This is a genomic window from Clostridium pascui (assembly GCF_016908015.1).
Classification (GTDB): Bacteria; Bacillota; Clostridia; order Clostridiales; family Clostridiaceae; genus Clostridium_AK; species Clostridium_AK pascui.
This window is the reverse complement of record NZ_JAFBDB010000005.1, coordinates 115,344-173,014: the sequence shown is the minus strand read 5'-3', so window position 1 is coordinate 173,014 and position 57,671 is coordinate 115,344. Positions and strand designations below refer to the sequence as shown.

Annotated in this window: 50 protein-coding genes, 2 pseudogenes and 2 riboswitches (2 of these 54 cut by a window edge); of the genes and pseudogenes, 42 read left to right on the top strand and 10 right to left on the bottom strand. The window is 31.0% G+C overall.

Going from position 1 to position 57,671, the window contains the following annotated elements; translation table 11 throughout:
• From JOC70_RS13320 to thiE, 7 genes are all read left to right on the top strand, one after another.
• Window positions 1–43, top strand: the final stretch of a protein-coding gene (locus JOC70_RS13320) for a M16 family metallopeptidase (RefSeq protein WP_204599390.1). The gene continues 947 nt to the left of window position 1, outside the view; the window shows 43 of its 990 coding nt (coding positions 948–990); its start codon lies beyond the left edge, outside the window; it ends in the stop codon at window positions 41–43.
• A gap of 312 nt (window positions 44–355) precedes the next feature.
• A complete protein-coding gene (pdxS, locus tag JOC70_RS13315; protein ID WP_204599389.1) occupies window positions 356–1,225 on the top strand; it encodes a pyridoxal 5'-phosphate synthase lyase subunit PdxS in 870 nt (289 codons plus the stop codon).
• 1 nt (window position 1,226) lies between these two features.
• A complete protein-coding gene (gene pdxT / locus JOC70_RS13310; RefSeq protein WP_204599388.1) occupies window positions 1,227–1,808 on the top strand; it encodes a pyridoxal 5'-phosphate synthase glutaminase subunit PdxT in 582 nt (193 codons plus the stop codon).
• A gap of 70 nt (window positions 1,809–1,878) precedes the next feature.
• Window positions 1,879–1,988: riboswitch (TPP riboswitch) on the top strand.
• Window positions 1,989–2,136: 148 nt separating this feature from the next.
• Complete coding sequence (thiW, locus tag JOC70_RS13305) at window positions 2,137–2,628, top strand: energy coupling factor transporter S component ThiW (RefSeq protein WP_204599387.1); 492 nt, start codon at window positions 2,137–2,139, stop codon at window positions 2,626–2,628.
• A 96-nt stretch (window positions 2,629–2,724) separates the two neighbouring features.
• The gene (gene thiD, locus JOC70_RS13300; protein WP_204599386.1) at window positions 2,725–3,591 is read left to right on the top strand and encodes a bifunctional hydroxymethylpyrimidine kinase/phosphomethylpyrimidine kinase; all 867 of its coding nucleotides are present in this window, start codon (window positions 2,725–2,727) and stop codon (window positions 3,589–3,591) included.
• Between the two features lie 37 nt (window positions 3,592–3,628).
• A complete protein-coding gene (gene thiM, locus JOC70_RS13295; RefSeq protein ID WP_204599385.1) occupies window positions 3,629–4,456 on the top strand; it encodes a hydroxyethylthiazole kinase in 828 nt (275 codons plus the stop codon).
• A gap of 11 nt (window positions 4,457–4,467) precedes the next feature.
• Window positions 4,468–5,100 carry a thiamine phosphate synthase gene (gene thiE / locus JOC70_RS13290; RefSeq protein WP_204599384.1) on the top strand — a complete coding sequence of 211 codons (633 nt, stop codon included), beginning with the start codon at window positions 4,468–4,470 and terminating at the stop codon, window positions 5,098–5,100.
• A gap of 229 nt (window positions 5,101–5,329) precedes the next feature.
• Here the strand turns inward: thiE and JOC70_RS13285 are convergent, their stop codons facing one another.
• The gene (locus JOC70_RS13285; RefSeq protein ID WP_204599383.1) at window positions 5,330–6,148 is read right to left on the bottom strand and encodes a TIM barrel protein; all 819 of its coding nucleotides are present in this window, start codon (window positions 6,146–6,148) and stop codon (window positions 5,330–5,332) included.
• 315 nt (window positions 6,149–6,463) lie between these two features.
• Between JOC70_RS13285 and JOC70_RS13280 the strand changes: the two genes are divergently transcribed.
• The 5 genes and pseudogenes from JOC70_RS13280 to JOC70_RS13260 all read left to right on the top strand — a co-directional run bounded on the left by JOC70_RS13280 (window position 6,464) and on the right by JOC70_RS13260 (window position 12,821).
• Complete coding sequence (locus JOC70_RS13280; RefSeq protein WP_204599382.1) at window positions 6,464–8,158, top strand: M3 family oligoendopeptidase; 1,695 nt, start codon at window positions 6,464–6,466, stop codon at window positions 8,156–8,158.
• Window positions 8,159–8,592: 434 nt separating this feature from the next.
• A complete protein-coding gene (locus JOC70_RS13275; RefSeq protein WP_204599381.1) occupies window positions 8,593–9,684 on the top strand; it encodes a M14 family metallopeptidase in 1,092 nt (363 codons plus the stop codon).
• 141 nt (window positions 9,685–9,825) lie between these two features.
• Window positions 9,826–11,595 carry a helicase-related protein gene (locus tag JOC70_RS13270; protein WP_204599380.1) on the top strand — a complete coding sequence of 590 codons (1,770 nt, stop codon included), beginning with the start codon at window positions 9,826–9,828 and terminating at the stop codon, window positions 11,593–11,595.
• A 243-nt stretch (window positions 11,596–11,838) separates the two neighbouring features.
• Window positions 11,839–11,973 (top strand): annotated as a pseudogene (locus JOC70_RS13265) (IS1595 family transposase); the annotation flags it as partial.
• 80 nt (window positions 11,974–12,053) lie between these two features.
• Window positions 12,054–12,821, top strand: coding sequence for a class I SAM-dependent methyltransferase (locus tag JOC70_RS13260; protein WP_204599379.1), 768 nt, complete (start codon window positions 12,054–12,056; stop codon window positions 12,819–12,821).
• Window positions 12,822–13,189: 368 nt separating this feature from the next.
• On the opposite strand, the gene JOC70_RS13255 is transcribed toward JOC70_RS13260, so the two are convergent.
• A complete protein-coding gene (locus JOC70_RS13255; protein WP_204599378.1) occupies window positions 13,190–13,900 on the bottom strand; it encodes an MBL fold metallo-hydrolase in 711 nt (236 codons plus the stop codon).
• Between the two features lie 213 nt (window positions 13,901–14,113).
• Here JOC70_RS13255 and JOC70_RS13250 point away from each other — a divergent pair, with 213 nt between their 5' ends.
• The 7 genes from JOC70_RS13250 to JOC70_RS13220 all read left to right on the top strand — a co-directional run bounded on the left by JOC70_RS13250 (window position 14,114) and on the right by JOC70_RS13220 (window position 22,384).
• Window positions 14,114–14,938, top strand: coding sequence for an ABC transporter permease (locus JOC70_RS13250; protein ID WP_204599377.1), 825 nt, complete (start codon window positions 14,114–14,116; stop codon window positions 14,936–14,938).
• Between the two features lie 6 nt (window positions 14,939–14,944).
• Window positions 14,945–15,727 (top strand): ABC transporter permease subunit, encoded by a 783-nt coding sequence (locus JOC70_RS13245; RefSeq protein ID WP_204599376.1) that lies wholly within the window; start codon window positions 14,945–14,947, stop codon window positions 15,725–15,727.
• 12 nt (window positions 15,728–15,739) lie between these two features.
• Window positions 15,740–16,786: an ABC transporter ATP-binding protein gene (locus tag JOC70_RS13240; RefSeq protein ID WP_204599375.1), complete on the top strand. Its 1,047-nt coding sequence runs from the start codon at window positions 15,740–15,742 to the stop codon at window positions 16,784–16,786.
• Between the two features lie 13 nt (window positions 16,787–16,799).
• Entirely contained in the window at window positions 16,800–17,864 is a 1,065-nt protein-coding gene (locus JOC70_RS13235) for an ABC transporter substrate-binding protein (protein ID WP_204599374.1), read from the top strand.
• A 14-nt stretch (window positions 17,865–17,878) separates the two neighbouring features.
• Window positions 17,879–19,588, top strand: coding sequence for an adenine deaminase (locus tag JOC70_RS13230; protein WP_204599373.1), 1,710 nt, complete (start codon window positions 17,879–17,881; stop codon window positions 19,586–19,588).
• Between the two features lie 3 nt (window positions 19,589–19,591).
• Window positions 19,592–20,326, top strand: a complete 735-nt coding sequence (locus tag JOC70_RS13225; protein ID WP_204599372.1) for a nucleoside phosphorylase — start codon at window positions 19,592–19,594, stop codon at window positions 20,324–20,326.
• Window positions 20,327–20,776: 450 nt separating this feature from the next.
• Window positions 20,777–22,384, top strand: a complete 1,608-nt coding sequence (locus JOC70_RS13220; RefSeq protein WP_204599371.1) for a CTP synthase — start codon at window positions 20,777–20,779, stop codon at window positions 22,382–22,384.
• A gap of 43 nt (window positions 22,385–22,427) precedes the next feature.
• Here the strand turns inward: JOC70_RS13220 and JOC70_RS13215 are convergent, their stop codons facing one another.
• Window positions 22,428–23,156 (bottom strand): DUF1287 domain-containing protein, encoded by a 729-nt coding sequence (locus tag JOC70_RS13215; protein WP_204599370.1) that lies wholly within the window; start codon window positions 23,154–23,156, stop codon window positions 22,428–22,430.
• A 275-nt stretch (window positions 23,157–23,431) separates the two neighbouring features.
• Here JOC70_RS13215 and JOC70_RS13210 point away from each other — a divergent pair, with 275 nt between their 5' ends.
• From JOC70_RS13210 to JOC70_RS13195, 4 genes are all read left to right on the top strand, one after another.
• Window positions 23,432–24,421, top strand: a complete 990-nt coding sequence (locus JOC70_RS13210; RefSeq protein ID WP_204599369.1) for a cell wall-binding repeat-containing protein — start codon at window positions 23,432–23,434, stop codon at window positions 24,419–24,421.
• 164 nt (window positions 24,422–24,585) lie between these two features.
• The gene (locus JOC70_RS13205) at window positions 24,586–26,046 is read left to right on the top strand and encodes a cell wall-binding repeat-containing protein (protein ID WP_204599368.1); all 1,461 of its coding nucleotides are present in this window, start codon (window positions 24,586–24,588) and stop codon (window positions 26,044–26,046) included.
• A gap of 473 nt (window positions 26,047–26,519) precedes the next feature.
• On the top strand, window positions 26,520–27,446 hold the full coding sequence (locus JOC70_RS13200; RefSeq protein WP_204599367.1) for a radical SAM protein: 927 nt from the start codon (window positions 26,520–26,522) through the stop codon (window positions 27,444–27,446).
• 13 nt (window positions 27,447–27,459) lie between these two features.
• The gene (locus JOC70_RS13195; RefSeq protein ID WP_204599366.1) at window positions 27,460–28,332 is read left to right on the top strand and encodes a pyridoxamine kinase; all 873 of its coding nucleotides are present in this window, start codon (window positions 27,460–27,462) and stop codon (window positions 28,330–28,332) included.
• A 71-nt stretch (window positions 28,333–28,403) separates the two neighbouring features.
• Here JOC70_RS13195 and JOC70_RS13190 read toward each other — a convergent pair whose 3' ends face one another.
• Entirely contained in the window at window positions 28,404–30,143 is a 1,740-nt protein-coding gene (locus tag JOC70_RS13190; protein WP_204599365.1) for a sigma-54-dependent Fis family transcriptional regulator, read from the bottom strand.
• A 298-nt stretch (window positions 30,144–30,441) separates the two neighbouring features.
• Here JOC70_RS13190 and JOC70_RS13185 point away from each other — a divergent pair, with 298 nt between their 5' ends.
• From JOC70_RS13185 to JOC70_RS13145, 9 genes are all read left to right on the top strand, one after another.
• Window positions 30,442–31,725 carry an L-cysteine desulfidase family protein gene (locus tag JOC70_RS13185; RefSeq protein ID WP_204599364.1) on the top strand — a complete coding sequence of 428 codons (1,284 nt, stop codon included), beginning with the start codon at window positions 30,442–30,444 and terminating at the stop codon, window positions 31,723–31,725.
• A gap of 72 nt (window positions 31,726–31,797) precedes the next feature.
• On the top strand, window positions 31,798–32,988 hold the full coding sequence (locus JOC70_RS13180) for a dicarboxylate/amino acid:cation symporter (protein ID WP_204599363.1): 1,191 nt from the start codon (window positions 31,798–31,800) through the stop codon (window positions 32,986–32,988).
• Between the two features lie 97 nt (window positions 32,989–33,085).
• Window positions 33,086–34,249: a M20 family metallopeptidase gene (locus tag JOC70_RS13175; protein WP_204599362.1), complete on the top strand. Its 1,164-nt coding sequence runs from the start codon at window positions 33,086–33,088 to the stop codon at window positions 34,247–34,249.
• 130 nt (window positions 34,250–34,379) lie between these two features.
• The gene (locus JOC70_RS13170) at window positions 34,380–35,549 is read left to right on the top strand and encodes an efflux RND transporter periplasmic adaptor subunit (protein WP_204599361.1); all 1,170 of its coding nucleotides are present in this window, start codon (window positions 34,380–34,382) and stop codon (window positions 35,547–35,549) included.
• A gap of 14 nt (window positions 35,550–35,563) precedes the next feature.
• Window positions 35,564–36,256: an ATP-binding cassette domain-containing protein gene (locus tag JOC70_RS13165; protein ID WP_204599554.1), complete on the top strand. Its 693-nt coding sequence runs from the start codon at window positions 35,564–35,566 to the stop codon at window positions 36,254–36,256.
• 23 nt (window positions 36,257–36,279) lie between these two features.
• Window positions 36,280–37,488 (top strand): ABC transporter permease, encoded by a 1,209-nt coding sequence (locus tag JOC70_RS13160; RefSeq protein ID WP_204599360.1) that lies wholly within the window; start codon window positions 36,280–36,282, stop codon window positions 37,486–37,488.
• Between the two features lie 114 nt (window positions 37,489–37,602).
• The gene (locus JOC70_RS13155) at window positions 37,603–38,175 is read left to right on the top strand and encodes a hypothetical protein (protein WP_204599359.1); all 573 of its coding nucleotides are present in this window, start codon (window positions 37,603–37,605) and stop codon (window positions 38,173–38,175) included.
• 220 nt (window positions 38,176–38,395) lie between these two features.
• A complete protein-coding gene (locus JOC70_RS13150; protein ID WP_204599358.1) occupies window positions 38,396–38,671 on the top strand; it encodes a DUF1294 domain-containing protein in 276 nt (91 codons plus the stop codon).
• Between the two features lie 195 nt (window positions 38,672–38,866).
• A riboswitch (cyclic di-AMP (ydaO/yuaA leader) is annotated at window positions 38,867–38,990 on the top strand.
• Window positions 38,991–38,993: 3 nt separating this feature from the next.
• Window positions 38,994–39,728 (top strand): cell wall hydrolase, encoded by a 735-nt coding sequence (locus tag JOC70_RS13145; RefSeq protein ID WP_204599357.1) that lies wholly within the window; start codon window positions 38,994–38,996, stop codon window positions 39,726–39,728.
• A gap of 115 nt (window positions 39,729–39,843) precedes the next feature.
• Here JOC70_RS13145 and JOC70_RS13140 read toward each other — a convergent pair whose 3' ends face one another.
• The gene (locus JOC70_RS13140) at window positions 39,844–40,581 is read right to left on the bottom strand and encodes a DUF3298 and DUF4163 domain-containing protein (RefSeq protein ID WP_204599356.1); all 738 of its coding nucleotides are present in this window, start codon (window positions 40,579–40,581) and stop codon (window positions 39,844–39,846) included.
• Between the two features lie 224 nt (window positions 40,582–40,805).
• On the opposite strand from JOC70_RS13140, the gene amrA reads away from it, so the two are divergent.
• Together amrA and amrS are read left to right on the top strand one after the other, a co-directional pair.
• Window positions 40,806–42,209, top strand: coding sequence for an AmmeMemoRadiSam system protein A (gene amrA / locus JOC70_RS13135; RefSeq protein ID WP_204599355.1), 1,404 nt, complete (start codon window positions 40,806–40,808; stop codon window positions 42,207–42,209).
• A gap of 28 nt (window positions 42,210–42,237) precedes the next feature.
• Window positions 42,238–43,209: an AmmeMemoRadiSam system radical SAM enzyme gene (amrS, locus tag JOC70_RS13130; protein ID WP_204599354.1), complete on the top strand. Its 972-nt coding sequence runs from the start codon at window positions 42,238–42,240 to the stop codon at window positions 43,207–43,209.
• A 43-nt stretch (window positions 43,210–43,252) separates the two neighbouring features.
• Here the strand turns inward: amrS and JOC70_RS13125 are convergent, their stop codons facing one another.
• The gene (locus tag JOC70_RS13125; RefSeq protein WP_186430582.1) at window positions 43,253–43,423 is read right to left on the bottom strand and encodes a hypothetical protein; all 171 of its coding nucleotides are present in this window, start codon (window positions 43,421–43,423) and stop codon (window positions 43,253–43,255) included.
• Window positions 43,424–43,845: 422 nt separating this feature from the next.
• Here JOC70_RS13125 and JOC70_RS13120 point away from each other — a divergent pair, with 422 nt between their 5' ends.
• The gene (locus JOC70_RS13120; RefSeq protein ID WP_204599353.1) at window positions 43,846–45,582 is read left to right on the top strand and encodes an ABC transporter ATP-binding protein; all 1,737 of its coding nucleotides are present in this window, start codon (window positions 43,846–43,848) and stop codon (window positions 45,580–45,582) included.
• A 592-nt stretch (window positions 45,583–46,174) separates the two neighbouring features.
• Here JOC70_RS13120 and JOC70_RS13115 read toward each other — a convergent pair.
• Window positions 46,175–47,299 (bottom strand): M20 metallopeptidase family protein, encoded by a 1,125-nt coding sequence (locus JOC70_RS13115; RefSeq protein WP_204599352.1) that lies wholly within the window; start codon window positions 47,297–47,299, stop codon window positions 46,175–46,177.
• A gap of 259 nt (window positions 47,300–47,558) precedes the next feature.
• Here JOC70_RS13115 and JOC70_RS13110 point away from each other — a divergent pair, with 259 nt between their 5' ends.
• From JOC70_RS13110 to JOC70_RS13095, 4 genes are all read left to right on the top strand, one after another.
• Window positions 47,559–49,232 (top strand): sensor histidine kinase, encoded by a 1,674-nt coding sequence (locus tag JOC70_RS13110; protein ID WP_204599351.1) that lies wholly within the window; start codon window positions 47,559–47,561, stop codon window positions 49,230–49,232.
• Window positions 49,233–49,236: 4 nt separating this feature from the next.
• Window positions 49,237–49,956, top strand: a complete 720-nt coding sequence (locus tag JOC70_RS13105) for a LytR/AlgR family response regulator transcription factor (protein WP_204599350.1) — start codon at window positions 49,237–49,239, stop codon at window positions 49,954–49,956.
• A gap of 136 nt (window positions 49,957–50,092) precedes the next feature.
• Window positions 50,093–51,544 carry a carbon starvation CstA family protein gene (locus JOC70_RS13100; RefSeq protein ID WP_204599349.1) on the top strand — a complete coding sequence of 484 codons (1,452 nt, stop codon included), beginning with the start codon at window positions 50,093–50,095 and terminating at the stop codon, window positions 51,542–51,544.
• 103 nt (window positions 51,545–51,647) lie between these two features.
• On the top strand, window positions 51,648–52,007 hold the full coding sequence (locus JOC70_RS13095) for a DUF6773 family protein (protein ID WP_341534896.1): 360 nt from the start codon (window positions 51,648–51,650) through the stop codon (window positions 52,005–52,007).
• Window positions 52,008–52,243: 236 nt separating this feature from the next.
• Here the strand turns inward: JOC70_RS13095 and JOC70_RS13090 are convergent, their stop codons facing one another.
• Entirely contained in the window at window positions 52,244–53,113 is an 870-nt protein-coding gene (locus tag JOC70_RS13090; protein WP_204599347.1) for a radical SAM protein, read from the bottom strand.
• A gap of 218 nt (window positions 53,114–53,331) precedes the next feature.
• Here JOC70_RS13090 and JOC70_RS13085 point away from each other — a divergent pair, with 218 nt between their 5' ends.
• The 3 genes and pseudogenes from JOC70_RS13085 to JOC70_RS13080 all read left to right on the top strand — a co-directional run bounded on the left by JOC70_RS13085 (window position 53,332) and on the right by JOC70_RS13080 (window position 55,162).
• Entirely contained in the window at window positions 53,332–53,985 is a 654-nt protein-coding gene (locus tag JOC70_RS13085; RefSeq protein WP_204599346.1) for a DUF6483 family protein, read from the top strand.
• Between the two features lie 254 nt (window positions 53,986–54,239).
• Window positions 54,240–54,356: pseudogene (locus JOC70_RS19195) on the top strand (IS1595 family transposase); the annotation flags it as partial.
• Between the two features lie 230 nt (window positions 54,357–54,586).
• Window positions 54,587–55,162, top strand: a complete 576-nt coding sequence (locus tag JOC70_RS13080) for an HD domain-containing protein (protein WP_204599345.1) — start codon at window positions 54,587–54,589, stop codon at window positions 55,160–55,162.
• Window positions 55,163–55,344: 182 nt separating this feature from the next.
• Here the strand turns inward: JOC70_RS13080 and plsY are convergent, their stop codons facing one another.
• Together plsY and JOC70_RS13070 are read right to left on the bottom strand one after the other, a co-directional pair.
• Window positions 55,345–55,938, bottom strand: coding sequence for a glycerol-3-phosphate 1-O-acyltransferase PlsY (gene plsY, locus JOC70_RS13075; RefSeq protein WP_204599553.1), 594 nt, complete (start codon window positions 55,936–55,938; stop codon window positions 55,345–55,347).
• Window positions 55,939–56,399: 461 nt separating this feature from the next.
• On the bottom strand, window positions 56,400–57,671 hold the 3' portion of the coding sequence (locus tag JOC70_RS13070) for a glycogen/starch/alpha-glucan phosphorylase (RefSeq protein ID WP_204599344.1). The gene runs 1,137 nt beyond the window's last position; the window shows 1,272 of its 2,409 coding nt (coding positions 1,138–2,409); the start codon falls outside the window, past its right edge; the stop codon is at window positions 56,400–56,402.

Sequence of the window (57,671 nt, the reverse complement as noted above, 5' to 3'; positions counted from 1 at the left end):
AAATAAAGTATTAAACTTTCCTACAATACAAATTATCAAGTGAGTCTCAGAAGAACTTATCCAGGAGCATATCAGTCGTTATGCACAGCGTAAGAACTCTAACCGACTGAAGTCAAATAGTTCCAATATATTCCACATAAGAGGATGGTTGCCATCGGATAAATCAACAAATTTAGTTTGTAGAAATGATTAAGTTGTAATTGTTCAACCCTTATTACTAAAGTGTTTTAAAAAATCTATAAATCTACAGTTAATAGGTACCGATACAATTTGTATCGGTACATTTTGTACTAATACATTATTGTTTTATAATATGGATGTAAGAAAATTTAAATTTTATTGGGGGAATGTTTTTATGAACAATTATGAATTAAACAAAAACCTTGCTCAAATGTTAAAAGGCGGAGTAATCATGGATGTTGTTAATCCAAAGGAAGCTGAAATAGCGGAAAAGGCTGGAGCTTGTGCTGTAATGGCTCTTGAAAGAGTACCTTCCGATATAAGGAAGCAAGGCGGGGTTGCTAGAATGTCCGATCCTAAAATGATTAAAGAAATAAAATCAGCGGTTTCAATCCCAGTTATGGCTAAAGTTAGAATAGGCCACTTTGTAGAAGCTCAAATACTTCAAGCTTTGGAAATCGACTATATTGATGAAAGTGAAGTTTTAACTCCTGCAGATGAAGCTTATCATATAAATAAAAGGGATTTCAAAGTTCCATTTGTTTGTGGTGCTAAAAATCTTGGAGAAGCTTTAAGAAGAATAGGTGAGGGAGCTTCTATGATTAGAACAAAGGGAGAAGCTGGTACAGGAAACGTTGTTGAAGCTGTAAGACATATGAGATGTATGATGGATGAAATAAGAAAAATAAAAAATGCTCCAGAACAAGAGCTTATGACAATTGCAAAGGAAATGTCAGCTCCATACGAATTAATAAAATTTGTTTGGAAGGAAGGCAAACTTCCTGTGGTGAATTTTGCAGCAGGTGGAATTGCAACACCAGCAGATGCCGCACTTATGATGCAGCTTGGCTCCGAAGGGGTGTTTGTTGGCTCTGGAATATTTAAGTCAGATAGTCCAGAAAAACGAGCAAAGGCAATAGTACTTGCAACTACTTATTATAATGATCCTAAGAGACTTGCCGAGGTTTCAGAAGAATTAGGGGAGCCGATGAGTGGAATAGACTTAAGAGATTTAACTAACAGATATGCAGAAAGAGGCTGGTAATATGAAGATTGGAGTTTTATCGCTTCAAGGTGGAGTTATAGAACATATAAAAAGCATAAATGCATTAGGATTTGATGCAGTAGAAGTTAAAACTTTAAAGGATATTGAAGATATTAGCGGATTAATTCTACCAGGGGGAGAAAGTACTGCTATTGGTAAAATTTTAAGGGAAACAGGAATGCTTACTTTCCTTAGAGATAAGATACTATCAGGATTACCAGTATGGGGAACTTGTGCAGGTATGATACTACTTGCACAAGAAATTGAAAATAGCAGCATAACACATCTTTCTGTAATGGACATAAAAGTTAGAAGGAATGCATATGGAAGGCAAATAGATAGTTTTAGTACCGAAGATATTGTTAAGTGCGTATCAGATAAGCCTATTTCACTTGTATTCATTAGAGCGCCTTTTATTGTTACTGTGGGAAATGATGTGGAAGTTCTTCATGAGTTAAATGGAAACATAGTAGCAGCTAAACAAAATAATATCCTTGTAACATCTTTCCATCCTGAACTTACAGAAAATCTTCAGTTCCATAAATACTTTATTTCTATGTGCAGTTTTAATTTGAATTCTTAGGAACTTTATATAGATCAATTGACTTAATTTTTTATATATAGTATGATGTTAATGAAAATTAATAATATAGGTAACCACACAGGGGAGTTGGTAATGGCCAGCTGAGAGTAAGAATCCTATTCTTAGACCCTTAAACCTGATCTGGATAATGCCGGCGTAGGGAGTTAGATGTAGATATTGTTTTGATATTTAAGGCACAAACTTCGTAGGAGTTTGTGTCTTTTAAATTTTTTTTGTAAAAAATTAAAACATACTGCTGTTAAAATACTTCTAATTTTCTATCGGATAGTATTAAAAGTTTATATTATTTAAATTTAGGAGTGATTTTATGAGTACAAAAAAATTAACTTTCTCAGCATTACTTATAGCTATGGGAGTTTTACTCTCAAATTTAATTTATATTCCTATAGGAACTTCAAAATGTTTTCCTATACAGCATTTAATTAATGTGCTTTCTGCAGTAATGTTTAATTCATACATAGGAGTAGGCATTGCCTTTTGTATATCAATTATAAGAAATGTTTTAGGCACAGGTTCTATAATGGCTTTCCCAGGAAGTATGATAGGAGCATTTTTGGCGGTACTATTTTATAAAAAAGGGAAAAAACTAATATATGCTTTTTTAGGAGAAGTTATAGGTACAGGAGTAATTGCAGCACTTCTTTGTTATCCAATTTCTAAATTAATACTTGGGAAAGATGTTGCAGCACTATTTTATGTAATACCTTTTTCTATAAGTAGTGTAGGTGGAGCGCTAATAGCTTATGTAGTTTTAAGCATAATATTAAAGAAAAACATAATAGCTGCAATTTATAAATAATAAGACTGAAGCTAATGATAATTATATGTCAAAATATCAAACACTAAATTTTAAGTACTAATCATTAACCAAAAACTAACCGAGGAGGTTTTAGAAATGAAAAAAGTATTAACTATTGCAGGTTCTGATAGCTCAGGAGGAGCAGGTATTCAGGCTGATTTAAAGACCTTTTCTGCAAATGGAACCTTTGGGATGAGTGTTATAACTGCTATTACAGCTCAAAATACTCAAGGAGTATGGGCAGTAGAAGATTTATCATCTTCAATTATAGAAGCTCAAATAGATGCAATATTCAAGGATATAGAAGTGAATGGAGTAAAAATAGGAATGGTTTCAAAAATAGAAACTATAGATGCAATTAGTAAAAAATTAAATGAATATAAGCCTCAGAATGTGGTTTTAGATCCTGTAATGATTTCAAAAAGCGGATTTGATTTACTAAGGCCTGAATCTAAAAAGGCACTTATAGAAAATCTTATACCTTTAAGCTCTATTATAACTCCTAATATACCTGAAGCTTTGGCTATAATAGAAACTTATAAACACATGTATAAGGATAATGAGGAGTATAGTGAATTGTTAAAAGAAGCGGAAACACTAACTACTATAGAAACAAGAGAACAAATGGAAATGGCAGCAAAGATAATTCATTTAATAGGAGCTCCTAATGTACTTTTAAAGGGAGGACATTTAGCGGATGACGCCGTAGATATATTATATGATGGAAAAGAATTTCATTATTTTGAAGGAGAAAGAATACATACTAAAAATACTCATGGAACAGGATGTACCTTATCTTCTGCCATATGTTCTAATTTAGCATTAGACTGCACTTTAGTAGAGTCAATAAAGAAAGCTAAGGAATATATTACAGAGGCAATTAAGCACTCATTAGATATTGGTCATGGTGTAGGTCCTACTAATCATTTTTACACAATGTATAAAAAGGCAGGTATGCTATAGAGATAAAAATCTATATATAAATTTGGAGGAAACTATTATGAAAATTGATGAAAAGCTTAAGCGTATTCTTTTACAAGTCAAGGAAAAGACACCTCTTGTACATCACATAACAAATTACGTTACAGTAAACGATTGTGCCAATATTGTACTTGCACTAGGTGGAAGTCCTGTGATGGCAGATGATGAAGCTGAAGTGGAGGAAATGGTATCTATTGCCTCAGCACTGGTAATAAATATTGGTACATTAAACAGTAGAACTATAAATTCTATGATGCTTGCAGGGAAAAAAGGAAATGAACTAAATATTCCTGTAATACTTGACCCTGTAGGAGTTGGTGCAACAAGTCTTAGAACAAAAACTGCAAAGCTTCTTTTAGAAAATATACAATTTGATGTTATAAGAGGAAACCTTTCAGAAATAAAAGTTTTAGCAGGACTAAGCTCAAAGACTAGAGGTGTAGATGTAGATATAGAAGAAAAAGATGAAATAGAAGGAAGAAAGAAGCTGGGAGAAGAACTATCTAAAAAGCTAAATTCTGTAATAGCTATAACTGGAAAAGTAGATTCTATAAGCTATAACGATAAAACATACCTAATATATAATGGACACCCTATGTTATCACAAGTTACGGGAACTGGCTGCATGTGCTCCTCTCTTATAGGTACATTTTTAGGAACTAAGGAAGATAAGCATATTGCGGCAGTACTTGGAGTTTTAACAATGAGTATAAGCGGGGAAAGAGCATACAAAGCTGTAATAGATAAGGATTTCGGCACTGGAAGTTTTAGAACAGCTATAATTGACAGTGTGTCTACCATTACTCCTGAAATAATTTATGAATATATAAATATAAGTGAAAAATAAGGAGAAGAGTTATGAATAAGAAAAATGTAAATTATACTTTGTATCTTGTAACAGATAGAAGTTTCATAAAAGATAAATCTTTAGATAAAGCTGTAGAGGAAGCAATACTTGGTGGAGCAACATTAGTACAAATAAGAGAAAAAGATGTAGATTCATTAGATTTTTATAAAGAAGCTTTGAAGGTAAAGGGAGTATGTAAAAAGTACGACGTTCCTTTAATAATAAACGATAGAGTTGATATTGCATTAGCTATAGATGCTGATGGTGTTCATGTTGGACAAAGCGATTTACCTTGCAGTATAGTAAGAAGCATATTAGGTGCAGAAAAAATTATAGGGGTTTCAACATCTAATGTTGAAGAAGCTCTAAAGGCACAAGAAGATGGAGCAGATTACGTAGGAGTTGGGGCAGTATTTCCAACTACTACAAAGGATGATGCAGACAGCGTAACTATAGAAGAACTTTCAAATATAAAGAAGGGCTTAAATATTCCTGTAGTAGCTATTGGAGGAATAAGCGAAAATAATATAACAAAGTTAAAGCCAGCTAATATAGATGGAGTGGCTGTTATATCTGCAATACTTGGTAAGGAAAATATAACAAAAGCAGCAGAAAATTTAATTCATAAATTAAAGATAAGATAATATTATAAAAGGTTCTTAGTAAAAAAATAGGATGATTAATAATTTCCGACCTGCCGGTCTTCGGGTTTACCAGCCCTTTGATAATCGTCAATTTAAAAGAAACTTTCGCAAAAGCGAAATTTCATCCTTCATCAGTGTGGATGAAGATATTTTTAATGTTAAATTTAGTATAGGTTCTGCATTGCAGAACCTATACGGAAGATTTAACATTAAAAATGTCGTAATATTTCTAAAGGCTTTCATAAAAGTTCTTTAGAAGCAGTGCATCCTTTTCAAGCATAGGGCTTTCACAAACCACGCAGCCCTTAATATCAAAGGTTTTAAAGGCTTTTAAGCATTCTTGAAATTTAAAATCACTTTCTAAAAATGGAAGGTGATTTTTTTCGCCTTTTTCTCCGTAGTTTATACCCGATATATGTATATGCATATCTTCTAACGCTTCATATCCAAGCTCATCTTTTATATGTTGAAGTACCTTTGCAAAGTCATCATAGGTTTTTAAGCTGCCATTATATCTGGCGTGTAAATGAGAAAAATCAATGCAAGGCTTACAGGTTTTAACATCTTTACAAAGAGCTACATTTTCTTCAAGACTTCCAAATTGGGTGCCTTTTCCGGTGGTCTCAAGTCTATAATCCACTCCAAGGTCAGGAAGTTTTAATAAGTTTTCTTTAATGGTGTTAAAGGTTTCTTCTTTACTGTCCTTTAAATAAAATCCAGGATGAAATACTAGACTTCTTCCTTGTACCTTTAAAAGAGCTTCAGCACCTTTTATTATTCTTTCAAGGGACTTTTCTTGTTTTTCATCTTCATCAGCATTTAAATTTATATAATAAGAGCCATGTGCTGAAAGGTAAAAGTCATTTAAAAGTTTTGAATTTAAAACTTCATCTTTATTTTTATCTGTGATATTTACAGAACGCACGAATGGAAGTTCCATAGCATCAATTCCTATATTTTTTAAGTATTCTATGCCGGTTTTATAAGTAAATTTCATACCTTCTTCGCCTATAGGCAAGCCAGATATTCCAAATAATAATTTATCCATAATAAAGCACCAACTTTCTTGAATTATGTTATATGAGTATCAAATAATTTCATTTTAAAATAATATTAATAATTAATATTATTCAATTATAATAGTTAATTGTCAAGTGTATAGGTAGGGACATCAGGTCTTGGATTTTAATAATTATATTAGCTTGAAGGTTAATGGAATTGCTGAAAAATGTATTTGCGAAAATATATAAATTAACCCTTAATATGGTATAATACTATTGGTTTATGTGAATTATGGTGCATATAATTGCATGTAAAAGTGATAATACTAAGAAAATAATACACATTGAAGGGATGGATTACTATGAAGTTTAGTGAATTTAAATATGAAAGACCTAATATAAAAGAAATTAAGGGAAAGTTTAATATTCTTCTTGAAGAATTTAAAAACAGTAATACCTTTGAGAAACAAAATAAAATCATGGAGAATATAAATAAATTAAGAAGTGAATTTGAATCCATGGCTCAGATAGCTGAAATAAGACATACCATTAATACTACAGATAAGTTTTATGAAGAGGAGCAGGACTTCTTGGATACCAATATGCCATTATATGAAGAGGTTATATCAGATTATTACAAAGCTCTTAAATCCTCTAAGTTTAAGGAAGAGCTTGAAGCAAAATGGGGGATACAGCTATTTGATATGGCGGAGCTTTCAATTAAGACTTTTTCTACTGAAGTAATTTCAGATCTTCAAGAAGAAAATAAGGTTTCTAGTGAATATACAAAGCTTCTTGCATCAGCAAAGATAATTTTTGAAGGAGAAGAGAGAAATTTAGCTCAGATGGCTCCATTTATGCAATCGAAGGATAGGGAAGTAAGAAAAAAGGCATCAGAGGCGAAGTATAAGTTCTTTGAGGAACATGAAAAAGAATTTGATAATATATATGATAGGCTTGTGAAGATAAGAACAAGAATAGCTAAAGCTCTGGGCTATAACAACTTTGTGGAGCTTGCTTATGACAGAATGCTTAGAACCGACTATAATAAGGATATGGTTAAGAATTTTAGAAAACAGGTAGAGGAAAGTATAGTACCTGTATGCCAAGAACTTGTAGAAAAGCAAAGGAAAAGACTTGGCCTATCTAATATGAGTTATTATGATTTGGATTTTAAATTTAAAACTGGGAATGCAAAACCACATGGCGATGCAAATTTTATGGTGAATAATGCAAAGAACATGTATAATGAACTTTCCAAGGAAACAGGAGAATTTTTTGACTTTATGGTAAGGGGAGAGCTTTTGGATTTAGTAGCTAAAAAGGGAAAAGCAAGTGGGGGATACTGTACTTATATAAGCGAGTATAAGGCTCCATTTATATTCTCAAATTTTAATGGAACTTCAGGCGATGTAGATGTTTTAACTCATGAAGCAGGGCATGCCTTCCAAGTTTACAGCAGTAGAGATTATGAAATACCAGAATACCAATTTCCAACCTATGAAGCTTGTGAAATTCATTCCATGAGTATGGAATTCTTTACTTACCCTTGGATGAATTTATTCTTTGAAGAGGAAACAGAAAAATATAAATTTTCTCATTTGGCAGATGCGCTTTTATTTATACCTTATGGAGTATCTGTAGATGAGTTTCAGGAGAAAATTTATGAAAATCCTGATATGACTCCTGAAGAGCGAAAAAATACTTGGAGAGGTATTGAAAAGAAGTATCTTCCTCATAAAAAATATGGGGGAAATGATTTTCTTGAGAAAGGTGGATATTGGCAGCAACAAAGACATATTTATGAATCACCTTTTTATTATATAGATTATACTTTAGCTCAGTTATGTGCTTTTCAATACTATGTATGGTCCATGGAAAATAGAGAAAAGGCATGGGAGTCCTATGTGAAGTTATGTAAGCTTGGTGGAAGTAAGTCCTTCTTAAATCTTGCATTCGAAGCAGGACTTAAATCACCTTTTGAAGATGGGATTGTAAGGGAAGTAGTAGATAAAATAAAAAAAGAGCTTTTAAGTGTGGATGACAGTGAATTTTAGTTTTGTTATTAAAAAGTATACAGTGATTTAAATCATTGTATACTTTTTATAATTTCTATAGTAATAAATCTAAGAAAAGGCTTATTGTTTTATTTCAATAAGCTTTTTTCTTTCGCTTTAATGAACTTTATTATTTTATTAAACATATATACTTTGATTGCAGTTTTTTAGTGAAAATAATTACATAATTCTTTAATTTATCCTATATTTTTTTCTTTAATCAAGGCTTTAATTAGTTTATAAATATTTTAAAAATAAAAACATTAGCAAAGAAAAAAGAAAATATGAAAAAAAGTTGTAAAATCGTTGGAAATATCTTGCGCACGTATGCTATGTTATGACATAAAATGGTATTTGGGAGGTATATAATAAAAATAGGTTAAGCAATAAACTTAAATGATTAAAGAATAATAAACTTATAGGAGGAGAATGTTATGAGAAAATCACGTGCACTTGCTTTAGCATTGGCTTTAGCATCAGTAATTACTGCATCATCAACGATTTATGCAGGTGGTACTAGTTTAAAGCCAAGCGGTCCATGGGTAACTGAAACTCAAAACATAAGCTTAAGCGGTTTACATGACTATGAGGAATTATCAAAAACGTTGAAGCAAATTGAGAAATCATCTCAGGGCAAAATGGAGCTTTCAACTATAGGAAAATCTAATCAAGGTAGAGATATATATCTGACAAAAATAGGGACAGGCCCTAAAAAAGTTATGGTAATCAGTCAACAGCATGGGAATGAACCATTAGGAACAGAGGCAGCACTTAATGTATTAAAATATTTAAGTACAGATAACAGTAAAGTTGAGGATATATTAAGTAAAGTTACTTTATATATTGTGCCAAGAGTAAATGTTGATGGAACAGAAAAGAAACAAAGATATACAGATGATCCGACAGCACCAAAGGTTAGCTATTCAAGTGCTGGCATAGGATATGATATGAATCGTTGGCATTGGCAGAATTGGGAGGACAGCCCATATTATAAAATGGATAATGGAAAGACATTCCCAACTAATCCGGTTAAGGAATCAGTAGCGGTATTAAATGCATTTAAAGCTATACAGCCTGAATGGATAATTGATTTGCATCATCAGGGAACATATCTTAATGAAGAAGATGGAGACATGATTAAAACTTCAATACTTTGGCCTACGGATCCAAAAGCGAAACCTGAAGCAGTAGAGTTGTCAAAGAAAATGTGCTCAGTTATATATAATGATCTAGAACATTTTGGATTTGCAGAAGTAAGTAGATATGATGGCGGAGCTTATGAAGGAATAGCAAGAAATTCCTACGGTATAGCTGGAGCTGGAAGTGTTTTAATTGAAATGCGTGGACAAATGCAGAGTCTTGGACAAAAATCTTCAGGATATCTAACAAAAACTTTTGTAGAAGCTATTATGTCTCTAGTATCATCAACAGCTGATGGTTCATTATACGAAGCGGATACAAGTATAGCTGAAAATATGCCAGAAACAGGACCATATGTAACTAAAGATGGAATAGAAGTAGAATAAAAAATAATAATATTAATAAAATATAGCATTTAATTTTCCTCTCTGGTAAAGCTAAATATAAGCTTTACTAAGAGAGGCATTTTTAATGGAAAATAATGATATAATAGTAAATTATAAATATCATATGTAAGGAGTTTTACTATGGGAAGAGGTAACAGTAAAAGCACATTAGACAGAAACTTTAGAAAAATAAAAAGTCAAATAAATCAAATAGAACAAATAGTAAGGCATACTAAACCACATATGCTTTGGGAGCACGAGGCGTCAGTTCGTAAAAAAATAAAGCAATTAAAAGAGTTTGAAGGTCTTGATAATAAAGAGTTTAGAGTAGTTCACGAAAGATATTCAGAAATTTTAGAGTACATATCTAAAAAACTCATAGAAGATTATAATAGAAAAAATCATACAAGTTATAGATTTGACGAAATAGTGAAGGGGAATTATAGTGCTTATTTAAAATCAGGTGCTATGAGTGTGCTTATAACTAAGCATATTCCAAAGCTTATATATCATGAATTTGAAACAATATTTCCTAGAAATCCAAAGGATGAATATGAAGATGCACGAAGACTTAAAAGAAAGTTTTATCTTCACTTAGGAGAAACGAATACTGGAAAAACTTATAATGCTATGCAAAGATTGAAAGAAGTTACCAAAGGAATATATTTATCACCTTTGAGAATACTAGCATTAGAAAATTTTGAAAGACTAAACAGTGAAGGAGTAAAGTGTAACTTACTTACAGGAGAAGAAGAGATAATTATAGAAGGTGCAACTCATACTTCTTGTACTATAGAAAAGCTGAATATAGGAGAAAACTATGATCTAGCAATAATAGATGAAGTGCAGATGATAAATGATGATCAAAGAGGAGCTGCATGGACAAGAGCCATGCTGGCATTAAATTGTAAAGAAATTCATGTATGTGGTGCATTAAATACAAAAGAACTTTTAATAGAAATAATAGAGGATTGTGAAGATGAATACGAATTTAGAGAATACATAAGGGATATACCTTTAGAGATACAAGAAAATCCTTTTGGATATAAAGACATTCAAGAGGGAGATGCATTAGTTGTATTTTCTAAAAAGAGAGTTTTAAATCTTGCGTATCATTATGCCGATTTGGGTATAAAAGCAAGTCTTATATATGGAGATTTACCTCCAGAAGTTAGGAGAAAGCAGTATGAACAATTTATAAATAAAGAAACCTCTATACTTATAACTACTGATGCAATTGGTATGGGAGTAAATTTGCCTATAAAGAGAATAGTATTTATGGATGTTAAAAAGTTTGATGGCAATGAAGTAAGGTATTTAACTTCTCAAGAGGTAAAACAAATTGCTGGAAGGGCGGGAAGAAAGGGAATATATGATATAGGATATGTAGCGTCTCATGGACATACTCAAGACTTTATAGATGAAATGATTATGGTAAAGGATAGAGATATAAATGAAGGAGTAATAGGTCCCAGTGATGCAATATTAAAGGTAAAAAGTTTACCTTTAAGAGAAAAATTAGCACTATGGAGCACTAGGGAAGAAAAAGTACCTTTTTACAGAAAGATGGATATAAATGAATATATAATTATACTTGATAACTTAAAGTTTTATAAGTTAGATGAATCAATTCAATGGAAGCTTTTAAAAGTACCTTTTGATGTAAGTGATAAAGATCTTATGCACACATTTTTAACTTATGTAGATGAACTATTTGTAGCAAAAAAAGAAAAACTTTCAAAACCCTCCTATAGGTTTAATGACTTATATGAATTAGAGATTTACTATCAAAAATTAAATTTATATTACTCTTTTTCAAAGTTGTTTGATCTGGAATTTGACGAGGAATGGATTCAAGAACAACGTTTAAAAACAAGCGAAGGCATAAATAACATTTTGAAGAAAATATAGAAATAAGACGACATTTTTAATGTTGAACGCGTCGTATGAAATTTGCATTTAGGAAAGCTTCGCTGCGCAAAAAAGCTCTAATATTTCTTCTTTTTAAGACGCCTAAGCCTTCTAAACTCGCTATCGCTCAAATAGTAGAAGACTCTTAACGGCATCTTAAAATCAGAAATAAAGAGCTTTTAGTTACTTGTTCAATGCTTTCTACAATGCAAATTCCATACTTGTGCTCAACATTAAAAATATTGGTATAAATGGCTTCTATGCTTTAATGATGATAAAGAAATAATTACAACTAAAAATATATTAATACATAGTACGATACCTTTTGTAGATACAAAGATTAAGAATTATAAGAAAAGAATAGCTATAGTTATATAATTTAAACTTATAAATAAATGAAATTAAACTATAATATAATAAATAATAGTAAACCTATATGAAGCAAAGGGGGATTATTTATGGATAACAACAATGTAGAAAAACAATATAATTCCATGTCACATTTTTATAATGTTTTATATTCTGGATGTGATATGAAAGAGTATGAAAATACTTTTATTAATGAATATGAGGATTTACTAAACAGCCTTCCGGTAAACGGAAAAGTATTAGATAGTTCATGTGGAAACGGTATTCAAGCAACAGCACTAAAGAGAAATGGTATTAATGTTATTGGTACAGATATTAGTGAAGAAATGATAAATTTAACTCAACAATATTCAAAAGATAATAACTTGCTTTTTCCTACTAAACAATTAAGTTGGCAACAATTGCCTAATAACTTTGGAGATGATTTTGATATTGTTTTTTGTTGTGGAAATTCAATTTGTCATAGTATTGATAAAGAGGACATGCTAAACAATATAAAGTCATTATATAGAGTAACTAAAAATGGTGGCAAGATTGTTATTGATACAAGGAACTGGGATAAAGTAATAAAAGAGAATATAAGATTTACTACAAGTGATGTAAAAAAATACATTGACAAAAAGTATGTATTTACATATATTTGGAATCTGAATAGCTTTGATGAACGTAGTAATGTTGAAATCTTATTCATTGAAATTACCAATGATAAAGAAACAAAATGTATTCCTTTTAAATTGGATTTTACTCCATTCAAACATGATGAATTTATTAGTAGATTAAGAGATTGTGGACTAAAAACAGTAAAAGACAATTTTCAATTAAATAATGATATGTATTCAATAATATTAGAAAAATAAAATAAACTAATTCATATTATTCTTAATTTATCTATTCATCCCATTTGTTTTTATAAGCTCTTGAACTTTCCAGACTACCGCTGTAAAATATTTTATGTATTAAACCTGAAACAAAGACATTTTTAATGGTGAATGCAGTATGGGATTTATATCGTAGAAGGCATTGAATGAGCTTTAAAACGGCTTTGTTTATAAATTTCAAATATCGTATAGAGTCTTCTACTGTCTGAGCTAAAGCGAGTTTAGAAGGCTTAGATATTTTAAATTTATAAATATTAGCCGTTTTTAGAGAAATGAACGCCTTCCTAGATATAAATCTCATACGGGAGATTCACCATTAAAAATATCACAATTTCCTTTTATGATGATTATGAATGATTGGCTTCTACTATATTAAAGCCAAGCTTTGTTGCCTCTTCCATAAGTTCATTTCCATCTATATGCATACAATAAACTTTTTTTCTTAGATTTTCAGGAATCAAATTAGACATTTTACTAATGGATAAATGACCACTTCCCGTATAGTCAGGGTAGCAGGTATCTTGATATAACTCATCAATTTTTCCGTTCTTAAAGAGATTCAATGTGTTTTCCTCAATAGTATTAGAATCACCACTATAGTAAATTGTTTTATTATCATAATATATAAAATAACCATAGCAGTACATTTCTTTAGAATGGGAAGCTTTTACGGGCACAACCTCTATATCGTCTAAAGAAATACGAACATTTTCATTGCTTTCTATTAGGTTATACATATTATCTTTGTTGTTCATTATGCTAAAAAGAGATTTTAATGCGTAAGAGGAGGGGTATATTATAGAAACCTTTTTATTGAGCATATAGTAACAGTAAAAAATAAGGCTGCTAAGGCTTCCTACATGGTCAGAATGTAAATGAGTAATTAGTATTGTTATCTGTTTAGAATTTTCTAATAGCCTTTTTCTTTTCATTCTCTCAAATATACTTTCTCCACAGTCTATTAAGAGAAGTTTATCACCATGTTTTATATAAGCTGAAGTATTTCCCTCTTCTGTATTAAAAGCAGAACCTCTTCCTAAAAAATTTAACGTTTGCATAAAAACACCTCCATATTCAGTGATACATATTATTATACCACCATTTATTATTTATAAACTATTGACTATATTTCCAAAATATAATATGATTACTTTGTAAACACGAATAATGGTTTAAAAAATGAATATTTAGTTCGTTATATTCCGGGTTCTATGCAATTATAAAATAAAGAATTATCGTAGTTAATGTGTAAAATTTAGGAGGTGACAAATATGAAAAAAAGAACTGGATTTTATTTAATGATACCTGCTGCAATATTTTTGACTTTGTTTGCTATAATTCCAGTGTTTAAAATATGTATTTCTACATTTCAAGTTGAAGGTGCATTATCTATAGGAGTCTATACCAACATACTTATGGATTCTTTTTTTCAACATGTATTTATAAGAACTATGAAACTAAGTTTAATAAGTACTATAATATGTGCGATTTTAGGACTACCTACAGCATATTACATATCTAAAATAGGTGTTAAAAGAAGAGGATTATACATAGCGCTAGCGGTGTTTCCTATGCTTACATCTCCGGTTGTTCGTTCTTTTTGTTGGATTGTAATACTTGGTAAGAAAGGACTTTTAAATACAATTCTTTTAAATCTCAACTTAATCAATAGTCCACTTAGTATGTTATATAATGAATTTTCTATTGTAGTGGGATTTGTGCAATTGTTCCTACCTTTAATGATACTTTCTCTTATAGGGGTAATGGAAAATATAACAGAAGATTACATGCTTGCGGCAGAAAGTCTTGGAGCTTCTAAGTTTAAGGCGTTTTTAAAAGTAGTATTTCCATTAAGTGTGCCGGGACTCATGACAGGAAGTATACTTGTATTTACTGGATGCCTTACTGCATACACCACTCCACAGCTTTTAGGAGGAACTAAGACAAGGGTTTTAGCCACATTGATATATCAAAATGCAATGACTTTATCAGATTGGAATAGTGCATCTGTTGTGGCCGTTATAATGATAATTACAACAATTATAGTTACTTCCATCATGAATAGAGGAGCTAAAGCTTTAAATAAAAGGGGGTAGGACAAGGTGAAAAAGAATAAATTTTTAGTGATATTCACTTTAATGGTATATATTTTCTTGCTAGGACCACTGCTTATAATAATAGGAGCTTCTTTCAGCAGTGAAAATTTTTTAACTTTTCCTCCAAAGGGATTTTCTCTTAAATGGTTTGAAAATATATTAAATGTAGAAATGTTTATGGAAACTTTGAAAATTAGTTTAGGAATTGCTTTTTTAGCTACTATGATAGCACTTATTATGGGAATTCCAGCAGCTTATGCTATAAACAGATATAACTTTAAGGGTAAGAATATTCTCAATGGAATATTTGTATCACCTGTACTTATACCAGGAATAGTTTTAGGGTTTGCGTTATTAAAGTTTTTAATGGTAGAAAATGATTTTCCGGTTTATTTAAGTTTGTTTATCGGACATGCTATAATACTTTTTCCTTATGCTATAAGGGTGGTTTCTTCAAGTCTTAGTAATTTTGATTATTCTATAGAGGAAGCAGCTATGAGTTTGGGGTTAAGTAAAGGAAGGACGTTTTTTAAGGTGGTACTTCCTAATATTAAATCAGGAGTAATAGCAGCATTTATACTTGCATTTATAAATTCCTTTAATAATGTGCCTCTTTCAGTATTTTTATCAGGACCAGGGGTAAGCACATTACCTATACAAATGCTAAGTTATGTAGAGTACAATTATGACCCAACTATTGCAGCATTATCTGTGGTGCTTATGGTATTTACAATAGTTTTAATGGTAATTGTAGAAAAGACTTTAGGGTTAAGTTATTTTGCTAAATAGGAGTGATAATATATGGCATTACTTGAATTAAGAAATATAACTGCAGGTTATGGCGATAACATGATACTTAAAAACTTTAATTTTCAAGTGGAAAAGGGAGAACTTGTTTCTCTTTTGGGACCAAGCGGATGCGGAAAGACAACAACATTGAGGCTTGTTCAGGGCTTTTTAAATAGCAGGGAGGGCCAATTTATATTTGATGGAGAAGATTACACTAAGGTTCCTGTACACAAAAGAAACTTTGGATATGTATTTCAAAACTATGCATTGTTTCCACATTTAAGTATATTTGATAACGTGGCATTTGGATTAAAGCTTAGAAAAATGGATAATTCAGAAATAAATAAAAGAGTTATGGAAATGCTTGAAGTAGTAGATTTAAAAGGGTTTGAAAAGAGATTTCCAGATGAACTTTCAGGTGGACAAAAGCAAAGAGTTGCTCTGGCTAGAGCACTAGTTATAAGACCGGGATTATTACTATTTGATGAACCTTTAAGTAACTTAGATGCAAAACTTAGAGTGAAAATGAGAGTTGAAATAAGAAAGATTCAACAAAGACTTGGAATTACTGCAATATATGTAACCCATGATCAAGAAGAATGTTTTTCTATTTCAGACAAGGTTGCAGTAATGAATGGTGGCATAATTGAGCAGTTAGATAATCCGATTAACATATATAATAATCCACTAACTGAATTTACTGCAAAGTTTGTGGGATTTGAAAACTTTATAGATTTAAAGCTTATAAGTGAAGAAAATGGACAAGGAGTTTATAAAGCAAAGAATAGCACAATGTTTTATACAAGCTACACAAAGGGAGCAGATGTAAAAGGAACCATAAGACCAGAAGATATAGAAATTCAAAGATTTGATGGAAGAAATTCAGAAAATACCCTAGAAGGAATTGTTGGGATAAGTACATTCCTAGGAAAGCAAATTCAGTATATAGTAAGCACTAAGCTTGGTGATTTTATTGTAAATACAAGTTTTGAAAATAACTTTAAAAATGGTGAAAAGGTAAATATTAAATTTAATAAAGATAAATTAATATTAGTTTAAGGGGGAAACATCAATGAAAAAATTAAGTATTTTACTTGCATCAGTACTTACTGTAACTACACTTTTAGTAGGTTGTGGATCTAAAGAAGCTTCAACAAATACCAAGGAAGAACCAAAAACACTCACAATCTCCACTTGGGGATTTAATGAGGATTTATTAAAGAAAAATGTATATGAGCCTTTTGAAAAGAAATACAATGTAAAAATAGTTTTAGAAAAAGGCAATAACGGAGAAAGACTTACAAAACTTAAGCAAAAGAAAGAAGGAATTGATTTAATTTATCTTGCAGATTTGTATTCCATGCAGGGAATAAAACAAGGATTATTTGAAAAGATAAATACAGAAAATATTCCAAACTTAAATAATGTATATGATTTAGCAAAAGCTCCTCAAGGAGAAGGATATGGACCAGCATACACTATAAATAGTCTTGGAATAGTATATGATCCAGAAGTTATTAAAACTCCTATAACATCATGGGCAGATCTTTGGAAGCCAGAACTTAAAGGGAAAATTGCAATTCCAGATATAACGGTAACTGCAGGACCACTTATGATGATGGTAGCAGGTGATCAAGCTGGAGTAGATATAAAGGGAAATGAAGCTAAAGCTTTTGATAAAATGAAACAGCTTGCTCCAAGTGTTGTTAAATATTATGGAAAATCCTCAGAGCTTGCAAATATGTTTAACCAAGGCGAAATAGCTGTAGCAGTTATTCAAGACTTTGCTTATGGAAATATATTAAAAGCATGTCCACAGGCTAAATTTGTAACTCCTGCAGAAGGAAGCTATGTAGGACTTAACACAATAAATGTAGTTAAGGGATCAAAGAATAAAGAGCTTGCTGAAAAATTCATAGATTTTGCATTAAGTGAAGAAGTTCAAACTGCAACTGGTAAAGCTAAAGTAGAAGCACCAGCAAACAAGAATGTAAAATTAACTGAAGAAGAAGCTAAAGGTCAAACTTATGGAGAAGAAATGATTAAGAAATTAAAATCTGTGAATTGGGAATATGTAAATGAAGTGAATAAACAGTGGATAGACACTTGGAATAAGGAAATATCCTCTGGAAAATAAGAAGGGTTAAATATATGATGGATTTAATAATAAAGGATATACAAGTATTTAATGTATATTCAAAAAAGTTTATAAAGTCTTCGATTGTGATAAAGGACGGAAAGTTTTTATACACTACGTTGAAGGATTTAAAGAATATAAGGGCTAATAGTGTTATAGAAGGGGAAGGAAAGTATTTAATTCCTTCCCTTATAGATATACATCTTCATATAGAAAGCTCAATGGTAACGCCAGAAGCTTTTTCTCATGAGCTTATTAAAAATGGTGTGACTACAGTGGTTGCAGAACCTCATGAAATAGCTAATGTATTTGGAATTGTTGGAATAAAGGAAATGATAAAAAGGGATGAAAACTGTACTGCAGATATATTTTATGGGATTCCAAGTTCTGTGCCTTCAACAGAATTAGAAACATCGGGAGCGGAGATTGGCATAGAAGAATTTGAAGAGCTTATAAAAAATCCTAAGGTAATATGCCTTGGAGAGGTAATGAATTATGTGGAAGTAATTAAGAATCCAGAAAGTAAGATAAACAAGTTTTTAAGTTACATAAAAAATAATTATCCAAAGCTTATTATAGAAGGCCACTGTCCTAGAGTTGTTGGAGAAGATTTATATAAGTTTATATTTAATGGAGTGGATTCAGATCATACTCAGCATACTCCAGAAACTATAGAAGATAGATTTTTAAATGGGATGTTTGTAGAAATCCAAGAAAAGTCTTTAACAAGGGAAAATATAAGTTTTATTGAAGAAAATGATATTTATAATAATTTTTGCTTTGTAACAGATGATGTAATGGCAGATAACTTTATAAATGAGGGACACTTAAACAACATAATTAAAAAGGCAATTAAGCTGGGTATGAAACCTGAACGAGCAATAACCTTTGGAACATTAAATCCAGCTTTAAGGATGGATTTAAAGGATAGAGGAGCTGTTGCTCCAGGTAAAATAGCAGATTTTATAATATTAGATGATGTGGATGAATTTAATATTAATTCAGTATATAAAAATGGGGAATGTGTTTATGAAGAGGGTAAAAAATATGAATATACACCTTCTGAAAATAATTTTCCAAAAGACTTTTATAACAGTGTTGAGCTTTCAAAGATAAATGAAGAAGAGTTGAAAATAAAGGCAAATATACAAACTGGAAAAGTTAAGTGCAGAATTATAAATGTAAAAAATGGTAGTACTTTTACAGAAGAGATATTTGATTATTTAGATGTAGTAAATGGATATGTAGACTGGGAAAGTTCGCCCTATGCTCTTATAGGTGTTTTTGAGAGACACAAGGGAACTGGCAATGTAACTTTAGCTTTAGCTTCAGGAGATACCATTAAGAGAGGAGCAGTTGCAACAACCTATGCTCATGATCATCATAACTTGCTTGTGATAGGAAAAAGTCCGATAGATATAGTATGTGCTGCAAACTTTATTATAGAAAATCAAGGGGGATACTGTGTTTGTGAAAATGAAAGTATCCTAGCAAGTGTTAAGCTTAATGTGGCAGGAATACTCTCTGAAAAGTCAGTAGAAGAAGTTGGCTTTGAACTTTCAAAGGCCAAGAAAGCTATGAAGGATTTAGGATATAATCATTACAATCCTGTAATGTCCTTGAGTACAAATTCCCTTCCTGTTAGCCCTGAGCTTAAAATAACAGATATGGGACTTGTAAAGGTTAAGGAAGGAAAAATAGTAAACTTAATAGTGGAGGAATAGTATATGAATTACGATATAACTTTGCAAAAACATATAAGATGTAAAGAAGGAGATGTGGCACCTTATGTATTAATTCCTGGTGACCCTGGCAGAGCAAAGAAAATTGCAGAGACCTTTGATACCATGGAAAAGATAGCAGAAAACAGGGAATATGTAGTTTATACAGGTGAAAAAGATGGGGTAAGGCTTACTGTATGTTCCACAGGTATAGGCGGACCTTCAACGGCAATTGCAATGGAAGAACTTGCAAAGCTTGGATGCCATACTTTTATTAGAGTAGGCTCCGCTGGAGGAAGAAGAGAAAATCTAAAAATAGGAAGTTCTGTTATAGTAAATGCAGCAGTAAGAGCTGAAGGAACAAGTAAGGTGTATCTTCCAGAAATATATCCTGCAATTGCAAACTTTGATGTGACATTAGCCCTTAGAGAAGCGGCTAAAGAATTAAATGAAGAAACTTTTATGGGCACAAGCCTTACAAGAGATGCTTATTATATGCAGGACACTGAGTTGAATGAAAAGATATCAAATACAGATGTTGCTGTATCTGAAATGGAATGTGCCACAGCGTTTATTGTAGGATCTAAAAGAGGGTTTAAGGTTGGTGCTATAGTAGGTACTGATTCTAACATACTTCAGAAAAATCAGCTTACTTTAGAGGAAAAGGATAAGCTTTATAATGAAGTTGAAAAGAAAATTATTAAGATAGCGGTTAGAGCTTTAGTAAATCTAGCAAAGTAAGAAGCGGTGCTTTACAATAATATTAAAATATCAATTTAAAGTATTAAAATAAATAAAAAAATATACAAAGTATGAAGGAAAAAATTAATTTGTGTAGAATTATATATTCACGAAGATAAAAAATCTTCTTTCCCACAATGCCGGTTAGATGAAAGTCTGCCGGCTACCCCTACTTTGAAGTAAAACATAATGATGAATATTTATAAAAGCATCCCAATAGGTGGGGTGCTTTTTCTATTAAAATAGAAAATAACTAAAAATCATATTGTAAAATTATAAAAAAGATAACAACGTCAAAAAAGCTCTAGCATAACTAGAGAAAATATGATATTATACTAAGTATGTTTTAAATCATGATATAGATAACCCATTTTACAGGGTAATTTCTATTATAATGAGAATTTCATTATTTGTCAATAGGTTTTATACATAAATTAAGGGGGGATTTTTATGAGTACTAAATATGTATTTATAACTGGAGGAGTTGTTTCTTCATTAGGAAAGGGAATAACAGCAGCTTCACTTGGAAGGTTATTAAAAAACAGAGGGCTTAAGGTTTCTATACAAAAATTTGATCCATATTTAAATATAGATCCAGGTACCATGAGTCCATATCAACATGGAGAAGTTTTTGTTACAGATGATGGTGCAGAAACAGATTTAGATTTAGGTCATTATGAAAGATTTATAGATGAAAATTTAAGTCAAAGTAATAATGTTACAACAGGCAGGGTATATTGGTCTGTTTTACAAAAAGAAAGACGTGGAGATTATCTAGGTGGAACAGTTCAAGTGATTCCTCATATAACCAATGAACTCAAGGATAGAGTGTATAGAATATCTAAAGAAACAGATGTAGATGTGGTTATAACTGAAATAGGTGGAACTGTTGGAGATATTGAATCATTACCTTTTTTGGAAGCTATAAGACAAATCAAGTACGAAGTTGGACGTGAAAGTGTATGTTTCATTCATGTAACGCTAATACCTTACTTAGGGAAGGCAGGAGAGCTTAAAACTAAGCCAACTCAGCATTCAGTTAAAGAATTAAGGGGGATAGGTATCCAGCCGGATATTCTAGTATGCCGCAGTGAAAAGCCACTTTCACAGGATGTAAAAGAAAAGATAGGTTTGTTTTGTAATGTAGATGCTAGTGCAGTAATTCAAAATTTAGATGCAGAGCATCTTTATGAGGTTCCTATTATGCTGCATAATGAAGGATTAGATACACTGGTTTGTGATAAATTAAGCTTAAATTGTAGTGAAAATGAGGTTCGCAATGAAGAATGGATAAGCATGATTAATAAAATCAAAAATTTAAAGGAAAATACAACTATAGGACTTGTTGGTAAATATGTAGAGCTTCATGATGCATATATTTCAGTTGTAGAAGCTTTAAATCATGGAGGTTTTGCTAACAATTCTAAAGTAAATATTAAATGGATCAATGCAGAAGATGTTACTTTTGAAAATGCAGATAGTTATTTAAAAGATGTAAGTGGAATATTGGTTCCAGGGGGCTTTGGAGATAGGGGGATAGAAGGAAAGATTGAAGCTATAAAGTATGCAAGAACAAATAATGTGCCTTTTCTAGGAATATGCCTTGGAATGCAATGTGCAGTTATAGAGTTTTCCAGAAATGTATTAAGATATACAGATGCTAATAGTTCGGAAATATACGAAAATACTACTCATCCAGTAATTGATCTAATGCCAGATCAAAAGAATGTAAACGAGAAGGGTGGAACTATGAGACTTGGATTGTATCCTTGCAAGCTTGAAGAAGATTCTAATGCATTTAGGGCATATGGTAAATCAGTAATTTATGAAAGACATAGACATAGATATGAATTTAATAATGAATATAGAAAAATTCTTACGGATGCAGGACTTAAAGTTACAGGGGTTAGTCCAGATGAAAAGCTAGTTGAAATTGTAGAAGTTAAAGACCATCCTTGGTTTGTAGCAACTCAATTTCATCCAGAACTTAAATCAAGGCCTAATAAACCTCATCCGTTATTTAGAGATTTTATTAAGGTAACATTAAATAACAAATAATTTTTGCGTAGAAAGCTTCTTAAAAGAACTTTCTACGCAAAAATTATTTGTTATTATTTTTATTACTTGGATATCTAAAATGACCAATGATTTTTGGATACCAATAATCTAATACATCAGCTTCAGCAGTGTAAGGACTTGAATTATGGATTATAAAGGGAACGCCGTCTTTTCTTCTCTTATCTGAAACTATAGCAATATGCTGAGGATTATCAAATGTTATAATATCTCCACCCTGCCATTGTTTTAAATTTTCAACATCCCCAGGCTTAAGCTCTAAAGTTAAAATTTCAGCATGCCTTGTAAAAAACACATGTAAATTAGGTACACGTCTAAAATCAATATTAGGATCTGGCTTTCCGTCTAACCTAGGATAAGCGTTTAAGTTATTTGTAATATCCTTATCTACCATATCCTTTAAATTATATCCAGCATTTTTAAATGCCCTCCATACCACATCGGTGCATACTCCTTCGGTACTTGGAGGATAACCACCTTGATAATAAGCACTTTTATACACAGGTTTGTTTTTAGCATCAAGTCTTGCGCCTTCTACTATATCTTCTAAATCTAATTTTGCATCATTATCTTTATCACTATTTACAGACACTTTTTCTACTTTTACAGGTTTTTTAAATAAGTATTTAATTTTGGGTATTTGATACTCAATTATATTGTTTTTAATATCATTATATGAAATGGAATTCTTATAGCAAAATGTCATAAAAACACTAATTAATAACAGTAATATAACAAGTAATTTCTTTTTCATCCTGACACCTCCTTTAACCGAATTATGGATATAGTATCCGAGCTTACAGTATATATTTCTGTACCTTTTTAGCCACAAAACTTAGCATTTATGTTGACTTATTATCCCGTAAAAGTTGTTCTTTATGAACATTTTACCATATAGTAATTACAGTACAAAGTCCGAAAATATTCTTGATTTTTTTAAATCCCTTTACAAATACTACAAGGAATTTTATAGTATAAAGAGAATATATAAAAGTATTAGAATAAAATGAGTAAAGGACGGGAGTACACATGAATAAAAAGGCAATATGTGCATTAGCTTTGACAGTAAGTTTTTCAATATCTTCTATAGTAGCAGCAGCTACTATAAGTACAGAGAGAATTTTTGGCTTAAATAGATACGAGACTTCAGCTGCTATAAGTGAAAAGGGATTTACAAAGGGTAGTGAGGTTGTTTTTATAGTATCAGGAGAAAACTTTCCAGATGCATTATGTACAGCACCTTTAGCTAAAAAGTATAATGCACCAATACTTTTAAGTGGGAAAAATAAGCTTGATCCTAAAGTTAAAGAAAGACTCCAAAGTCTTAATGCTAAAAAGGTTTTTGTAGTAGGGGGAACTGGGGTTATATCTGAGGATGTTGTAGAAGAGATACAAGATCTAAACATATATCCTGAAAGAATATATGGGCTTAATAGATATGCAACTTCAGCTAAAATAGCAGGAAACATGAGTGAAAGTAATGAAATAGTAGTAACAACGAGCTCTGCCTTCGCAGACGCATTATCCATTGCGCCTATTGCTGCAATGAAATCTATGCCTATACTACTAGTGGACAAGAATGAGATACCTAAGGAAACTGCTGATTTTATAAAAACCCATGATATAAGTAAAGTATATTTAATAGGTGGACCTGGGGTGATAAGTGACAATGTAAAGGGACAACTACCTAATGCTACAAGACTATATGGAAATACAAGATATGAAACAAATATAAATGTAATAAATAATTTCAAAGAAGAATTAGATTTATCAAAACTTGTAATTGCTTCAGGAGCAAATTTTCCAGATGCTCTTTCAGGTTCAATACTTGCGGCGGTGAATAAAGCACCATTAATGCTTTTAAGTGAAAAACCAGGCAGTCTTACAGATGAGTTTATTAGTCAGAATAAAGAAAACATAAAAGATACGCTTATATTAGGTGGAACTGCTGTATTAAGCCAAAATGCCCTTGATTATGTATGGGGTGATAAGGAAAGACCAGTAGAAGAAGCAAAATAGTATAGAAGAAAGAAACCTATGGTATTTTATGAGCGTATAGATATAAAATTATATGTTGATTATTATAATATAAGTTAATTTGATGAAATTTGTTTGGTATATTTAAAGACAAACTGGACATAAATTCATATAGATACTACTGAAAAAATTTAGGGGGAATCTATATGAACAAAAAAGCAGTATGTACATTAACTTTAGCCTTAAGCCTTTCTTTGACCTCAGCGGTATTGGCTTCAAATGTTAACAAGGAAAGAATTTTCGGATTAGATCGATATGAGACTTCGGCAAAGATATGTGATAAAGAATTTTCAAGTAATACTGAGGTTGCATTTATAGTATCAGGAGAAAATTTTCCGGATGCACTTTGTACTTCTCCTTTAGCAAAGAAGTATAATGCACCGATATTGCTTACAAGTAAGAATGAATTAAATTCCAATGTTAAGGAAAGGCTTATTAAGCTCAATGTGAAAAAAGTGTTTATAATAGGTGAAAATGGCTCAGTTAGCAAAAAGGTAGAGGATGAAATAAAAGCTTTAAACATAGAAGTAGAAAGAATTAGTGGAACAACTAGGTATGAAACCTCAGTAAAAATAGCAGAAAAAATGGATGAAAGCTATGAAGTAGTAGTTACAACCAGTTCATTATTTGCAGATGCATTATCCATAGCTCCTATTGCAGCCATGAAATCAATGCCTATACTTTTAGTAAATAAAAATAACATTCCTAAGGAAACAGAGGAATTCATAAGAAATCATAGTATAGATAAGGTATACTTAATAGGAGGGCCCGGTGTAATAACGGATACTGTTAAGAATAAACTCCCAAATGCAGAAAGATTATATGGTAACACTAGATATGAAACCAATATAAATATAATAAATCACTTTAAAGATGAACTAGATTTATCTAATCCTATAGTGGCTTCAGGAGAAAATTTCCCAGATGCACTTTCGGGTTCAATGCTTGCAGCTATAAATAAAACTCCATTAGTACTTTTAAATGATAATCCAGGCAAAGCTACAGATAATTTTTTAAAGGTAAATAATGATGGATTAAAAGAAATAACTATATTAGGTGGCATAAGCGGTGTAAGTGAAGACGCATATAGCTATGCTATAGGGGAAAAGGCAAGACCACAAGAAATATTAGCTTCTTTAAGTGAAAGTGAAATAAGAAGCTATGTGGAAAATGGATGGGATTTTATAATAAACTCTGCTGTAGGCCTTAATAAAGATATTTTAAAATATAATGACGAAGTAATAATAAATGATACTTACTATCATGAACTTAAAGATGAGTATTCAACTAGAGAAGGGCTTTTAAATTTACTCAATAAGAACTTTTCCAAGGAATACAGCAGTAAATTAATAAATAGTTTGTATTATGAAAAAGTAAATGGTAAGTACTATATAGTCATTGGTCAGCCAGGATTGGCTTTTGAACTTTCAAAATCCAAAATAATTGATAAGAAAGTACAAGGAAATAAATTATATATTACTTGGTCAGGTTACTCAGAGTATGATGAACAGTATCCATCTACGAAAGCAGTGCTTAAATATGAAAATGGTAAGGTTGTGGTGGATTACTATGAGGAGTTATCAGAAGTTGGCGGTGTAGCTAGATAATGATGGAAGTTTATAAGGTATGAAGGATATTTTACTATCCATCAGGTTGTTGAAGAACCCTATGCGTTGCATAGGGTTTTGCTATGTTTTCTCAAAATTTATACGATAGTATGTACAAATTGACTATATGGTGCAACTGGATCTAACTATCCAATAAGTACAGTTTATGCGGACGAGAGTGGTTATATTTATGCTTTGGCTGACAAAGAAAATAACAGATTAATTTATGTGGAAATTAATTTTTGTGATTATTTTACTGATATAGACTATGAAAAGATAATTAATAAAAAATATCTTCCAAGTTAACTTTGATGCAAAAGAAGGTAATTCAACTCAAAAGAAAAAAATGTAGGTTAGATTGTTTTTGTGTAATTAGGTATCGATACAATTGCCATATTTATAGAAATATGAAATAATAAACATAGATATTACTTTAATATAAAATTAATTCATGAAACACGGGGGTTAAATTAATGAAAGAATATAAATATATATTTGGACCCATACCATCTAGAAGAATGGGATTATCATTAGGGGTAAGTCCTATACCTAAAAAGACTTGTAACTATTCCTGTATATATTGTCAATTAGGTAGAACGGATAAAATGACCAATGAAAGACGCGAATATTTCCCTCTTGAAGGTATAGTAGAAGAATTTAAAGAGTACATAAAAAACAATGATAATTTTGATGTGGTGACAGTGGTAGGAGAAGGAGAACCTACTCTCTATTCAAGACTTGGAGAGCTTATTGATAAACTTAAAGCCTTAACTGAAAAACCTGTAGCAGTTATAGCAAATGGAGGTCTTTTTGACTTAGAAGAAGTTAGAGCAGACTTAATGAAAGCAGATATAGTACTCCCTACCTTTGATGCTTGCGATGAAGAAGAATTTATAAAGGTAAATAGACCAATTAAAAAAATTAACTTTAAAGATATATATGAGGGATTAGCTCAGTTTTGTAGAGAATATAAGGGCCAATTGTGGGTAGAAGTTATGCTCGTGCGCGGCTTTAATGATAGTGAAGGAAGTTTAAGAAAGCTTAGAACTCTTTTAGAAGGTTTAAGGTATGATAGATTATATATAAACACTCCTGTAAGACCTCCAGCTGAAGGATATGCGGCCCAAGTATCTAAGGAGACAATGATAAAAGCTTCAGAAATACTTAATGGTATTGCTATAGATACCTTGACTGAAGGAAGTTTTTATAGTGAAGAAAAGGATGATTATAAAGCAATACTTGATATAATAAAAAGACATCCGATGAATCAACATGAAATTATTAGCTTTTTAACTGACAGGAATGCTGAAAATATAGATGATATGGTAAAAAGATTAGAAGAAGATAGTAAGATAGAAGTAGTTAATTATAAGGGGTATAAAACTTTTAGATTAATATAAAGGACGGGATACTATGGAAAAACATATTAAAAGGGTGGCAGCTATTCATGATATGTCTGGTTTTGGCAAAACTTCTCTTACAGCAATAATACCTATATTATCTACTATGAAAATTCAAGTATGTCCCCTTCCTACAGCCATATTGTCTACCCATACTGGAGGATTTGATAATTATACTTTTGTAGATTTAACAGATACCATGGAGACATATATAAAACACTGGAAGGATTTAAATTTAGAATTTGACTCAATATACAGTGGTTTTTTGGGATCTAATAGGCAAATAGAAATTGTGGCAGATTTTATAGATAAATTTAAGAAACAGGATACATTAGTAGTAGTTGATCCAGTGCTTGCAGATAATGGAGAACTGTACAGCACTATGAATGATGAGATGGTAAAAAATATGAAGCAACTTATTAAAAAAGCACAAATAATAACTCCAAATTTTACTGAAATGGCGCTGCTTTTAGACAAGGAGTATAATAGAAATATAAGTACAGAAGAACTAAAGTTATGGTTAAAAGAATTGTCTGATATGGGTCCGGAAGTAGTTATAGGAACAAGTATGCCTGAAGATAAGGATGAAAAATTCACAAGTGTAATTGCTTATGACAAAAGGCATGATAAGTATTGGAAAGTTAGCTGTGCTTTTATACCTGCACATTATCCTGGAACAGGGGATATATTCAGCAGTGTTATAGTAGGAAGTCTTTTAAATGGAGAAAGCATTCCTGTAGCCATCGATAGGGCAGTTCAATTTGTAAATTCAGCAATAAAGGCAAGTTATGGATTTGATTATCCAGAAAGAGAAGGCGTACTTTTAGAAAATGTACTTAATAATCTCAATATGCCTGTATATATGAATAGTTACCAATTACTGTAGCAAGGAAATAGGTAATAATAGTTAAGGGGGAAATTCAGAGTAAATTGAATGTCCCCCTTAACTATTATTTACTAGCCATTAATTATTCTATAAAGTGTTGCCATGCTTATTCCTAGGGCCTTTGCAGCAGCTTTTTTTCCGTTTAGGTCACTTCCGTAAATATTTAGGGCATTTAAAACTAAGTCTTTTTGATAGTTCTTTACCATATGGTTTAAATCCATGGAAGATTCAGGTGCTTTTATGTTCCTATTTTTGAGTTTTGCTCCTAGTACATCTAAAGATATATTACTACCGGTGGCAAAATTAACTCCATATTCTATGAGATTTTTAAGCTCTCGTATATTTCCTGGGAAAGAGTATGAAAGTAGGGCTTTCTCGCATTCGTTTGTAAAGCCTTTTATATCTTTTTCATAAATGGTACAAAACTTTTTTAAAAAGTATCTAGCCAAAAGTATTATATCGTAGCCTCTTTCACGTAGTGGAGGTATTCTTATAGGAATTACATTTATTCTATAAAATAAATCTTCTCTAAAGATATCTTCACTTACTAATTTATGTAAGTCCTTATTTGTGGCAGATATTATCCTTGGATTTACTTTTATTGTCTTGAGGCCGCCAACTCTCATTATTTCTTTTTCTTCAAGTACTCTCAAAAGTTTTACTTGGGAGTCTTGGGGAAGATCACCAAGTTCATCTAAAAATACTGTTCCATTTTTAGCTATTTCAAACTTGCCAAGCTTTCCTTGAAGGTTTCCGCCAGTAAAGGAGCCTTTTTCATATCCAAAAAGTTCGCTTTCAATTAAAGATTCAGGAATTGCTCCACAATTTATAGGCATGAATATATCTTCACGACGTTTACTAGAGCAGTGAATAGCTCTTGCAAAAACTTCTTTTCCAGTGCCGCTTTCCCCTAAAAGAAGTACTGATACATCACTTTCAGCAACTTGCATAGCTTGAAGCTTTGCTTTAAGCAGGCTTTCGCTTTCTCCAAGTATATCTTCAAAGGTAGTTATATTTGGATTTTCAGTTACTTTAAAAACGGATTTCTGCATTTTATTAAAGTCTGAAAATAACAATACCGCTCCTTCGCGTTTATCTTTCACAAGTATAGGAGAAGAGTTTATAATAAAATAATTTTTGCCTATAGGAAGTGGGCCTATTTCACCATTGAAATTTAGCTCTTTTAAACTCTTTATGGTGCTTTTAGGAAGTAAAGAAGTTATGTCGGATGAATCTTTTAAGGTATCCAAATACTTCTCCTTAAGGTACTTATTGACGGTTATTATTTTTCCGTCATTGTTTATAGTTATAACCCCTTCGTTTTTTATAGAATCTATTAAAGTATTGAATTCAGATAACTTATATTCAGCCATACTTCCTAAAAGTCTTTCGTGTATTTTAGAGGCTATAAGATTGCTAAGTCTATTTTCGAAGGCTTCATAATCATCTTTTTTATTTACAAATAGACCTTTTATATCATGGTTAAATATACTCATTCCTAGTATTCCAACTATATTTTCATCAACTATTATAGGCATACAAAGTTCGGCCTGTTCCTTGCAGGTACCCTGAGCATAGCAGCCTTGACATAAGGAATCTTTGGTAGGCTCTGTAATAAAAAAGTTTTTTCCTGTTTCAAGAGATTTATGATAAACGGAATTTTGAGGAATAAATCCACCTATTTTTTCTTTGAATTCTCCTGTTCCACATATTCTTTGAAGATTTTTATCTACAATTGTTATATCTATTCCAGTTATGGCTTTAGTGGTTTCGCAAATTTCTTGCAGATCCTTTTGAAAGGTATTTAACATAATATATCTCCTCTTTATTTCACTCCAAGTATAATTCAAATATCGAAAAAAGATTACTAAAGTATAATAGAACTATATTATCAGAAATGATAATATAGTTCTCATTTCTGATAATACATTAAATGAGGAATAAATACAAGTGTTTATACGTTTACATATTTATATTTATCAAATATGAGAAATATGAAAAGAAAATTCAAGATAAAACATAAAAAGACGGCACCTTAGCTATTGGCACGGTTATTGCTTGTAAATATTGATAAGAATAAATAGTGATAGAAATAAAGGAGGAAGTATTATGAATGAGGAATTATTATTAAATATACTAAAAAATCAAGTAACACCAGCTCTAGGATGTACTGAACCAGGAGCGGTAGCTTATGCTGTGGCAGTAGCTAAAGAAGCACTTGGAGAAGAAGTTAAATCTTTAGAAATTATAGTAGATAAAAATATATTGAAAAATGGTATGGAAGTTGGAATACCAGGAACAAAGGAAAAAGGAATTATATTTGCAGCAGCACTTTCGCTTGTAATGGGAAAATCTGAATATAAGCTAGAAGCACTTAAAGGAATATCTGAGGAAGATATAAAAAAGGCATTTAAAATAGTTAATGAAAAGATAATAAAATTAAATCTTAAAGAAGGTACTTCAGGGTTATATATAGAAATTATAGCAAGAGGCATAAATGATATTTCTACATCAAAAATTAGAAATACTCATTTGAATTTAGTAAGCGTATCAAGAAATGAAAAGATATTATTTGAAAAAGAAGAAATTCCAGCTATTAGTGAAGAAAAAAAAGAAGACACTTCAAATTTGAGAGATAGGATAAGAGAATTTACAATTTCAGATTTGATTATGTTTGTTAATGAAATAGATTATGAAAAAATAAAATTTATAAATGATGGCATTCAAATGAACATGGCAATGGGGAATGTCGGGCTTAAAGGAGAAACTGGAATTGGTATTGCAAAGTTTTATAGTAAATTAGAAGGAATTCAAAATAAGGCAAAGTCACTAACAGCAGCAGCATCTGAAGCTAGAATGTCTGGATATCCACTTCCTGTAATGAGTAGTGCAGGTTCAGGAAATCACGGACTTGTAGCAATACTTCCAATTGCATTTATAGGGCAGGAAAAAGGAATGGAAGAAGAGAAGATAATAAGAGCGGTTGCATTAAGTCATTTAGTTACTATATTTGTTAAAAGCTATACAGGTTCTCTAACTCCAGTATGTGGATGTGGAGTGGCAGCAGGCGTAGGCTGCAGCGCTGGACTTACTTATCTTTTAGGAGGTAACACGAGACAAATAGAGGGTGCTATAAGTAACATGATTGCAGGTCTTACAGGAATGATATGTGATGGAGCCAAAATTGGATGTGCTTATAAGCTTGCTATATCTGTATCTTCCGCCTTAGATGCCAGCGAACTTGCACTTAACGATGTAGTTATACCTTCAAATAATGGCATATTAGATGAATCAGTAGAAAAAGCCATACAAAATTTAGGCAGGGTTTCTAATGAAGGTATGGATCATACTGATAGTGTTATATTAGACGTTATGGTTAAGAAGTGTGTTTAATAAATAAAATTTTATTGTCCATTAATAATTTACTTTTATATAAAAATAATTAGAAACAAGGGGGATATGTTAATGGGTAAGTTAAAGGACAACTTAATAGTAAAGCTGTTTTTAGGAGTAGTACTAGGTCTTATAATAGGCCTTGCAGCTTCTAAGCAAGTTATTATTATTATTGTAACTGCAAAGTATGTTTTTGGGCAAATTATATTTTACTGTATTCCTTTAGTTATTATAGGGTTTATTGCACCAGCAATTATTAAAATGAGGAGTAATGCAAGTAAGATGTTAGGTGCAGCAGTGGTTATTGCATATGTATCATCTGTAGGGGCAGCTGCTTTTTCCATGATATCTGGGTATAGCATTATACCACACTTATCAATATCAAATAACACAGAAGGTCTAAAAGAACTTCCAGAAATACTATTTAAGCTGGATATTCCTCCAATAATGACAGTTATGACGGCTTTAGTTACGGCGATATTAATTGGACTTGCAACAGCATGGACAAATTCAGATTTAGTAGAAAAAATATTTGATCAATTTCAAAATATTACACTTTCAATAGTAAGCAGAGTAGTTATTCCGATATTACCTTTTTTTGTTGGAACTACCTTTGCATGTCTTGCTTATGAAGGTGGAATTACAAAACAACTGCCAGTATTTTTAATAGTAATATTTATTGTTATAGTTGGACATCTTATTTGGCTTACATTGCTGTACCTTATAGGTGGAGCTATATCTAAAAAAAATCCAATGGAAGTTATAAAACACTATGGGCCAGCGTATTTAACAGCTGTAGGAACTATGTCCAGTGCGGCAACTTTACCTGTATCTCTTAAATGTGCTCATAAATCAAAGGTTCTGAGAAAGGATATGGTGGATTTTGCAGTGCCACTTTGTGCAAATATTCATCTCTGCGGATCAGTTTTAACTGAGGTATTCTTTGTAATGACGGTATCCAAAGTAGTATATGGAACATTACCACCTTTAAGTTCTATGATTCAATTTATTATACTTCTTGGAATATTTGCAATAGGTGCCCCTGGAGTTCCTGGAGGAACAGTAATGGCTTCACTAGGATTGATTACAAGCATACTTGGATTTAACGATTCTGCAGTAGCGTTAGTTCTTACTATATTTGCACTACAAGATAGTTTCGGAACAGCATGCAATGTTACAGGGGATGGAGCTATAACTTTAATGCTAACAGGACTTGTAGAAAGAAATTCATATTTTAAACACGAGGAGACCATTGAAGTATAAAATATGCAGAAATAATTTAGTATAAAGGATAAAATAATCCCTACATCTAATATAAATAGATAGTAGGGATTTTTATTTATTTGAGAGGAGATTTTTTATGGATATTAAAGCGCTGTCGGAAAAGTATAATGATTATATTATAAGAATGAGAAGAGAATTTCATCAGCATCCAGAATTAAGCTGGGAGGAAGAGTGGACAACTGATAGAATTGAAAAAGAACTAAAGGATATGGGTTTGAAGACTGAAAGATTTGAGGGTAAAACCGGAGTAGTGGCATACTTAGAAGGTGGAAAAGCTGGAAAGACCATAGCTCTAAGAGCAGATATAGATGCACTTCCCATAGAAGAACATACAGAGTTGTCCTTTAAATCTACTAATAAAAATATGCATGCTTGCGGTCATGATTGTCATACTGCTATGCTTTTAGGAGCTGTAAAAATACTTGGAGAAATTAAAAATGATTTAAATGGAAATATAAAGTTTATATTTCAGGCAGCAGAAGAAACCTGCCATGCAGCAGAGTATTATGTGGAGCAAGGAATCCTTGAAGGAGTGGATGCCATATTTGGAATGCATATATGGGGAACATTAGAGGCTCCTAAGATAAATTTTGAGCCAGGCGGGCGCATGGCTTCCTGTGATAACTTTAAAATAACTGTAAGGGGGAAGGCAGCCCATGGTTCTGCACCACATTTAGGAGAAGATGCAGTAGTTGCAGCAGCTTCAATAATAATGAATATTCAAACTTATGTGAGCAGAAAAAATAATCCATTAAACCCTCTTGTTATAAGTATAGGAACTATACATGGTGGAAATAGATTTAACATTATTGCAGATAAAGTTGAAATGGAAGGAACTATAAGAACTTTTTCAAAGGAGGTCAGAGGATATCTAGAAAAGGACTTAAGAAATATAATAGAAAACACAGCTAAGGCCTTAGAGGCAGAAGCGGAATTTGAATATTTATGTTACCCATCCCCGGTAATAAATGATGAAAAACTTGCTGAGATAGCAAAGAAAGTATCAGTAAAACTATATGGAGAAGAAAGCCTAGTATCAATGGATAGACTTATGGGGTCAGAAGACTTTGCATACTTTATGGATGTAGTTCCTGGAGTATACGGATTTTTAGGATGTAGAAATGAAGATATAGGAGCTATATATTCTAATCATAGTGATAAATTTACGGTAGATGAAGATGTTTTAAAAAGAGGATCGGCACTGTATGCACAGTTTGCAGTGGACTTTTTAGAAAATTGATTTCTAATCTTAAACTATTGCTTAAAAAGTTGCTTTGCAACTTTTTTTTATTGGTATTAATTCTATTATTATTTCAAATACTATATTATAAAATTTTCAAAATGCAGAGCTGATATAGGAGAGAAGTAATATGAAGAAGAAAACTGCAATTATTTTATTAATTATAGGAATTTTATTAGTTGGTGGAATATATTTCCAAGGACAGAGAATTGCAAAATCAAAGATTAAGGAAGTAAAAACAGCTACAGTAAGTCGGGGAGATATAAAGTCTTATTTGTCAACTACTGCAGTAATTAAATCAAAAGAAAGTAAGGATTATTATTCAGCTCAACTTAAAATAAATAAACTTTATGTTAAAGTAGGAAGTAATTTAAAAAAGGGAGATAAAATTTTAGATTATGATATAACTGACATAAATGCTCAAGTTAGGCAGGCACAAATACAATATGATAATGCTATTTTGCAAAAGAGAGATGCAGTTAATCAAAGAGAGATGGTGGAGAGTAAGCGTAAAGATATAGAAGTGGAAATTGAAAGACTAGAGGAAAGTAAAAACCCCCAGGATCAAATTACTTTAGGAACGCTTAAGCAGCAAAGGGATTCTTTTAAAAGCATATCTGATGAGCAGCTTCAGCTTTTAGATAACTCGGTTGCATTAGCTAAAACTGCACTTAATACATCGTATAGTAAGCTCAGTATTGCTTCAGAAGGAATAATAGCTGATTTTGATGGAGTTATAACTTCATTAAATGTATCACAAGGTTCCATGGGTAATCCAACGCAGCCTGCATCAACTCTCCAAAACATAAAATCACTAAAAGCAGTAGTTTCTTTAGGAAAATATGATGTATTAAAGGTTAAGTTAGGTCAAGGCGCAATAATTAAAAATGGAGATAAAATATATAACGGCAAAGTTTCTTTTATAAGTCCTTCGGCAAGCAAGGGGCAAAACGTTATGGGTGTGGGCGTAGTAGATACAGTGGATAAAACTTTGGATTGTGATATAGATATTATAGGAAATCCACAAGATTTAAAGATAGATTTTGATGCAGATGTAGATATACTGCTTGGAGAAGTAAAAGGGGTATTAAAGATACCAACAGAAGCTATAAGAACAGATAAAAGTGGAAAAAACTTTGTGTATGCAGTTGAAAATGGAGTATTAAGTGAAAAGGAAGTAGGACTAGGGCTTCAGTCGGATATGGAAGCTGAAATAAAATCAGGATTAGCTCAAGGGGAGAAAGTTGTATTAAATCCATCTGGAAATTTTAAAACTGGAACTAAGGTTAGGGTAGTATAAGGAGAAACGATATGATAATTGAAGTAAAGGATGTCTATAAAACCTATGATACAGGAGCACTTAAATTTACAGCTTTAAAGGGAATAAATTTAAGTATAGATAAGGGAGAATTTACATCCATTATGGGGTCTTCGGGTTCTGGGAAGTCAACTTTTATGAATATTTTAGGCTGCCTTGATAAAATGGATAGTGGTATGTATATATTAAATAATAAAAATATATCTCATTTAGAAGATAATGAACTTGCTAAAATAAGAAATACAGAAATAGGATTTGTATTTCAGGCATTTAATCTTCTTCCGAGGATGACAATACTTGAAAATGTAGAATTACCAATGGTGTATGCAGGAATTGCTAAAAAGGAAAGAAGGAAAAAGGCACTTGATGCATTAGAAAGGGTAGGACTATCTGATAGAATTATACATAAACCTACTGAAATATCAGGAGGACAAAAGCAAAGAGTAGCAATAGCAAGGGCAATAGTTAATAATCCTTCTGTTATTATGGCAGATGAACCTACGGGAAATTTAGATAGTAAATCTACCTTTGAGATACTTAAAATATTTCAAGATTTAAATAATGAAGGGTCTACCATAATAATGGTTACTCATGAGCCAGATGTGGCTAAATATACAAAAAGAATTGTAAGATTTAGAGATGGGGAAATAGTAGCTGATGAAGTTGTGAAAAATAGGCTTATAGTGTGAACGCCATTTGAGGAGAGAATAAAATGACTTTTATTGAAAACTTTAAAATAGCTTTAGATAGCATAAGAGCTAATAAGTTAAGGTCACTTTTAACAATGCTTGGCATAATAATTGGTATAAGTTCCGTAATTACAATAGTTTCTTTAGGCCAGGGTGGTCAAAGTACCATTACAGGAGAATTTGAAAAGATCGGTTCTACATCTGTAAGTATAAGAGTTGATACTCAAAAGGCAAATAAAAGTGATTATATAACTATGGAAGATATAAATCAAATTAGAGACAAAATAACCTCTGTAAAATACATAACACCAACTTTGCAAAAACAGGGAGTAGTAACATCAAATAAGAAATCTAAAAGAGCATATATCACTGGAGGTAATGAGGAACTTCAGTATGCTAGAAATTTGGAAATAATATATGGAAGATTTTTTAATGAAAGAGAGTATTTAGAAGGGGAGTCTGTAATTGTAGTTGATCAAGTGGCGGCTAGAAAACTTTTTGGATATGAAGATGTGGTTGGCAAGACAATAAAAGTTGGCTCTAAAAATTCTCCTAAACAAGCTTTAATCATAGGGGTTATAAAAAGTGAAATGGAGATGTTTGGAGGAGATGATGAAAATATACCCGCTATGGTTATGGCACCAGTAACACTTGTGCAAGAATTGTATGGTAGTGATAATTTAATAGATTCAATACTTGTAAGTGCAACTTCTAAGGAGTTAAGTGAAACAGCTGGGAATAGTGCCCTAAATATACTTGAAAGCAGACACAACAATAAAGGAAGGGACATATATAAAGCAGAAGCACTTATGAAGCAATTGGAACAAATAAATAAGATAATAGGAATATTTACTGCATTTATAGGTGCGGTAGCTGCTATCTCTCTCATAGTTGGAGGAATCGGCGTTATGAATATTATGCTTGTATCAGTTACTGAAAGAACTAGAGAAATAGGTATAAGGAAGGCAATAGGGGCAACCACAGGTACAATATTGCTTCAATTTTTGACGGAATCTGTAATAATTTCAGTTGTGGGTGGAATGATAGGAATGATTTTAGGAGTAATAGGTGCAAATATAATAGGTTCCTTTGCAAATATCGTGCCAAAAGTATCTTGGGTAGTTGTGGCTAGTACAATATTGTTTTCTTCAGCGGTGGGTATTTTTTTTGGAATATATCCTGCAAAAAAAGCAGCTCAAATGGATCCTATAGATGCATTGAGATATGAGTAAAATGGAATTTATTTACTGAATTTATCATAGGCTTTTTTCTAATACTAACATTGTAGTATTTTAAAGACTGCAAATTATACTCATAAAATAGTATTATAGAAAGGAGAATTTATTATGATGAAATCAAAAAAGTTAATAGTTGCATTAACTATTGCAGCAACTATAATGCCTTCAGCAGCTTTAGCTCAAACAACACCTTCAAATGAACAAAAGTCACCTAATAATATAATAGAGAGCCAAAAGGAAGATAAGAAACAAGATAAGAAGGAAGATTTTGAAAAGAGAGAAGAAAAAATAAACAAAAGATTAGAAAAACAATCTAAGCTTGTAGAAAAAGCAGATGAAATAGTTCCAGGAACAAAGGCACAATGGGATAAGACTATAAACGAAAGAAAAGAATTAATGGAACAATTTAAGCCTTTAATTAAAAAGCACAAGGAAGATAATATGGTAAAAGATAATGCAGAAAATAAAAAAGACTGCAGAGAAGAAAATAAAGAAAAACGAGAAGAAATGAAAAAAGAGCATGATAAGATGAGAGAAGAAAAGAAAGCTATGTGGAAAGACTTTGAAAAGGCTGTGGATTCAAAGGATGGTAAACAAGTAAAAGCTAGTTTTGATAAAATAATTAATTCAATGGAGCAATCCAATAGTAGATTAAAATCAAAAATTGAAAAATTATCATAATTCCTAAGTGACTGTCGCAAAATTTTATTTTGAGACAGTCACTTTTTTAGAAAAAATTATAAATTATTTTAAATTTAGATAACTTCTGAATGGACCAAGACATATTTTTATAAAAGGTGATATAATGATAAATAGATACAGGAAATTTTCTAATAGTTTACTAATCTATACTAAAATTTAAGATTACCAATAGATATTCAAATCATGTAAGGAGATATATATGTATTATATTTATATTTTTATAGTTATAAACATAATAAGCTGCTCACTTATGGGGTGGGATAAACACTGCGCAAGAAAGCATAAGTGGAGAGTGCCTGAAAAGGTATTGTTTGGATGGGCGTTTTTATTTGGAGCTACTGGAGCATATCTAGGAATGAAGGTATTTCATCATAAAACTTTACATAATATGTTCAGATATGGTTTTCCGACTCTTATGATTATACAGTGGGTTTTTATTATAACTTTTTTATCAAAATATCATATCATATTTTGAATAAGAATGATTAATTTAAATAGGCATTTATATAAATGTCTTTTTATTTTAGGAAAAAACTTATATAAAATTTAAGCTTTTTGCTATATTTTATTAGGAAAATCTACTGTAAACAATACCAGTCAAATCAATGGATTAAGGAGATATGCCAGTAATTTCATATAGACAACTTGTATGATAGACTATAAAATGTAACTTACAAAGATGCCGAATCTCCTTTATGGAGTACGGGGGATATCCTATGGGGTGAATCTTTTAAAGTAGGGTACCTCTAACCCGAACCCGTCAACTAACCTCGGAGGCAAAATGGAGGTATAAAATTATGAAAAAATTAAAGGTATTTGCTTTATCTATGATTTTAGTTTTAGGATTAAGTATTGTGATTTATAATACTAATGCTAAAATGGTTAATAATCAGGAAAAGAAATATCAAAATCAAGAGATAGCGACATTAGGTAATAATGAAGAGGACATGCATAAGGCAGTTAATGAAGATAAGGAAAGTTCGAATTTAAAAACTGTAAGCTTTAATAATTCAGATGAAGCTAAAAATGTAGACAAGAATAAGGGACAAGATGTAAGTGGCTTAAATAAGACAAATGCTGATGTTAAAAAAGTTAGCACAGTATCAAAAACACAGCCAAAGGTAAAGTCATCAAATAAAGCTGCTGCCAGTAGAGGAAACCTAAAAGCGGCTGTATCATATAATGCAAAAGAGTTAGATCTTCTTGCAAGACTTGTTAGAGCAGAAGCAGGGGGGGAATCTTATAGTGCACAGGTGGCTGTAGCAGCAGTGGTTATAAATAGAGTTAAAAGCTCAAAGTTTCCAAATACTATAACTGCAGTTATACACAGTAATAATCAATTTACTCCAGTACAAAATGGACAAATTAATAAACCTGCAACAGCTGCTAACAAAAAGGCAGTACAAGAAGCTTTATATGGAGAAGATCCAAGTAATGGAGCATTATTTTTCTATGATACAAGTTGTACAAGTAAATGGTTATTGTCCAAGCCTGTAAAAGCTAGAATAGGTAAAATGGTATACGCATATTAGAAATAAGACGGCATTTTAATGTTGAACGTACCGTATGGATTCTGCATTTAAGAAAGAGCTTCTAATGCTTGCTCAATGCTTTCTACAATGCAGAACCCATACTCTATGTTCAACATTAAAAATATCGTAATTTCCTTAGAGGAATTGTAAATTCTTGAATGCCTAGTACATAGGGACCTATTTCATAAGGTTGAAAGTAAATTACAAGGTTACTGCCATCAATATAAAAAGGTTGAGTATTGCTTATAGTTTTAAATTCTGTTATTGGAATGGCTCCAGGAACAGAATTTTTTTTGTCTATTTGAAGCTGTATTTCCTTGTTAATTAAGTCAATGTAATTTGTGGTTGGCTTAAATAATTTTTCTAAAGTAACATTTTCACCAGTCTTTAAGTTCAAATTATAAGGTAGTTTATATGAAATGCCGTGAGCACCACCGGTATATTCGTAATACATAATAGTAAGGCTTAAGAATGAGGCATTAGCATAATGAACGTCATAATTTGTCTGAACATTATAGGGGCTAGTTAAGATGTTGTTGTCCATATCAGTTTTAGCAAGTTTTTCTATTTTGTTCTTAAGATCATAAATAGAATTTAATATATATTTATTTATTTTATCTTGAATATTTTTGTCCTTTAAATTATTTAATGTAGGTATATTCAAATCCACTTCAATATAATCTTCCTTGTAATTTATTTTTGTAGTACTTATCGTTATATTATTTATATCATATAAAAACATAGAGTTTGATTTTAGTTTTGCGGAATGAGCATTAACAGGATAAATGATATTTATTATAAAACTTAATAAAGTTAGCACTAAGACAGAAAATACAAATAAAGATTTTTTCATTTAATCACCTCAAAAGTTAAGTCTTCATAGTTAGCATTTGTCTTATTAGATTTATTATGTATGTATAATATTCATGATTTACAAAAACAATGGTTAAATTATGATTGTTAATACAATGTAATTCTCTAAGATATTTTTTTGAATTAAATTATAGTGTTTAAATATGGATGGTTTAGAGAAATATATTATTATATAGTGAATTTTATATTAAGGAGAGAGTATAAATGGGTAAAATTTTATCGCATTATATAATGCCGCATCCACCTATTGCTGTAGCAGAGGTAGGAAAAGGGGAAGAAAAAAAGATTCAAAAGACCATAGATGCTTGCATTGAAATTTCAAAGGATATAGAAGAAAAAAAGCCTGAAACTATAATAATAATTACTCCTCATGGACCACTTTTTAGAGATGCTGTGGCAATAATGAGTTCAGAGAGGATAGAAGGGGATTTTAGGAATTTTAATGCGCCAAATGTAAGCTTTCAACTAAATATAGATGGAGAAATATCAAATAATCTATTAAAGAATTTAGCTCATGAGGATATAATGGCTGTGGGTATAGATGAAACAAATTCTAGATTATATGATATAGAATTAGAATTAGACCATGGTGTTATGGTTCCACTATATTTTATAAATAAAAATTATAAGAATTATAAGTTAGTGCATATAACATATGGATTATTATCTTCAGAAGAACTTTATAAAGTAGGTAAGATAATTAAAAGCACTGTAGAGAGTTCTTCTATAGATGTGGTTTTAATAGCTTCAGGTGACTTATCTCATAAATTAAGCGAAGAGAGTCCATATGGATATGCAAAGGAAGGACCAGAATTTGATGATAAAATAACAACACTCTTAGAAAGCGGAGATGTAAAAGAAATTTTCAACCTAAATGGCAATATGTGTGAAGTTGCTGGGGAGTGCGGACTTAGGTCCTTTTATATTTTACTTGGAACGTTGTATGATAAAAAAATACAAGGAAAGCTTCTTTCTTATGAAGGGCCTTTTGGAATAGGATATGGAGTAATGAAAATGGAAACAGTAGGAGATGAAGAAACTGATATCTTAAAGGAACTAGAAACAAAAAAAGAAGAAAAATTAAAGAAAATAAGGGATAGAGAAAGCGAATATGTAAAACTTGCCAGAAAAAGTATTGAAGGATATATAAGAAATAAGAAATATATTGAGATAGCTGAAGATTTACCTGAGGAAATGTTAAAAGAAAAAAGAGGAGTATTTGTTTCTCTAAAGAAAAATGGAGATCTTAGGGGATGTATTGGTACAACAGCCCCTACAACAAATAATGTAGCAGAAGAGATAATAAAAAATGCAGTGGAGGCAGCGGTAGGAGATCCAAGATTTGCGCCTGTAGAGGAGAAGGAACTAGATGAAATTATATATTCTGTTGATGTGCTTATGCCTGCGGAGGATACTAAGAGAGAAGACTTAGATCCTAAGAAGTATGGGGTAATAGTAACCAGCGGCTATAAGGGAGCTTTATTACTTCCAGACCTTGAAGGAATAGATACTGTGGAAGAGCAATTAGATGTGGTACTCAGAAAAGCGGGCATAAATTCTGGGGAACAATACTCCCTACAAAGATTTGAAGTATTAAGGTATAGGTAATTTTTCAAAGGTAAAGGGGGCAGAAAACGTGCTTAAGGAAGCTATGTTTTATGAAAAGATAAATGATTATGTTGTATGCAATTTGTGTCCTCATAACTGTCATATAGAAGATGGAGGGAGAGGACTATGTGGACCTAGAAAGGTTCATGAGGGAAAGCTATACAATTCAAATTATGGAGAAATAAGTTCCATTTCTCTAGATCCTATAGAAAAGAAGCCGTTATATCACTATAAACCAGGAAGTTATATACTTTCTGTAGGAAGTTTCGGGTGTAATTTTAAATGTGGATTTTGTCAAAACTATAGTATTTCTCAACATAACGTAGATACTAGATACCTAGATCCTGAAGAGTTGATAAATTTAGCTCTTGAGCAGAAAAACAACGTGGGAATCGCTTTTACTTATAATGAACCTTCAATATGGTATGAGTATATATGGGATGTAAGTAGGAAAGCTGTAGATAAAAATATAGATATAGTACTTGTAAGTAATGGATACATTAGCAAAGAAGCATTAAAGGAATTATTGCCTTATATATCTGCGATGAATATAGATCTTAAAGCATTTAAGGATGAGTATTATAAGGATGTTTGCAAGGGAGATATCAGAGAGGTACTAGAAAATATAAAGCTTTGCAGTGAAAAAACTCATGTAGAAATAACTACACTGCTTGTAAATGGATATAATGATTCGGAAGAAGAAGTTGAAGAGCTATGTAAATGGATAGCATCTGTTGATAAAAATATTCCAGTACATTTTTCTAGATATTTTCCTTCATATCAATTTAAAGAAGAGCCAACTCCTGTTGAAAGAGTTTTAAAGGCAAAAGAAATAGGAGATAAATATTTAAATTATGTGTATATTGGAAATGTGCATGGTATAAATAATAATACTTATTGTCCTAAGTGTAATGAGCTAGTAATTAAAAGAGAAGGATATGAAATTAAAGACTTGAGATCTAATGGAAAATGTAGAAATTGTGATTTCAATATAAAATAAATACAAAATGGGCAGTGGAGCCCAATCTCCACCACCCATTTTATTAATTATTATGAGAAAGTTTAGAGCGTTTTGTGTATTTTTTACCAATAGAATGAGCTCCAATTTTTTCTCCATTTTCTATACCAATTTTAGCTCCATCTCGTGGATACATTTTTCTAAGTTCTGCATTGGTTTTAACATCGGTTTTTAAATGGCTTTTATTATTATCCATAGTATCTCCTGAAATAATCAGGATTCACCATCCTTTCTCCATCAAAGATTTTATAAGCTATACAAGGAAACATCTCAATAAATTTGAGATGTGCTGATTTATAACAAAATCAAAGATATTTATAAATCATGCAAAGATAGGCTAATTATATTTTTACCTTTAATATAAAGTAATATACTGAATATAAGCTTGTAAATATTCTACAAATTTATTTGTATTAAATATTAAAAAATTTAATTATAGATAGAAGAATATATATAATATTTATATTGATAAATACCAGATAAAATGTTATCTTAGTTTGTATATCAATTGATTATTAGGTTCATGTAGAGTTTGATTATAAGAGAAACTCTTTATATAAACCTTAGCAATGGTAATGTTTGAATAAAACTATAGGTAAAGAAAGGAGATTATAATTAATGAAAACTTTAAAAAAATTTATAAGTTACTATAAGCCATATAAAAAAATGTTTTATATGGATATGCTTTGTGCGTTTACGTTATCACTTATAGATTTAATGTTCCCTATTATCGTGAGCTTCATGCTAAATAACGTGTATATAAAAGAAAGAAGTGAGATATTAAAGTATGTAACTTTAATCGGTACAGGCTTACTCCTGATGTATATAGTGAGATATTTTTGTCAATACTATATAACTTCTTGGGGACATATTATGGGTGCAAGAATGGAGGCTGATATGAGAAGTGATATATTTAATCACTTACAAAGACTATCATTCTCTTATTATGATAACACAAATACAGGAAAACTTATGTCTAGAATAGTTACAGATTTATTTGATATATCAGAGCTTGCTCATCATGGGCCTGAGGATTTATTCATATCTTTGCTTAAAATTGTGGGTTCTTTTATGATACTCATGAGTATTGATGCAAGGATAACAATTATATTATTATTTATAACTCTCTTTATGATATATTCTTCACTTTTTTACAATAAAAAAATGAGAGCAGTATTTAAGAGTAATAGAGAAAAAATAGCAAATGTAAATGCTCAAATTCAGGACAGCCTTTCAGGTATAAGGGTTGTAAAGTCCTTCTCAAATGAAGAAATAGAAAATAAGAAATTTGAAATAGGAAATGATGCTTTTTTACAAACAAAAGAGAATAGTTATACTATTATGGGAAAATTCTTTAGTATGAATGGATTTTTCCAAGGGATATTATATCTTTCAGTAGTGATTTTTGGAGGTATATTTATAAGTAATGGAAGCTTTCAAGCTAAAGACCTTATGGTTTATATTCTATATATAAACATTTTCCTTAATCCTATAGACAAGCTTGTAAACTTTACAGAACAGTATCAGAAGGGAATAACTGGCTTTGAAAGATTCTTAGAAGTTATTAATACACATCCAGATATCATAGATAAAAAAGATGCTATAGAGTTAGAGAATCCAAAAGGAGAAATTATTCTTGAAAATGTATCCTTTAGCTACGATAACAGAAATTCAGTTCTCAAAAATATTAATATATCTATGGAAGCAGGAAAAACAGTTGCCATTGTAGGTCCTTCGGGAAGTGGTAAAACTACTTTCTGCAGTATAATACCAAGATTTTATGAAGTAGATGAAGGAGCAGTAAAAATAGATGGTATTGATATTAAAGATATTAAGATAAAATCTCTTAGAAGTAATATAGGTATTGTTCAACAAGATGTATATATGTTTGCAGGAACAATTAAGGAAAACATTGCGTATGGCAATACGAATGCTACTGATGAACAGATAATTGAAGCAGCTAAAATGGCAAATGCACATGAGTTTATAATGGGACTTGAAGAAGGATATGATACTTATGTAGGAGAGAGAGGAGTCAAGCTATCTGGTGGACAAAAGCAGAGAATATCAATAGCCAGAGTTTTTTTAAAGAATCCTCAGATATTAATATTGGACGAAGCTACATCTGCTCTTGACAATGAGAGTGAGAGATTAATACAAAAGTCATTAGAACTTCTTTCTAAGAATCGTACAACTATTGTAATTGCTCATAGATTAAGTACTATAAGGAACGCAGATGAGATAATTGTTCTTACTGATGAAGGAGTAAAAGAAAGAGGAAATCATGATGAACTTATGAATAAAAAAGGTGAATATATGAATCTTTACAATATGCAGTTTGATCAAGTTTCATAAATAAATGAAATTGCGACATTTTTAATGTTAAATCTTCCGTATGGGTTCTGCATTTAAGAAAGCGCTCACTACGCAAAGAAGCTTTAATATCTCTCAATCTAAATCGCCTAAACTTTCTAAACTCGCTGCCGCTCAGACAGTAGAAAGTTCTTTACGGTGATTTAAATTGAGAGATAAAGAGCTTCTAATTGCTTGTTCAATGCTTTCTACAATGCAGAACCCATACTAAATTTAGCATTAAAAATGTCTTCATCCACACTGCTAAAGGAAGGAATTTCGTTTTGACGAAATTCCTTTAAATTGACACTTATCAAAGGGCTGATAAGCCCGAAGACCGATAGGTCGTAAAATATTAATCATTCTATTTTTTATGAGTAATCCTTCATTATATTATCATATCTTTAACTTGTAAATTAGATTTTCTCATTTAGTTTGTATAAGTTCTTGTAATTCCTCAGGCTATCGCCCTAAAAGATTTTTATGTGCTTATTCCTAAAATATTTTATAAATATTAGCCGTTTTTAGCGAAATGAACGTCTTCCTAGATGAAAATTCAATACGACCCAGAGCATTAAAAAACGTCGCAATATTTCTATATTTCGTCGTTAATTTCTAATATAAAGTTTACTATAGTATAAATAGCGTAAAAAATAGCATCATCATTTGCATCAAACACTGGAGAGTGAAGGGGATGTAATCCTTGAGTATCATCACTTATGCCTACTCTAAAATGTACTGAGGGTACTTTTTGAGCAAAGAAAGCAAAATCCTCTGCACCAAATGTTTTTTCAGCAGTTAGTACATTTTCTTCACCTAAAGTATTCACAGCAGATTTATAAAATTTGTTACATAAATCCTTATCATTAGTTAAAGGAGGATATGCAACATGAAAATTTAATTCATATTCACAATCGTATTTTTCAGCTGAAAGAGCACAGGTTTCATAGAGGTCCTTTTTTATTTTCTCAACAAGACCTGTGTCAAAAGTTCTTAAAGTTCCAAGTATTTCTGTTTCTTCAGGTATTACATTAGATGCAGTGTTATTTGTGTTAATTGATGAAAAAGTTAATACATGAGGATTCAAGGGGCTTACTTCTATTTTAGTTTTGTTATTCATACTTTGTATAAAATCTATAGCAGGATAAAGAGGATTTTTACACAAATGAGGCATAGCAGCATGACCACCAACACCCTTGAAACTTATAGAAAAGTCATCTACAGAAGCCATAGAAGGGCCATCAGGAGCTTCTATTTTTCCTACTTCTAAATTAGGCCAAACATGAAACCCTATCATACATTTAACTTCAGGATTTTTTAAAGCGCCTTCTTGAATCATAGGATATGCTCCTCCATCTAATTCTTCAGCAGGCTGAAATAAGAACTTAACACATTTACCAAATCCCATCTCTTTTAGTACCATTGCAGTTCCTAAAGCTATAGCTGTGTGATAGTCATGTCCACAACCGTGAAATACTCCATTTATAGGAAGCGCATCTATGTCAGCTCGAACACCTATGCAAGTCGCATCAGCATTTAATACTCCTACAACGCCTGTACCAGCACAAGAATCCGATTTTATATTTAAATCTTCAAGTGTTTCCATTATTATTTTTTGGGTTTTAAATTCCTTATGAGCAAGTTCTGCATTTTTATGCAATTTTTTTCTCAAAATCTTAATTTCAGGAAGTTTATTTGAAATAATATCTCTTACATTCATTTTAATACATCTCCTTTTAAAATGATAAGTCCTTTAATTACAGCACTTCTATGGTATGGTTCAGTAATGCTTAACTGTATTTTAAATTGATGTTAGTATAGCATTGTGTTTATAATTATGCAATAGCCTTACAAAATTTCTCTAAAATAAAATCTAAATTACTATGTTATAATTGTATATATTATAAGCTAAATGTTAGTGTATACAAAAAGATAATATGGCAAATATGTTTTTATCCTAAACATAGGAGGTGTAAGTAATGGTAGAATTAATAAAAAATCTTACAAATAATATGGGTTATGTGATTTTAGTAGGATTTATAGTATCAAGGTCTAATAGTTTCAAAAATATAATCCAAAAAGATAAATTTAAAAAGAAGGATTTAATTATTCTTTCTATAATATTTGGTGGTTTTGGCATACTAGGAACTTACATAGGAACAGATATAAATGGTGCCATAGCAAATACAAGAATTATTGGAGTTATAGCTGGAGGACTACTTTGTGGACCTTTTGTAGGAATTACATCTGGAGTTATTGCAGGTTTGCATAGATTAGTAATAAATATTGGAGCTATCACAGCTATTCCATGTGCCATTGCAACGATCATTTCAGGAATTGTAACTAGTATTTTTTATAAGTACTCAAACAATAGGAACAAGTGGATTTATGGGCTTATTGGAGGTGCTCTAATGCAAAGCTTAGAGATGATATTGATTCTTATTATGTCGAAGCCATTCTCTACAGCTTTAAATATAGTTAAAAATATATATATTCCCATGGTATTTACAAATGCTGTAGGCATATCAATATTAATTTTATTAATACAAAATATTTTTGAAGAGAAAGAGCAAATTGCAGCAAAGCAAGCCAAAATAGCTCTAGAAATAGCTAACAAAACATTGCCATACTTTAGAGAAATCCATAATAATTCTTTCGAAAATATTTGTGAAATTATAAGGGAGTCCATTGATGCAGATGCAGTAGCTATAACCGATAAAAGATACGTTCTAGCTCATGTTGGTATGGGTGAGGATCATCATATTAAGGGGAATGATATTTTAACTGGTGCCACAGAAAAAGTAATTGAAAAGGGTGAAATATTAATTTTAACGAATGCAGAGCAAATAGATTGTTCATGCGGTACGTGTCCATTAAAATCAGCCATTATAGCACCATTAAAGGATGGAGATGAAATAATAGGTACATTAAAAATATATTATGGTAAGGAAGATGCTATATCCTTTAGAAATATAAATTTGGCTATAGGACTTTCGCAAATTATATCTACACAGCTTGAAATAAGTAAGCTTGGGAAGCTTAAGGAAATGGCAACTAAGGCTGAAATAAAAGCACTGCAAACTCAAATAAATCCTCATTTTTTATTTAATGCTTTAAATACCATTATTTCATTTGTACGTATAAATCCGGATAAAGCAAGGGAACTTATTATTAATTTATCTACTTATTTAAGATATAATTTAGAGATAGGAGATAATTTAGTAGATATTTATAAAGAGTTAGAACAAGTAAAAGCTTACATAGAAGTGGAAAAGGCCAGATTTGGAGATAAGTTAAATGTAGTTTATGATATAGATGAAGATATAAATATAAAAATACCAAGTTTAATAATACAACCTATAGTTGAAAATTCAGTAAAGCATGGAATTCTAGAGGGAGACAAAAAAGGGACGGTTAAAATTCATGTAAAAAAAATAATGAATAATAAAGCTAAAGTTATTATTGAAGATGATGGAGTAGGAATTTCAGAGAAAGTCATAGAGAAGGTATATAATGATAATATGCAGGAAAATAAAATAGGAATATCCAACGTAAATAATAGATTAAAATATCTTTATGGGAAAGGACTTCAAATGGAAAGGCTAGATAAAGGAACTAGAACTACTTTTATAGTGGAAACATTGAAAGGATGATTTTATGAAGTGTATAGTTGTAGATGACGAATATCCAGCAAGAGAAGAGTTGAAGCACTTTATACGCGAATTTAGCAATATAGACATTGTGGGTGAATTTGAAGACTCTATAGAAGCGCTTGAATACATTCAAAAAAATAAGCCAGATATAATATTTTTAGATATAAACATGCCTAAATTAGACGGAGTTGCTTTGGCAAGGATAATTGATAACTTTCAAAAGAAAGGCTTCGTTGTCTTCATAACAGCATATAAAGAGCATGCTGTAGATGCATTTGATATAAAAGCATTTGATTATATTTTAAAGCCTTATTCAGAAGAGCGGATCATAAGGACATTAAGGCAATTAGAAGCTTTAGAAGATACAGAAGAAAAACAAAATATACGATGTATAGGCAGTAAAATTACATTAAAGAAGAATAGTAAGTTAAAAGTCATAGATATTTGTGATATTTGTTATTGTGAGGCAATGGAAAGAGAGACTATAATTTATACTACAAATGACAGATATATAGAAAACTGTAGTATATCGGAAATTTATAAAAGACTTCCTCAAGATATGTTTTTTAAGACCCACAGGTCCTATATAGTAAACTTAGAAAAAGTAGTAGAAATAATACCTTGGTTTAATAATACCTACATGATTAAACTAAAAGGAATAGAAGGAGAAATACCTGTAAGCAGAAATAATATAAATTCTTTCAAGCACTTAATGGGCATATAAATGCACTTTATGTGCTTTTTTTGTTATTTGATGCAATAAATAAAAATATTCTATTAAATTTAATTATAATTTAGTCATAGAATTAACTTTAGGTTAAGTGATAGCTTAAAATTTAATTTAAATGGGGGGGAGAAGCATGATATCATTTATACTTTCAATTGTTGCGTTAATAGTTGGTTATTTTATTTATGGTAAAGTTGTTGAAAAGCTTTTCGGGGCGGACGACAAAATAAAAACACCAGCAATAAGACTTGAAGATGGTGTTGACTTTGTTCCAATGCCGGAGTGGAAGATATTTTTAATTCAGTTCTTGAATATTGCAGGACTTGGACCTATATTTGGAGCAATTTCAGGAGCGATGTGGGGACCATCTGCATTTTTATGGATTGTATTTGGATCCATTTTTGCAGGAGGAGTACATGATTATTTTTCAGGAATGCTATCAGTAAGACATGATGGAGCAAGTATTCCAGAAGTTGTAGGAAAATATCTAGGTAAAGGTTTTAAAAACTTTATGAGAGTATTTTCTGTTATATTGCTTGTTCTTACGGGAGTTGTATTTGTAAGTGGACCAGCAGGAATATTAAATGGGTTAGTGCCTTCTGTAGGCCTAAAAACATTTCTATATATAATATTTGCATACTATATAATAGCTACTCTTGTGCCGATAGACAAGCTAATAGGAAAAGTTTATCCTTTATTTGGACTATGTTTATTGATAATGTGCATAGGAGTAGGTGGAGCTTTAATAATAGGTGGATATAATATACCAGAAATTGCAGGAAATCTTAACAATATGCACGTTAAACCAGAAAGTTATCCTTTATTCCCAATGTTGTTTATAACTATTGCATGTGGAGCAATCTCAGGATTCCATTCAACACAATCACCACTAATGGCTAGATGTATTACTAGCGAAAGACAAGGTAGAAGGATATTTTATGGTTCAATGATAGCAGAAGGAATAATTGCACTAGTATGGGCAGCAGCATCAATGACCTTCTTTGGAGGGGTTGATGGACTTACTAAATTCATGGCAGGAAATGGTAACAATGCAGGTGCAGTTGTAAATATAATATGTAATAGTTTACTAGGAAAAGTTGGTGGAATACTTGCAATACTTGGTGTTGTAGCATGTCCTATAACTTCAGGAGATACAGCTTTTAGAAGTGCTAGGCTTACAATAGCCGATTCTATAAACTTTAAGCAGGAATCTATCAAAAACAGATTAATGATTAGTATACCATTATTTATAGTAGGATTTATTTTAACACAAATTGACTTTGGAATAGTGTGGAGATACTTTGGATGGTCAAACCAGACATTAGCTACAATAGTTCTTTGGACATCAGCTATGTACCTAGTTTATAAAGGAAGAAGTCACTGGATGGCATCAGTACCAGCTACATTTATGACTGCAGTATGCATAACTTATATAATAGTTGCACCAGAAGGATTTAAATTATCAATGGGAATCGCATTGCCAGCAGGAATAATAGGAGCAATTTTAGCTTTAGCATGCTTCCTAATGGCAGCCAAAAAAGTTATAGTTAAATTAAATGTAAATAAAGCAGGTACAGAAGCGTAGAAGAAGGATGACATTTAGCAGTTATATACCTCTAATAAAAAATAAAGTAATATAAATAATCTATAGCAGACTAGAGAATAGTCTGCTATAATTTTTTTATTAAATGCTCGGATCAATTTTAGTAAGGCAATTTGTTTTTCGGTTAGAATTTCATGAGTATGTCGTGGAATTTATTGCTTTCTTTGGTGGATGTATATATATAATTGTGCGTAATATATGTGTCGGAAATAACTTGTTTGGAGAGAATAGAAAAAGCGTAACCATTGTAAATAGTTTTATTATCGGCGTTATAACTTTTTTGCATTATAAAGAATTTAATAATATTAACAATTTTATTACTGAGCTGATTGTAGCATTCTTTTCTTCCACTCTTGCAGCATACTTGTTTTACTATATTTTAAATAAAGTTACGCAAAAACGTATTAAAGTCATCGAGAAAAAATTTGATGAAGACGATGTTTAATGCTTTGTTTTCTAACTTCGACATATGAGCATTACACTTGATTAAATAAGCAAAGAAGCTGTAATATCTCCCAATTTAAATCGCCTAAACTTTCTAAACTCCCTGACGCTCAGACATTAGAAAGTTCTTTCCGGCGATTTAAATTGGAAGATAAAGAGCTTTTAATTGCTTATTCAATGTATTCCTAGATGAAAATTTTATGAAACCCAGAGCATTAAAAACGTCGCAATATCCTTTTATAGTGCTCTAAAGGCTTCGCTTTTATAACCTTGATTTCCTTGAAGAACGGAGTTTATTTTATTTAGAAGATTTTCTCTATCCTCTGGTAAAGTGCCTTTAAGAGATACATAGTTTGAGGCATGATTACTTCTAAATACGCAGTTTGTAACCTTTAAATTTTCTATTAACAGCTTTGTTTCCATCATTATTTCACTTGGTTGTAACAGCTTAAATTTTCCTTCTTGAACTTCTTTATATAAAGGGGTTTCTGACTCAAACATAAGAGTTAGAAGTCCTAGATAATCAGGATTAATTTCGCTTATGACTTTTGCAGACTCTTTAGCATGTTCTTCTAAGTTATCTTTTCCACCTAACCCTGAAATAAGGGTTACAGATAAAGTTAATCCGCTCTCTTTAATCTTTTTACCTGCCTGTATTATTTCCTCAGAAGTAACTCCTTTTTTGATATTTTGAAGTATTAAATTACTGCCACTTTCTACTCCTAGATATACAATTCCTAAACCTTCACTTTTAAGTTCCTTTAATTCATCTATGCTTTTTCTTAAGATATCCCCTGGTGTTCCGTAAATACCAACGCGTGTGCATTCGGGGAATAAATCCCTTATCTTACTAAGAATAGATTTCAAATTTTCTGTTTTAAGCACCAAGGCATCACCATCAGCTAGAAAAATTTTATCTACTCTTTTATAGTATGAACGACCCATTTCTAGATCTATAAATATATCTTCTAGAGATCTAATTTTAAATTTTTTATCTTTGTACATACTGCAAAATGTACATTTATTATGGGCACACCCTACGGTTGCCTGCACGATTAAACTATATGCTTCACTTGGAGGTCTATATACTACTCCTTCATATCTCATGTTTATTCACTACCCTTCATTAATTTTTATTTTATTTAAATTATTAAAATACTTATATATATTTCACATTTCAATTCATGATGTATGTAAATTATAACATATAGTTAATAAAACTAATAATGAAGAAATTTAAGCAAGTATTATGGAAGTTTAATTCATGGTATAATTTAGCTGTTAGTATCATTAATATTATTTAACTAAAATGGAGGAATAGTTTTATGCTTAAGAGTAACTTTTCTAAAAGACTTACAGACCAATTTGAAGAAAGCTTTGAGGAAGTCCTTAATTTAACCAAAAACAAAAACTATGATAAAGCTTTACAGCTTATTGATGGAACATTTAGTAATTTATTTAGGCTTAATTCCTTATTTTTTAATTCTATGAGTAATGATAATTTAGTTGATATATTAAAAGTTGGTGGTGAAATTGAAAAAGATAAGGCTATCGTAATATCAAAGTTATTGGAGCAAAGAGCCTGCATATTAAACATTCAAGGAAAAGAAAATGAAAGTTTTTACATATACATAAAAGCTTTAAATCTATTTATTGAAGCTTTCTTATGTGATAAAGATACTGATCTTGATAAGTATTTTAAAGATATACCCAATATGATAGAAAAGACTTCAGGTTATGTACTTCCTGAAGAAACTTCAAGAAGAATTGTAAATTACTATAAAGAAGTAGGGGATTTTGCATCAGCAGAGGACTATTTATATGAACTTTTAGATGTTACAGAAAAGAATACAGAATCTATAGCCTTTGCATTAGAATTTTATGATTCTTTGCTTAAATTAGATGATGAAACTTTAGAAAAAGGCAACTTATCAAGAGAAGAAATCCTCGAAGTAAAAAATTTTTTCAGTCAAAAATAGTATCATATTTTTAACGTTGACCATCCTGTATGGGATTTGCATCTAGGAAAGCGTTCACTGCACAAAGAAGCTCTACTATCTCTGAATTTAAATCACCTAAACTTTCTAAACTCGCTGCCGCTCAGACAGTAGAAATTTCTTTACGATACTTTAAATTCAGAGAACTGAATTTTTATAATCATTTTAAGACTTGGTACATAAATATCTTTTAGGGCGGCAGCCCGAAAGGTTACATAAACATATAGCAATAAATAAAAGGTATATATCATATACAACACATTAACGCTTTACATAGCAAACTAAGGAAGTGAATGGATAGGGTTAATGGTGTTACAGCTAAATATCTTGCTAACTATATGTACTGGTTTAAATAGTTAGAAATATTTATCACAGAGAAAGATACGATTAACAGCAAAAACTATACATAAATGGACAATCGTAGGATATTACGAAGTAATCACAAAGTATATTTGGATATTGAAAATTTAATAATGCAGTTGTATAATTTGATTCATAATTTGCATTATAGTAAGCGTAATGTTCTTGTTTATGTTATGCTAAAACAAGACAATTTGATAATGTAACCGGAGGTGTGGGGAAAATGAATATAAAAAAATTCATAGAAATTATGTCTATTGCAGAAAAATTAAAGAATAATACAAGACACTCATGGACTTCTTCTAATCGACATGAAAGTGTAGCAGAGCATAGTTGGCGATTATCTTTAATGGCATACTTGGTCAAGGATGAATTTCCTGATGTTGATATTAACAAAGTAATATTAATGTGTATTTGTCATGATTTAGGTGAAGCAATCACAGGTGATATACCTTCATTTAACAAAACTAAAAGCGATGAGATTGTAGAAAATAGAGAAGTTCACCAGTTACTTAACAATCTGCCAGACCCATATAAAAAAGAACTTTCTGTGCTATTTCTAGAAATGCATTCACAAAAAACTATCGAATCCAAGATTTACAAGGCACTTGACAAGATGGAGACACTAATTCAACACAATGAGGCTGATATATCAACATGGATTCCTCTTGAGTATGAATTAAATCTGACATATGGAGAAAAAGAAGTGGAGTTTTCAAAATATATGAAGGAATTAAAACAAACTATAAATGAGGATACTATAAATAAAATACAGTGTTCAAAAGAATCAGTATCATAAATTCCCAGGATTCTTAAAATATGAATTAAGGGTATGATTCTTTCCATAAGACTATGTTTTAATATAGTGTTGAAATATAGCCTAATAAATTATAAGTGGGATTGTCCACCTATAATTATCAATCTAAGAAAGTTCCGACATAAACTATATAAACCTTATAATGTAGTTTATGAATTTAAGTATTATTTTTCTTCGTTATGTATAATCCTTATTAAGTTATCTTTATGCCTAACTACCATTAAAATACAGGCTATTGTAGTAGAAACTACTATTGAAATGGGTAACTTCATAACAATACACATAATAGGTATTGTTAAGCCTATTGCAATAGACCTAATAGAAACTATACTTGTAAATAAACGCAATATAAAGTGAACTGCAACTCCAATTAACGTTGGAATTGGTGCAACCAAAATAAATGCACCAAGAGTTGTATTTACTCCTTTACCACCCTTAAATTTAAGAAATGGAGTATAATCATGTCCCAAAACTGCTGATATCGCAATAATAGAAATATAAGTATTAGTTGATACTGGTAACTTTATAATATTCGCCAAATACATCCCTAAAATTACAGGAATTATTCCCTTTAAAATATCTATTATCTGAGTAATAATAGATATTTTAGTTCCTGCAATTCTTTTAACATTTGTTGAACCTATATTGCCACTCCCTTTAGTTCTTATATCAATTTCACACAACTTTTTAGTAAGCAAGTATCCTGTTGGGATTGAACCGCACAAAAAAGACGCTATAATTGTTATTATAATAATCATTTTTTTAGTAAGCAAGTATCCTGTTGGGATTGAACCGCACAAAAAAGACGCTATAATTGTTATTATAATAATCATTTCCTTCACCTTAAACTCATTCTATTTTAATTTGTCTTATCTAATTATTGTAAATAGATTCTATTTTTATTTTGTGCCTATTATAACATGATTTACAAGATTTGCAGATATATCTTTGTTTATCATTCAGAAAGTATGCCTGAGTAATATTTTTAATATTGAATAATAGTATGGAATTTACATTGTAGAAAGCATTGAGTAAGCACTAAAAGGTCTTTATTTCTGAACTTAAAATATCGTTAAGAACCTTCTACTGTTTGAGCGAAGCGAGTTTACAAGGTTTAGATATTTTAAGGGCAGAAATATTAGACCTTTTTTGCGAAGCGAACGCTTTCCTAAATGTAAATTCTATACCATAAATTCAATATTAAAAATGTGGTGCTTTTTTATACGCTCCAAATGTCTTCCCAATATCTTTTTATGGTATTGTCGGAAGAAAATCTTCCTGAATGAGCAATATTTATAACACACATCTTGTTCCAAAGATCTTTATCCCTATAAAGAGTATCTATTTTATTTTGCGCATCTACATAGGCTGCAAAGTCTCTTAAAACAAAATATTCATCATTTCCACTTAAAAGAGAATCATATATATCCTTAAATTCATTTTTATTAGGATTTAACGAGCCGTCTACAAGTGAATCTAATATTCTTTTTATCCTCATATCAGAATTATAAAGCTCGTAGGAGTTATAATTCTGATTTTTTTGGTAGTTTAAAACTTCTTCTTTGTTTAGTCCAAATATAACTATATTTTCTTCGCCTACAGCATCCTTTATTTCAATATTAGCACCATCTAAGGTAGCTAAGGTAATGGCTCCATTCATCATAAATTTCATGTTTCCAGTACCAGATGCTTCCTTGGTAGCAGTAGAAATCTGTTCACTGACATTAGCACAAGGAATTATTTTTTCTGCTAAGGATACTGAATAGTTAGGTAGAAAATACACCTTTATTCTCCCTTTAACACAAGGGGCATTGTTTATCATATCTCCCACGGTATTAATAAGTTTTATAGTTTGTTTTGCAAGATGATAAGAGGGAGCAGCTTTAGCGCCAAAGAAAAACGTTCTAGGTATAATATCAATTTCGGGATTATCCTTAAGTCTAAAATATAAATCCATTATATTAAATAAATTTAAAATTTGCCTTTTATAAGCATGCAATCTTTTAACTTGAACATCAAATATTGAATTAGGATCTATGTCCATATTAAATTTATCTTTAGCAAACTTACAAAATTCAATTTTATTATTAATTTTTATTTTGTGAAATTCCTCTCTAAACCCACTATCATATGCAAAAGGTTTTAGCTTTATTAGGTCCAGTGGTTCGTATATATAATCTTCTCCAATATTTTTAGTTATGAGGTTACTTAGGTTTGGATTAGCTTTTAAAAGCCATCGTCTGTGAGTTATACCATTGGTTTTATTATTAAATTTACCAGGATAAAATTCATTGAAATTAGATAGCTCTTGCTTTTTTAAAAGATCTGTATGAAGCTTTGCAACACCGTTTACAGAATGCCCTCCAACAATAGCAAGGAATGCCATCTTTATATATCCATCTTGTATTATTGACATTTCCTTTAGTTTATTTTGATTATTGAATTTATCTATAACCTCAATACAGAATCGCCTGTTTATTTCTTCTATTAT

Coding starts and splice junctions, on each gene's coding strand:
- pdxS (WP_204599389.1), top strand. CDS start 356: ATGAACAATTATGAATTAAACAAAAACCTTGCTCAAATGTTAAAAGGC.
- pdxT (WP_204599388.1), top strand. CDS start 1,227: ATGAAGATTGGAGTTTTATCGCTTCAAGGTGGAGTTATAGAACATATA.
- thiW (WP_204599387.1), top strand. CDS start 2,137: ATGAGTACAAAAAAATTAACTTTCTCAGCATTACTTATAGCTATGGGA.
- thiD (WP_204599386.1), top strand. CDS start 2,725: ATGAAAAAAGTATTAACTATTGCAGGTTCTGATAGCTCAGGAGGAGCA.
- thiM (WP_204599385.1), top strand. CDS start 3,629: ATGAAAATTGATGAAAAGCTTAAGCGTATTCTTTTACAAGTCAAGGAA.
- thiE (WP_204599384.1), top strand. CDS start 4,468: ATGAATAAGAAAAATGTAAATTATACTTTGTATCTTGTAACAGATAGA.
- JOC70_RS13285 (WP_204599383.1), bottom strand. CDS start 6,148: ATGGATAAATTATTATTTGGAATATCTGGCTTGCCTATAGGCGAAGAA.
- JOC70_RS13280 (WP_204599382.1), top strand. CDS start 6,464: ATGAAGTTTAGTGAATTTAAATATGAAAGACCTAATATAAAAGAAATT.
- JOC70_RS13275 (WP_204599381.1), top strand. CDS start 8,593: ATGAGAAAATCACGTGCACTTGCTTTAGCATTGGCTTTAGCATCAGTA.
- JOC70_RS13270 (WP_204599380.1), top strand. CDS start 9,826: ATGGGAAGAGGTAACAGTAAAAGCACATTAGACAGAAACTTTAGAAAA.
- JOC70_RS13260 (WP_204599379.1), top strand. CDS start 12,054: ATGGATAACAACAATGTAGAAAAACAATATAATTCCATGTCACATTTT.
- JOC70_RS13255 (WP_204599378.1), bottom strand. CDS start 13,900: ATGCAAACGTTAAATTTTTTAGGAAGAGGTTCTGCTTTTAATACAGAA.
- JOC70_RS13250 (WP_204599377.1), top strand. CDS start 14,114: ATGAAAAAAAGAACTGGATTTTATTTAATGATACCTGCTGCAATATTT.
- JOC70_RS13240 (WP_204599375.1), top strand. CDS start 15,740: ATGGCATTACTTGAATTAAGAAATATAACTGCAGGTTATGGCGATAAC.
- JOC70_RS13235 (WP_204599374.1), top strand. CDS start 16,800: ATGAAAAAATTAAGTATTTTACTTGCATCAGTACTTACTGTAACTACA.
- JOC70_RS13230 (WP_204599373.1), top strand. CDS start 17,879: ATGATGGATTTAATAATAAAGGATATACAAGTATTTAATGTATATTCA.
- JOC70_RS13225 (WP_204599372.1), top strand. CDS start 19,592: ATGAATTACGATATAACTTTGCAAAAACATATAAGATGTAAAGAAGGA.
- JOC70_RS13220 (WP_204599371.1), top strand. CDS start 20,777: ATGAGTACTAAATATGTATTTATAACTGGAGGAGTTGTTTCTTCATTA.
- JOC70_RS13215 (WP_204599370.1), bottom strand. CDS start 23,156: ATGAAAAAGAAATTACTTGTTATATTACTGTTATTAATTAGTGTTTTT.
- JOC70_RS13210 (WP_204599369.1), top strand. CDS start 23,432: ATGAATAAAAAGGCAATATGTGCATTAGCTTTGACAGTAAGTTTTTCA.
- JOC70_RS13205 (WP_204599368.1), top strand. CDS start 24,586: ATGAACAAAAAAGCAGTATGTACATTAACTTTAGCCTTAAGCCTTTCT.
- JOC70_RS13200 (WP_204599367.1), top strand. CDS start 26,520: ATGAAAGAATATAAATATATATTTGGACCCATACCATCTAGAAGAATG.
- JOC70_RS13195 (WP_204599366.1), top strand. CDS start 27,460: ATGGAAAAACATATTAAAAGGGTGGCAGCTATTCATGATATGTCTGGT.
- JOC70_RS13190 (WP_204599365.1), bottom strand. CDS start 30,143: ATGTTAAATACCTTTCAAAAGGATCTGCAAGAAATTTGCGAAACCACT.
- JOC70_RS13185 (WP_204599364.1), top strand. CDS start 30,442: ATGAATGAGGAATTATTATTAAATATACTAAAAAATCAAGTAACACCA.
- JOC70_RS13180 (WP_204599363.1), top strand. CDS start 31,798: ATGGGTAAGTTAAAGGACAACTTAATAGTAAAGCTGTTTTTAGGAGTA.
- JOC70_RS13175 (WP_204599362.1), top strand. CDS start 33,086: ATGGATATTAAAGCGCTGTCGGAAAAGTATAATGATTATATTATAAGA.
- JOC70_RS13170 (WP_204599361.1), top strand. CDS start 34,380: ATGAAGAAGAAAACTGCAATTATTTTATTAATTATAGGAATTTTATTA.
- JOC70_RS13160 (WP_204599360.1), top strand. CDS start 36,280: ATGACTTTTATTGAAAACTTTAAAATAGCTTTAGATAGCATAAGAGCT.
- JOC70_RS13155 (WP_204599359.1), top strand. CDS start 37,603: ATGATGAAATCAAAAAAGTTAATAGTTGCATTAACTATTGCAGCAACT.
- JOC70_RS13150 (WP_204599358.1), top strand. CDS start 38,396: ATGTATTATATTTATATTTTTATAGTTATAAACATAATAAGCTGCTCA.
- JOC70_RS13145 (WP_204599357.1), top strand. CDS start 38,994: ATGAAAAAATTAAAGGTATTTGCTTTATCTATGATTTTAGTTTTAGGA.
- JOC70_RS13140 (WP_204599356.1), bottom strand. CDS start 40,581: ATGAAAAAATCTTTATTTGTATTTTCTGTCTTAGTGCTAACTTTATTA.
- amrA (WP_204599355.1), top strand. CDS start 40,806: ATGGGTAAAATTTTATCGCATTATATAATGCCGCATCCACCTATTGCT.
- JOC70_RS13125 (WP_186430582.1), bottom strand. CDS start 43,423: ATGGATAATAATAAAAGCCATTTAAAAACCGATGTTAAAACCAATGCA.
- JOC70_RS13120 (WP_204599353.1), top strand. CDS start 43,846: ATGAAAACTTTAAAAAAATTTATAAGTTACTATAAGCCATATAAAAAA.
- JOC70_RS13115 (WP_204599352.1), bottom strand. CDS start 47,299: ATGAATGTAAGAGATATTATTTCAAATAAACTTCCTGAAATTAAGATT.
- JOC70_RS13110 (WP_204599351.1), top strand. CDS start 47,559: ATGGTAGAATTAATAAAAAATCTTACAAATAATATGGGTTATGTGATT.
- JOC70_RS13105 (WP_204599350.1), top strand. CDS start 49,237: ATGAAGTGTATAGTTGTAGATGACGAATATCCAGCAAGAGAAGAGTTG.
- JOC70_RS13100 (WP_204599349.1), top strand. CDS start 50,093: ATGATATCATTTATACTTTCAATTGTTGCGTTAATAGTTGGTTATTTT.
- JOC70_RS13095 (WP_341534896.1), top strand. CDS start 51,648: ATGCTCGGATCAATTTTAGTAAGGCAATTTGTTTTTCGGTTAGAATTT.
- JOC70_RS13090 (WP_204599347.1), bottom strand. CDS start 53,113: ATGAGATATGAAGGAGTAGTATATAGACCTCCAAGTGAAGCATATAGT.
- JOC70_RS13085 (WP_204599346.1), top strand. CDS start 53,332: ATGCTTAAGAGTAACTTTTCTAAAAGACTTACAGACCAATTTGAAGAA.
- JOC70_RS13080 (WP_204599345.1), top strand. CDS start 54,587: ATGAATATAAAAAAATTCATAGAAATTATGTCTATTGCAGAAAAATTA.
- plsY (WP_204599553.1), bottom strand. CDS start 55,938: ATGATTATTATAATAACAATTATAGCGTCTTTTTTGTGCGGTTCAATC.